Source organism: Pseudomonas sp. FSL R10-1339, assembly GCF_009600545.1.
Lineage (GTDB): Bacteria > Pseudomonadota > Gammaproteobacteria > Pseudomonadales > Pseudomonadaceae > Aquipseudomonas > Aquipseudomonas bubulae.
The window spans coordinates 1-57513 of sequence record NZ_WIVQ01000017.1; the positions used below are offsets into that span (position 1 = coordinate 1).

The 57513-nt window shown below is 54.6% G+C and carries 52 protein-coding genes, 1 tRNA gene and 1 pseudogene (1 of these 54 only partly in view); 22 read left to right on the top strand and 32 right to left on the bottom strand.

The genetic code is table 11. The annotated features are described in order from the left end of the window. Positions 1-40 precede the first annotated feature (40 nt). The 6 genes from GHO03_RS07880 to GHO03_RS07905 all read right to left on the bottom strand — a co-directional run bounded on the left by GHO03_RS07880 (position 41) and on the right by GHO03_RS07905 (position 5105). Positions 41-1552 (bottom strand): hypothetical protein, encoded by a 1512-nt coding sequence (locus GHO03_RS07880; protein WP_153399527.1) that lies wholly within the window; start codon positions 1550-1552, stop codon positions 41-43. Beyond that, the gene (locus GHO03_RS07885; RefSeq protein WP_153399529.1) at positions 1552-1866 is read right to left on the bottom strand and encodes a hypothetical protein; all 315 of its coding nucleotides are present in this window, start codon (positions 1864-1866) and stop codon (positions 1552-1554) included. Before GHO03_RS07885 ends, GHO03_RS07880 begins: the two co-directional genes overlap by 1 nt. Before the next feature lie 53 nt (positions 1867-1919). Next, complete coding sequence (locus tag GHO03_RS07890; RefSeq protein WP_153399531.1) at positions 1920-3083, bottom strand: P22 phage major capsid protein family protein; 1164 nt, start codon at positions 3081-3083, stop codon at positions 1920-1922. A 131-nt stretch (positions 3084-3214) separates the two neighbouring features. Further along, complete coding sequence (locus GHO03_RS07895) at positions 3215-4009, bottom strand: hypothetical protein (protein WP_153399533.1); 795 nt, start codon at positions 4007-4009, stop codon at positions 3215-3217. A gap of 80 nt (positions 4010-4089) precedes the next feature. Further along, positions 4090-4737, bottom strand: coding sequence for a hypothetical protein (locus GHO03_RS07900; protein WP_153399535.1), 648 nt, complete (start codon positions 4735-4737; stop codon positions 4090-4092). Positions 4738-4757: 20 nt separating this feature from the next. Beyond that, positions 4758-5105 (bottom strand): hypothetical protein, encoded by a 348-nt coding sequence (locus tag GHO03_RS07905; RefSeq protein ID WP_153399537.1) that lies wholly within the window; start codon positions 5103-5105, stop codon positions 4758-4760. 458 nt (positions 5106-5563) lie between these two features. On the opposite strand from GHO03_RS07905, the gene GHO03_RS07910 reads away from it, so the two are divergent. Next, a complete protein-coding gene (locus GHO03_RS07910; protein WP_143518822.1) occupies positions 5564-5836 on the top strand; it encodes a hypothetical protein in 273 nt (90 codons plus the stop codon). A 134-nt stretch (positions 5837-5970) separates the two neighbouring features. Further along, on the top strand, positions 5971-6273 hold the full coding sequence (locus GHO03_RS07915; protein WP_153399539.1) for a hypothetical protein: 303 nt from the start codon (positions 5971-5973) through the stop codon (positions 6271-6273). Between the two features lies 1 nt (position 6274). Here the strand turns inward: GHO03_RS07915 and GHO03_RS07920 are convergent, their stop codons facing one another. Next, on the bottom strand, positions 6275-6751 hold the full coding sequence (locus GHO03_RS07920; protein WP_153399541.1) for a hypothetical protein: 477 nt from the start codon (positions 6749-6751) through the stop codon (positions 6275-6277). Positions 6752-7033: 282 nt separating this feature from the next. Here GHO03_RS07920 and GHO03_RS07925 point away from each other — a divergent pair, with 282 nt between their 5' ends. Next, positions 7034-8083: a hypothetical protein gene (locus GHO03_RS07925; protein WP_153399543.1), complete on the top strand. Its 1050-nt coding sequence runs from the start codon at positions 7034-7036 to the stop codon at positions 8081-8083. Between the two features lie 89 nt (positions 8084-8172). On the opposite strand, the gene GHO03_RS07930 is transcribed toward GHO03_RS07925, so the two are convergent. Together GHO03_RS07930 and GHO03_RS07935 are read right to left on the bottom strand one after the other, a co-directional pair. After that, positions 8173-8817 (bottom strand): 3'-5' exonuclease, encoded by a 645-nt coding sequence (locus GHO03_RS07930; RefSeq protein WP_153399545.1) that lies wholly within the window; start codon positions 8815-8817, stop codon positions 8173-8175. Positions 8818-8878: 61 nt separating this feature from the next. Next, a complete protein-coding gene (locus GHO03_RS07935; RefSeq protein WP_153399547.1) occupies positions 8879-9250 on the bottom strand; it encodes a histone-like nucleoid-structuring protein, MvaT/MvaU family in 372 nt (123 codons plus the stop codon). 157 nt (positions 9251-9407) lie between these two features. Between GHO03_RS07935 and GHO03_RS07940 the strand changes: the two genes are divergently transcribed. From GHO03_RS07940 to GHO03_RS07950, 3 genes are read left to right on the top strand one after another with little or no spacing between them, the layout of a single operon-like run. Beyond that, positions 9408-9794 carry an outer membrane protein assembly factor BamE gene (locus tag GHO03_RS07940; protein ID WP_153399549.1) on the top strand — a complete coding sequence of 129 codons (387 nt, stop codon included), beginning with the start codon at positions 9408-9410 and terminating at the stop codon, positions 9792-9794. 4 nt (positions 9795-9798) lie between these two features. After that, positions 9799-10158 carry a hypothetical protein gene (locus GHO03_RS07945; RefSeq protein ID WP_153399551.1) on the top strand — a complete coding sequence of 120 codons (360 nt, stop codon included), beginning with the start codon at positions 9799-9801 and terminating at the stop codon, positions 10156-10158. Then, positions 10155-10805 carry a hypothetical protein gene (locus GHO03_RS07950; protein ID WP_153399553.1) on the top strand — a complete coding sequence of 217 codons (651 nt, stop codon included), beginning with the start codon at positions 10155-10157 and terminating at the stop codon, positions 10803-10805. Before GHO03_RS07945 ends, GHO03_RS07950 begins: the two co-directional genes overlap by 4 nt. 59 nt (positions 10806-10864) lie before the next feature. Here GHO03_RS07950 and GHO03_RS07955 read toward each other — a convergent pair whose 3' ends face one another. Then, positions 10865-12178, bottom strand: coding sequence for a DUF4055 domain-containing protein (locus GHO03_RS07955; RefSeq protein ID WP_256668452.1), 1314 nt, complete (start codon positions 12176-12178; stop codon positions 10865-10867). Positions 12179-12436: 258 nt separating this feature from the next. On the opposite strand from GHO03_RS07955, the gene GHO03_RS07960 reads away from it, so the two are divergent. Next, on the top strand, positions 12437-12910 hold the full coding sequence (locus GHO03_RS07960; protein ID WP_153399555.1) for a hypothetical protein: 474 nt from the start codon (positions 12437-12439) through the stop codon (positions 12908-12910). Here the strand turns inward: GHO03_RS07960 and GHO03_RS07965 are convergent. The 6 genes from GHO03_RS07965 to GHO03_RS07990 all read right to left on the bottom strand — a co-directional run bounded on the left by GHO03_RS07965 (position 12907) and on the right by GHO03_RS07990 (position 19084). Then, positions 12907-14424: a hypothetical protein gene (locus GHO03_RS07965; protein ID WP_153399557.1), complete on the bottom strand. Its 1518-nt coding sequence runs from the start codon at positions 14422-14424 to the stop codon at positions 12907-12909. The two genes, GHO03_RS07960 and GHO03_RS07965, sit on opposite strands and share 4 nt — an antisense overlap. After that, the gene (locus GHO03_RS07970) at positions 14421-14918 is read right to left on the bottom strand and encodes a hypothetical protein (RefSeq protein ID WP_256668453.1); all 498 of its coding nucleotides are present in this window, start codon (positions 14916-14918) and stop codon (positions 14421-14423) included. Before GHO03_RS07970 ends, GHO03_RS07965 begins: the two co-directional genes overlap by 4 nt. Continuing rightward, on the bottom strand, positions 14918-15424 hold the full coding sequence (locus tag GHO03_RS07975; protein WP_153399560.1) for a hypothetical protein: 507 nt from the start codon (positions 15422-15424) through the stop codon (positions 14918-14920). Before GHO03_RS07975 ends, GHO03_RS07970 begins: the two co-directional genes overlap by 1 nt. 4 nt (positions 15425-15428) lie before the next feature. Continuing rightward, positions 15429-15917: a hypothetical protein gene (locus GHO03_RS07980; protein WP_095021441.1), complete on the bottom strand. Its 489-nt coding sequence runs from the start codon at positions 15915-15917 to the stop codon at positions 15429-15431. 45 nt (positions 15918-15962) lie between these two features. Beyond that, a complete protein-coding gene (locus tag GHO03_RS07985; RefSeq protein ID WP_178110295.1) occupies positions 15963-16619 on the bottom strand; it encodes a hypothetical protein in 657 nt (218 codons plus the stop codon). Positions 16620-16816: 197 nt separating this feature from the next. After that, positions 16817-19084 carry a replication protein RepA gene (locus tag GHO03_RS07990; protein WP_256668455.1) on the bottom strand — a complete coding sequence of 756 codons (2268 nt, stop codon included), beginning with the start codon at positions 19082-19084 and terminating at the stop codon, positions 16817-16819. Between the two features lie 522 nt (positions 19085-19606). Between GHO03_RS07990 and GHO03_RS07995 the strand changes: the two genes are divergently transcribed. Continuing rightward, positions 19607-20917, top strand: coding sequence for a hypothetical protein (locus tag GHO03_RS07995; protein WP_256668457.1), 1311 nt, complete (start codon positions 19607-19609; stop codon positions 20915-20917). Positions 20918-21423: 506 nt separating this feature from the next. Further along, positions 21424-21654 (top strand): hypothetical protein, encoded by a 231-nt coding sequence (locus GHO03_RS08005; RefSeq protein ID WP_153399565.1) that lies wholly within the window; start codon positions 21424-21426, stop codon positions 21652-21654. Between the two features lie 59 nt (positions 21655-21713). Here GHO03_RS08005 and GHO03_RS08010 read toward each other — a convergent pair whose 3' ends face one another. Then, entirely contained in the window at positions 21714-22811 is a 1098-nt protein-coding gene (locus GHO03_RS08010) for a site-specific integrase (RefSeq protein ID WP_178110296.1), read from the bottom strand. A 128-nt stretch (positions 22812-22939) separates the two neighbouring features. On the opposite strand from GHO03_RS08010, the gene dusA reads away from it, so the two are divergent. Continuing rightward, positions 22940-23920, top strand: a complete 981-nt coding sequence (gene dusA / locus GHO03_RS08015) for a tRNA dihydrouridine(20/20a) synthase DusA (protein WP_372241718.1) — start codon at positions 22940-22942, stop codon at positions 23918-23920. Positions 23921-24000: 80 nt separating this feature from the next. Here dusA and GHO03_RS08020 read toward each other — a convergent pair whose 3' ends face one another. Both GHO03_RS08020 and GHO03_RS08025 read right to left on the bottom strand, forming a co-directional pair. Then, complete coding sequence (locus GHO03_RS08020) at positions 24001-25590, bottom strand: tannase/feruloyl esterase family alpha/beta hydrolase (protein ID WP_153380010.1); 1590 nt, start codon at positions 25588-25590, stop codon at positions 24001-24003. Between the two features lie 178 nt (positions 25591-25768). Beyond that, complete coding sequence (locus GHO03_RS08025) at positions 25769-26431, bottom strand: TetR/AcrR family transcriptional regulator (protein WP_095018467.1); 663 nt, start codon at positions 26429-26431, stop codon at positions 25769-25771. A gap of 213 nt (positions 26432-26644) precedes the next feature. Here GHO03_RS08025 and GHO03_RS08030 point away from each other — a divergent pair, with 213 nt between their 5' ends. The 3 genes from GHO03_RS08030 to GHO03_RS08040 all read left to right on the top strand — a co-directional run bounded on the left by GHO03_RS08030 (position 26645) and on the right by GHO03_RS08040 (position 29540). Then, positions 26645-27484 carry a TauD/TfdA family dioxygenase gene (locus tag GHO03_RS08030; protein ID WP_095021135.1) on the top strand — a complete coding sequence of 280 codons (840 nt, stop codon included), beginning with the start codon at positions 26645-26647 and terminating at the stop codon, positions 27482-27484. Positions 27485-27535: 51 nt separating this feature from the next. After that, positions 27536-28306, top strand: coding sequence for a class II aldolase/adducin family protein (locus GHO03_RS08035; protein WP_095021136.1), 771 nt, complete (start codon positions 27536-27538; stop codon positions 28304-28306). 130 nt (positions 28307-28436) lie between these two features. Next, positions 28437-29540, top strand: a complete 1104-nt coding sequence (locus tag GHO03_RS08040; protein WP_153399571.1) for an alkene reductase — start codon at positions 28437-28439, stop codon at positions 29538-29540. 48 nt (positions 29541-29588) lie between these two features. Here the strand turns inward: GHO03_RS08040 and GHO03_RS08045 are convergent, their stop codons facing one another. From GHO03_RS08045 to GHO03_RS08055, 3 genes are all read right to left on the bottom strand, one after another. Then, entirely contained in the window at positions 29589-30536 is a 948-nt protein-coding gene (locus GHO03_RS08045) for a LysR family transcriptional regulator (protein WP_153399573.1), read from the bottom strand. A 161-nt stretch (positions 30537-30697) separates the two neighbouring features. Further along, the gene (locus tag GHO03_RS08050) at positions 30698-31141 is read right to left on the bottom strand and encodes a nuclear transport factor 2 family protein (protein WP_153399575.1); all 444 of its coding nucleotides are present in this window, start codon (positions 31139-31141) and stop codon (positions 30698-30700) included. A gap of 168 nt (positions 31142-31309) precedes the next feature. After that, positions 31310-32203 carry a LysR family transcriptional regulator gene (locus GHO03_RS08055; RefSeq protein WP_095018463.1) on the bottom strand — a complete coding sequence of 298 codons (894 nt, stop codon included), beginning with the start codon at positions 32201-32203 and terminating at the stop codon, positions 31310-31312. A 109-nt stretch (positions 32204-32312) separates the two neighbouring features. Here GHO03_RS08055 and GHO03_RS08060 point away from each other — a divergent pair, with 109 nt between their 5' ends. From GHO03_RS08060 to GHO03_RS08070, 3 genes are read left to right on the top strand one after another with little or no spacing between them, the layout of a single operon-like run. Next, positions 32313-32972, top strand: coding sequence for an ankyrin repeat domain-containing protein (locus GHO03_RS08060; protein ID WP_095000032.1), 660 nt, complete (start codon positions 32313-32315; stop codon positions 32970-32972). 19 nt (positions 32973-32991) lie between these two features. Beyond that, on the top strand, positions 32992-33453 hold the full coding sequence (locus GHO03_RS08065) for a nucleoside deaminase (protein ID WP_153399577.1): 462 nt from the start codon (positions 32992-32994) through the stop codon (positions 33451-33453). Then, on the top strand, positions 33440-34636 hold the full coding sequence (locus GHO03_RS08070) for a CynX/NimT family MFS transporter (protein ID WP_153399579.1): 1197 nt from the start codon (positions 33440-33442) through the stop codon (positions 34634-34636). The genes GHO03_RS08065 and GHO03_RS08070 overlap by 14 nt, the downstream gene beginning before the upstream one ends. 215 nt (positions 34637-34851) lie before the next feature. On the opposite strand, the pseudogene GHO03_RS08075 reads toward GHO03_RS08070, so the two are convergent. The 10 genes and pseudogenes from GHO03_RS08075 to GHO03_RS08120 form a co-directional block, all read right to left on the bottom strand. Further along, a pseudogene (locus tag GHO03_RS08075) lies at positions 34852-35064 on the bottom strand (polymorphic toxin type 50 domain-containing protein); the annotation flags it as partial. A gap of 127 nt (positions 35065-35191) precedes the next feature. Next, positions 35192-35539: a hypothetical protein gene (locus GHO03_RS08080; protein ID WP_153399581.1), complete on the bottom strand. Its 348-nt coding sequence runs from the start codon at positions 35537-35539 to the stop codon at positions 35192-35194. Between the two features lie 377 nt (positions 35540-35916). Beyond that, positions 35917-36183, bottom strand: a complete 267-nt coding sequence (locus tag GHO03_RS08085) for a hypothetical protein (RefSeq protein ID WP_153399583.1) — start codon at positions 36181-36183, stop codon at positions 35917-35919. Next, positions 36180-46355 carry a hemagglutinin repeat-containing protein gene (locus GHO03_RS08090; protein WP_153399585.1) on the bottom strand — a complete coding sequence of 3392 codons (10176 nt, stop codon included), beginning with the start codon at positions 46353-46355 and terminating at the stop codon, positions 36180-36182. Before GHO03_RS08090 ends, GHO03_RS08085 begins: the two co-directional genes overlap by 4 nt. A gap of 333 nt (positions 46356-46688) precedes the next feature. Beyond that, the gene (locus tag GHO03_RS08095; RefSeq protein ID WP_095018457.1) at positions 46689-47960 is read right to left on the bottom strand and encodes an OmpP1/FadL family transporter; all 1272 of its coding nucleotides are present in this window, start codon (positions 47958-47960) and stop codon (positions 46689-46691) included. A 538-nt stretch (positions 47961-48498) separates the two neighbouring features. Next, a tRNA-Gly gene (locus tag GHO03_RS08100) sits at positions 48499-48574 on the bottom strand. A 63-nt stretch (positions 48575-48637) separates the two neighbouring features. After that, on the bottom strand, positions 48638-49195 hold the full coding sequence (pgsA, locus tag GHO03_RS08105) for a CDP-diacylglycerol--glycerol-3-phosphate 3-phosphatidyltransferase (protein WP_016781234.1): 558 nt from the start codon (positions 49193-49195) through the stop codon (positions 48638-48640). Positions 49196-49227: 32 nt separating this feature from the next. Then, a complete protein-coding gene (gene uvrC / locus GHO03_RS08110) occupies positions 49228-51051 on the bottom strand; it encodes an excinuclease ABC subunit UvrC (RefSeq protein ID WP_095000028.1) in 1824 nt (607 codons plus the stop codon). A gap of 2 nt (positions 51052-51053) precedes the next feature. After that, complete coding sequence (gene uvrY, locus GHO03_RS08115) at positions 51054-51692, bottom strand: UvrY/SirA/GacA family response regulator transcription factor (protein ID WP_095000027.1); 639 nt, start codon at positions 51690-51692, stop codon at positions 51054-51056. A 116-nt stretch (positions 51693-51808) separates the two neighbouring features. Next, entirely contained in the window at positions 51809-52189 is a 381-nt protein-coding gene (locus GHO03_RS08120) for a helix-turn-helix domain-containing protein (RefSeq protein WP_095000026.1), read from the bottom strand. Positions 52190-52270: 81 nt separating this feature from the next. Between GHO03_RS08120 and GHO03_RS08125 the strand changes: the two genes are divergently transcribed. From GHO03_RS08125 to GHO03_RS08150, 6 genes are all read left to right on the top strand, one after another. Continuing rightward, positions 52271-52513, top strand: a complete 243-nt coding sequence (locus tag GHO03_RS08125) for a DNA-binding protein (RefSeq protein ID WP_095018455.1) — start codon at positions 52271-52273, stop codon at positions 52511-52513. 654 nt (positions 52514-53167) lie between these two features. Beyond that, positions 53168-54256, top strand: a complete 1089-nt coding sequence (locus tag GHO03_RS08130; RefSeq protein ID WP_095018454.1) for a 3-deoxy-7-phosphoheptulonate synthase — start codon at positions 53168-53170, stop codon at positions 54254-54256. Positions 54257-54365: 109 nt separating this feature from the next. Continuing rightward, entirely contained in the window at positions 54366-55247 is an 882-nt protein-coding gene (locus GHO03_RS08135) for a triacylglycerol lipase (protein ID WP_095000024.1), read from the top strand. Between the two features lie 106 nt (positions 55248-55353). Further along, entirely contained in the window at positions 55354-55635 is a 282-nt protein-coding gene (locus tag GHO03_RS08140) for a peptidylprolyl isomerase (protein WP_016781241.1), read from the top strand. Positions 55636-55758: 123 nt separating this feature from the next. Further along, the gene (locus GHO03_RS08145; RefSeq protein ID WP_153326651.1) at positions 55759-56529 is read left to right on the top strand and encodes a 3-hydroxybutyrate dehydrogenase; all 771 of its coding nucleotides are present in this window, start codon (positions 55759-55761) and stop codon (positions 56527-56529) included. Positions 56530-56676: 147 nt separating this feature from the next. Then, on the top strand, positions 56677-57513 hold the 5' portion of the coding sequence (locus tag GHO03_RS08150) for an enoyl-CoA hydratase/isomerase family protein (protein WP_153399587.1). 270 nt of this gene lie beyond the right edge of the window; 837 of the gene's 1107 nt are visible here — the first part of the coding sequence; it begins with the start codon at positions 56677-56679; the stop codon falls past the right edge of the window.

Here is a 57513-nt window from a genome sequence, read left to right on the forward strand (position 1 = left end):
TGGCTCATGACGCACTCGGGGCAGGTGGTGAGGCTGTATTTCAGCATACTTGGAGACTTGTTCGGAGTTTCCCTAGCGTAGTCTCCATTGTCACTGGATCGATTAAAACAGAGATTGAGAAGGTGTTGTTGACCACCCAATCCTTATCTCCCAGGCTGACAATCATCGGCAGATTATTACCGCCAAATGCAGAGGTATTCACAACAATATCTGAATCCACTCCGTCATACCGGGTGAGGCGGTCAAAATCACCATATCTCTTCCAGTAATAAGCTGTGTGATCGGTTTTGTGAGCGTTACAATCCTTGCCAAAAATGTAGTTCTTTTCGACCACACGCTCCGTGCCGACGATTAAATCCTGCGAGGTATAGATGACGTACTTGTAGTCATAGACACTTATGTAAGTCGAACCAATCTTGATGGTCTTCTTTGGGAAACCGTTGTGGTCAGGCAACGAGAACGTGGCGATTGGTGTTGTTAGTATTGAAACGAAATTTTTGACAGCAGCAAAGAAAAATTCCCAACCGATATAGCGACCGTCATCGGCACACTCAACCATCGCCCTTCCGTCGACATCCGCATATACGGCATCTGAAGCTGACACAAATCCTTCCAGGTCTTTAGGGCTGACGATAATGTCCACGTCCCCAAGATCAATATGGCGGACATACTTGATAGTCACAGACCATTCGTTGTCAGTTTCAATAATCGCCTCAAAGGATTCTCCGTCGATAGAGATCGTGATCCTATCGCCTGCTCGCCCGCCACCACCTGTAATCGTGTACGTTCCATTCAGATTGTTAGTAACAGAAATGATGTACGGGGCAACGTAAGGCTCTTCTACCTCGACATCCGGAGGCGTTCCAGGTTCGGTGTCTTTGACTCCAACGACAGCCGTCCAGTCGCCATCTGTGCCAACGGCAACCGGGTACGATACGCCGTTGGCAATCACGTTGAGGGTGTCGCCGATCTTCCCACCACCACCAAGCACCGCGTATGTGCCGTCACCGACGGGAGTGATGCTGATCACGTAAGGTGGCACGTAATCGGAGCCAACCTCGCCGTCCCCTGGGCCAATGTCCGGAGGTGTGACGGATGGAGTGACAGTAAAAAACCAGGTGCCAGCACCGGTCAAATGCAGTTCGAACCCCTCACCCGCAATCGTCACTGTAAAGACGTCACCAGCTCGACCGCCATGGCCGCTGATTAGATACGACCCGTCAGGCGTGATCTCGATGCTATCGATTACACCTACAGATGTCGGGTCACCAGTGACAATCTCCAGATCCCCGGCTAAAGGGCACGAGTCCAGGATGCCTGAGACCACTTGCCAGGCCCCGGAAGCCCTGACAGTCGTTGAAGCTGTTGAGCCATTCGGGAAAGTGACGGTAAGGTACGTGCCAGGCCCGGCGCCGCTGCCACCAACCATGGCTGTACCATCAGCGTGGCAAGTAACCCAAGTGCCTCCAGGCTCGCCAGGTTCAACACCACCAGCTCTCTTCAAAGCACGACGCAACTTCAGCGATAGCAGCACGCGCTGGATGATGTTCATCACTTAACCCCGGCGATCCAAACGGTTGCTGGATCTTCACCTTCCATGAGTTTCACGGAGATCTTCGCTCCGCGATTTGAACGCAAATAGATGCCGGAGCGAGCGTCTGCAGGAGCGTTCTCATCAGTCACCACAGAGCCCTCAGCGACATGAATCACAGACGTGCAGAAGATGTACACGGCCTCCGTTGCGGTCGGCTCGCTGGTGAAGATTGTGTTGGCTGCCAACAGCTCCCCTCGTCCCAGGCTTTTCCCTGGCGCGACGATCTGCAGGATGTCCCCGTTCCGGTCTTTTACAGCAGTAATTTCGCTCATCTTTATCCCCTGAAAAGTAAAAGGGCCAGGCTCTCGCCCAGCCCCAGATTTACTTAGTGCCCGCCGAGACGGCTAGCGCGTTCAGGAGCTACAGCTTTAGTGCCGAACAGCGTTTCGAGCTTCCAATGCGTGCTCTCAGTCGAGGCGTTGTACCAGCTGAGCAGCCTCAGGGTGATGCCTGTTTCTGGGTCGGTCATGCTACCCATGGTCACGCCTGGAGCGTTCGCAGGAGTTTCGAGTTGGCGGAAGGCGATCATGAAGGCGGTCTTGCTGAAAGCCAGGTCAACCGGGTGGTCGCCGACAACCGACACGGAGGTACCGGATGCAATTGCCTGGGTGATAGCAGGAGTAACAGCTACAGCGACGGCACCGTCTTCGTCTGCAGCAATATCTGCGGTGACAGCGAACATTTGATCAGTGCCAGCGACCGTTAGGATGTCTCCCTTTACGAACGTTGCGTTTGCACCTGCGCCGCTCAGAACCAGCAGGCTGGAGCCTACGTTGCCGGCTACCGACGTCTTGATTGCATTGCTGACGGATGCAGTGCCCGAGAAGTGCATTGGAGCCTGTACATCGCTGTAGATGTCGAAGCCAAATCTACGACCGATGATGCCCTCTTTCTCTGCTGGCTGCTCGTAGCCAACGGTGAAGATGCCCAGCAGGTCGGCTTCAGTATCCGATGTGAGAACCAGGTTCCTGTCGCCGCGAACTTTTCTACTATGAAGCGCCCTACGAGCTTCGATAAGATCTTTCTTATCGCGCCCATTGGTAGATGTCAGCATGCCGGAGAAGTATGGAACCTCAGCGTACATGGCGAAGATAGCCTCGTTAACAGTACGCGCAAGAACATCAACTGCAGCCGCCAGCGCATCGGGAATGACACCTGGCTGCATGCCAGTGAATTCACGGTCAGAGAGCTTGAACTCTTTGTACACATGGCGATCAAGGCGTAGCTCGACTTTCTCGACGTTCAGATCAGTAGCAACAGAGCCGCCAGTACCGTGCTCGTCAGCTTTATCGAACTCGACAGGCTTGTTGACGCGAACTAGCTCACCGACTTTCTTAGCTTCGTCTGCCTTGTCGACAGAAATGAGCCTCGGCATAGTCAGTTGACCGCGCAAGCGGGACATAGCAACCGGCAGGATGGTTTCGTTAATCAGCGCTTCGAAATCATTACCAAAAGCGCGCAGGACAACGAGTGCATTAGTTTGAGACATTGATATACCTATTTATTATTGTTTTTATGTTGGTATGCGTGACGTACCTGTCGCTCACAGAGCAAAACAGTCGCTGGCCCAACCAGCTTGAGAACTGGGACTTGGCTAAGTCCCAGTTGTTGAAATATTACTTATCCAACAACGATTTCGCCTTTGGCTCTCTTAGCGAACAGTTCAGTCTGACTTTTAGCATCAGAAAGCATGATCATGCTCTGCCATTCCTCGCGGGTAATGCTCTTACCAGATCCGCTAGAGCCCTGTTTCCCACCGCTACCGGGCATTGTCTTGAAGTAGTGCGGACGAGATTCAGTGAGCCCTTCAATCCACTCTTTCGGCGACAACGCTCGCCCGGACTTACCCATTTGCACATTACCGTGTTGGTCACGGCTTACCAGCTCACCAGCGTCGGTTAACTCCCAGGAGCTACCGGCGAGGTTGATCAGATCGTCGATTGCCGAAGGCTGGAAGAACTCATTCTTCAGAGCTTCGTTACCGATCAATTGCTTGATTTGGAACTGCTTCAACCGGCCTTTCTCAGCTTCAACTACTTTGCGCAGCTCTTGCTTCTCACTCTGCTCAGCCTGGAGTCGTTCTTGCCAAGTGGCGTTTGCAGCGTTGACTCGCTTGTCCAGCAACGCCTGGAAATCCATCTTCCCGGACTTCAACGCAGCTTGGTCTTGCTCATCCTCAGCTTGCGCGAGAATGGCATTGAGCTGATCTTGGACTTTCTTCTTCTCTGCCAAAATTTCAGCATTTTTTGACTTCAATCCACCAGTTTCTGCAGCAAGAGCTTTTGCCAGTTCGGCTTTAAGAGTCTCTTGGAATTCTGGAGTAGAAGTGATGTTAGGCGTTTCGATAGGATCGGCTGCCGAATCATCTTCGCCGAAAGCTTTGAATACAACCAGGTTTTGCACTTGCTGTTGCATGGATCCCCCAAGGATCTTCTTATTGTTATGGCTCCATTATAACAACTAAAAGATCAAAGGGGGCTTGACAGGAAACATTTTTAGATTCTTTGAGGTCTTTTTCTGAAGACTGCGGTTAGTACCTGGAGCTTTTCCAGATCGTTCAGTGCATCGACATTATCTAGTAGTGCCGGAAGTACGCGTATCTTTCCCCGGAGCGTGGCGTTTAGCACTGTAACCAACAACCCTGTTTCGTACATGCGGCGGAAAATCCAAGGATCGGTACTAGACTCGTATATCTGATAAATATCTTCAGCAATATCATTTTTGCCGATGTTTTTGATCATCCAGTCGACGATAGTGTGTGCAACCCCGGTTTGACTACCAACAGCTGCGGAGATTGCGAGGCTTTTGAGGTCGGGGGTGGAGAGCTTTGTAAATCCACCATTACTAAGGAAGTACTCAACAAGTGCTTTGTCGTTTGGTAGCGCGAAGTTGCTCACACCCTTTAAGACTTGCACGGTGCCGAAAACCCTGGCCAACTCGATCATCGTTTTGCGATGTGCGTCAGTGTATGCGTAGTCAAGTGTGTCACGCCTCAGCATCGTCTCCGCAGCACGCAGGTCGCGCGACAGTGACATGTAGATGCTTTCCAGGACACCAGACTCCTGGAGTTTAAGGCTAGCCAGTGCAGTGAAGTCAGACTCGACAACACAACCGACGATAAAATCTTTGATCAACTTGCTCATCTCTCTCACCCTTATAGTTTTTATTTTTCGTTGACCTGAGCCATGACTTCCACCATGAGGTAAGCCAGAGCGTCAGTGTCAAAGGAGTTGATTTTGAAGGTGTACACTTTGCCATCAAACCGGAACCACTTAGCGCGCTGGAGCTCGGTTTTGATTACCTTATGCAGTGCGTTGATGGCTTTTGAGTCACCGGCTTCTGCGCTCGCACACATCTTTACAAGCGGGCCTAGGTATTTAGTGCGGAAGATGTCGAGCGGCTGGGTGTAACGTCTTGTGCCGACTTCCCTACGCCCGCTAAAACCGCCGACCAGGTAAGTTGCACAGATATCAGCGGTTCGAGCTGTAACAGCAGTGATTTCGGGGTTCATCATGATGCCTTATATGACATTCTTTTTATTATGCTTTCATTGTATCCATCGCACTTTATCCAAGTCCACAACTTTCGCACGTATACTTGAAACTATTTATCCGTCAACCCGTACTGAAATTAACCAACCTGGTTAAGTTAGTGTTTCTTAGCCAAACAGGATACGACAACAGCCCTCATCAGCGTAGTTCGGTATAGCTATCCCCCTTTTGGCTAAGAAGAACGCCCTTGACCCCGCGCGTGGCAACACAAACTTCGCGCGCCGACCGAATATATTCTCCGCGCGCCAGCATCCATAAATTCGATTGGGCCAGCACCCGCAAGGGTTTAATTATAGTTTGATGATTACATAGTAAAATGCCATGCAACAAAGCTTAGCGAAAGTTCTTGATTTATCCAAAACCACACTGGTAACATTTAATTAGTCGAGTTAAAGACAACAGTCATATGGGAATACAAATGTCCAAGTTCAATACGTTCTACGAACCTTTTTGCGCATATGGTGGTCACGAGTACTTTGCTACGACCGATGGCGTGACTGTACATATCAACGAGCGCAAGCCCGCATCCATTCACTTTTATATCGTTCAGCGCCTCACTAAGTCAGCTTGGGATCGTTTTGCGGATGATTATGATCTGTACGACGGCAACCGGACTAACCCTGCACTTATCTCTGGCTTAGCAAGTGCAACTGCTGACAACGATAGTCCTTACTACGATTACATCGCTTAACCTCATTCAATACCGCAGCCACATGAACTCCAGGCCCCACGGGGCCTTTTGCGCACAAACCTTTTGACGACAAACAACCGCAAAGCTATAAACACCGTCACCCACCCGATTTGACAACAACCTACGAGCCATACATGTTTAACTCACCCGAATACAAGGCTTGGCTTTACAGTGGGACGGTTAAATTTTCGCTGCGGGAGCACCTGTGCCAAGTATTGTCGAGCCGTGAGCCAGGCGTCAGCTTTGACGAGTGCGTGCACGACTTCACTGATGCCGAGCTGGCCCAAGTGATTAATGTCGACGACTCGGGCTATTCGCTCGACCTCAACGACGATTTGGTTCACACCAAGCATATGTGGTCGCCCATGCGCGTCTACTTTGTCTGCGATGATGATGGCCGGGGTCATGTACAGTCCGCCCCTCGGAACCCTGGCTGATTCACTGATAACGCAGCCAGTACTCTACTTTTTCTAAGCGGCCCAGCTCATGTAGCCGTGGCCAAGCTGTGGCCAGAAGATCGAGAAACCGCTGCCTATCTTCCTCAGCAGGGAACCAGTCATCGATCTCTACGTTGCAGTACTTCGAATCGCTCAAAGCCCACCTGGCGATCATGTCAGCTGCGGCCCTGTAGTGATCCGCCATCCAAACAGCTTGCCCATCCACATGCCACCCGAGACTGATGAGCGCATGGGTTACATCGAAGATCCCGACATCACCAAAAAACGCCTTGGTGTCCGAATAATGTATACCCGCTAAAGAAACTTTGGACGTACCAGTGTCTCGATCCCAATACGCCATAGAGTGCCAGCCACCAGTCGTGCCGCCGAAAGATGGGAAATTGATCGCAGCTTTGCCCGTGATGTAGTGCTCACGAGTAACGCGTTTAAGGTCTAAGTCGAGCAGCGGCTGTCTCATCATCGCACGCTATCACCGAAGCCCACCACTCGCAACGCGGTTTGACGGCAACCTCTGTAGGCAGTTATAAGGAGGCCATTCGCCATCAACACATAGAGAGCTGGCATGAGTAGTGGTATGAAAAAGATGGTGGCGGGCGTCATTATAATGATTATCGGTATTGGCTTAATCGTCTTAGTCGAAACTTCTAGGCGCTCGGTGTTGTAACGCCTTGGTGAAAATCAGGCTAAAAGCTCAACGGACAAAGATCGGAATTTTATTCCACGCCCAAATTGGAGTGATATGTTTTTAGCTGGAACCGGCAGACAAACCATTTACTACAAAAGAGCAGTGGTAGATTTTGCAAATGAAATAGGGGTTGATATTTTCTTTGCACGCTCAGGTCAATTCCTGGCAAAGTCTCCAGCTGAATTAAGAAAATGGGATAAAACGCTAAATGAGCTAGTGCTACCACACTCACGATGGAAGCTTATTGATAGTATTACCTGGTTTAATTTTTACGGAGACCAGTTGAAAGGCGTCTTCACTCTAATCAGAAAAAACAGATTGTCTGAACTTAGTTATCGCCCGTGGTTAAGCAATGACGAAAAACCAATATTTGACAAGCTATTGAGAGGCGAAAAGCTACTCAGGACAGAAGCAAACACCCTCATCTCGGAGAACATTCTCAGCAAAGATCGAGAGCTTACTGAGCATGGAAAGCTTCACCTTTTAAGTAGAAAATCTCTAAACATCCAACTTTCTACTGTGCAAGTTGAAGTACGCAGCATCCCCGTCTCGTGGGTAGGCCCTTTACGAGAGCTAAGGGTCATGAAGCACCTAGAGGAAACTACAGACATGCGCTGGCTGTGGCTGGAGAATGACCTATACGATATGCTATCAGGGTATTTTTACCGCCCACTCTTCAAAGAGCTTGGAATATCAAGCTTTCGCGACAGCTATGCAAAGAATTTAGAACACACGCTAGCAAAACTTTTTACTCGCCAATACTTCAACAATATAATTGACAATCTTGGCGAGGCTTTTCAAGATCCAGTGAATCTGAATTGTTACAGCAAACCCTCTGCTGAAGATGCCGCATTGATTTTTCGGGCATTGGGATATGACTTTTGTAGAGATGTATTTCTCGATGATCATAACCTTCTAGGCATTCGACATATGGGGTGGCCAGATCTGGTCGGGGTCAACGCAGACGCTATTCAGTTCGTAGAAGTAAAAAGGGGCGACAAAATGACTTTTGGGCAACTACGTCACTTCCCATTCATCCTGGAGAGAAGCGTGCCTTTATACATTGCCAAAATTCCGCCCCGGCTAGGTACAGAGGTTTCTTGACCCCATACACCCTACCCCTGACAGCAAAAGGGCCACGCAGGGCCCTTAGTTTGCACTCAAACCGCCATCATACTGCCGTCTCACCAGGCTCAGCCAGCATGCAGGATCTCACCCACCAGTGAGCCAAGGTTGCGAGCGTCATCGATCCCACGGTGGTACTGGCCTCTCCATTCGATCCCGGAATTTTCCACGGCAGGCCTCAAGCTCATCGCCCGGCAATCAAGCACCTTCCAGTGCCACCTCTTCGCGTTCGTGTGAACGACATCAGCGAGCATGGGAGCACAGGAGTTCCTGACAGCGTCAGCCTCGAGCTGCTTTGCATCGTAGTCACCCCATGAGCACCACATCAGCCCGTCAGCTTTGAACGGAGCAAGGTACTCATCAAGCCTTTGACGAACCTGGTCATACGTCCCAGCGCTGTCGACATCAACCTGGTCGATTGTGGTCAAGCGCTTGCAGAAAGAGGTAAGAACCGGATTCAGCACAGGCCGCACAAAACAGCAGAACTCACTGACAACGGTCGCCCCCTGATGCAGATCTAGAACTACCGCGCCTACCTCAATGGTTTCCATCTCGTCACGGTGAACCAGAAGCTTATGATCAAGCTTTTGCTCGTCTGTAAGACCTTCCGGGTACTCATCGCAAGTCGCTTCGAGATCGACGCACAAGAGATACCTGGTACTGCCCAGGAATTCCCGCAGGGCCTGAAGGTGCTGAGGCTTGTTGATCTGCATACTCTCCTCCATGACAGCAAAAAGGGCCCTGCGTGGGCCCTTTGTTTGTACTCAAACAGTCTTACTTAGCCAGCCAGGACTCAACTACATCGGATCCGTACTCAGCTTTCCACTCTTTCAGCGTCTTGTGGTTGCCGCCCTTAGTCTCAACGACTTCGCCGCTGTGCGGGTTTTTGTAGATCTTTACCTGTCGTGGCTTACGGGTTCCAAGTTTAGATTCGGTAGCGGTGGCTGGAGCTCGGCGTGCGGCTTGCGGGTCAAGCAGCGCGATGATCTTGCTGAGGCTGTAGCCGTACTCGTCCAGCAAAGCGCGAAGTTTGGTCTCAAACTCGATTTCCTTCTTCAGGCCTGAATCGTTTTTCAGTGCCTCGAGTTCGGCCATCTGTGCGGCAAGCTGTTGTTCAAGTTGACGGAATTCCGCGAGTTTCGACATTTGTATCTCTCCAGTTTAGTTTCAAGCGCTGTGGTCATAAAGGCTCTATCTCGGACTTTCCGGGTGACATCCGTTTAAAAAGTCTTTACGATCCTCAGACGAAGGTATCATTTCGCCATCATGGAATGACCAGATAGTAACCGAAGGGAACTCAGTTTTGAACAAAGTACGTATTTTCGCAGTAGCAGCCTTGTCGGTAGCACTATTGAGCGGCTGTGCTGCAGCCAAAAAAGTAACTGCAGGATTAGATTACAGTACCGGAACGTATGTTACGCAGCAACAGATCGATGCGTTAAAAAAAGGGAAAACGCGTCAAGCTGATGTCATTGCGGTTATTGGAAATCCACCCCAAAAAGCAGAAATCATGGGTAAAGAAGTGTGGACTTATACATACACTTTGATACCTGCACTGCCATTTCAGCCGAACAAATTTGAGAACACCGTCGTTGAGTTTAACAAAAACGGCGTGCTTGTTAACGCTTACAAAACCGGTGGGACGCCAGGTCAGACAGGAAACCCATTGTTGAACGCGGCTGGAATGTAAAAAAATGGGAATTCTTTACCGCGTAGTTTGGTTCATGCTGATGGTGTTGGTGATGGCTCCAGCCTTCATCCTTGCGGGCTTTGTTGATGGGATTTCCTTCCGCGAAGCAATGAAGGTCTCGTTGCTCAACATGCAAAGCATGATGGGCTTTCCTTCCGAGTTAGCTCAATTTCTAAAGCCAGTCGTTGCATTCGTTGCTCAGACCCTCCCAGCGAGCAGCTCTCTGGCCGTGATGGCTGGTGAGATGCTTTGGGAGCACATCGGCGTAATCCTGACTTTTGTCTTCTTCGCATTTGTCAGCCCACCATTTTTAGCCAAGGTAGACTCCCGCTTCAGCAGCCAAGGAAGGACTCTGACGCAATGATCAAAAAGCGCACATTTAAACAAGCCGCTGTGATTCTGATCACTTTCTGGGTGCTCGCAGATATCGTATTGGGATTCGTACGCAATCCGCTAGACGACCAATTCAAGGGTAGTGTTGGGATCATCAATGGCAACAAAATCGAGCATATTGATGCGACCATGACTTTGGATATGCTCGAAAAAGCGTTCACGATCAATAGACGACCAGGCATTTACGAGACCGGCGCTCATTTAACGTTTGAAGGCAAAGATTCCCAGACGTTGCTTGCCTTGGGCTTGCCAAGCAACTTCGTTGAGAGTGATGAACGTTGGCAGTACAAGCAGGGTTTCTGCCAGCTGACTGGAATTAAATCTAGCTCGTCGTCGAATGGTCTCAACCCGCAGGACAGGCATATTCAACGCGGCGTGCTCACTTTCAATAGCAAGGGCGAAGGGTGTATGGCTTTCAACGTTGCGATCACGGACTTTGATCATGTTGAATTCACCAACTACACACCAGGTTACAGCTTCGACTATAAAAATGTGGTCTACGCAAACTTGGAACGTGACAGTCGACTGGGCTTCATCCAGCGCACGATCATGCGCATGCGGTTCGACTCTTGGGTTAGCGACAACCCTATTTTTGGTAAATTGGCACCTCGTACGTAATATCTAATCCGCCCTAGAGTAGCCCCGACCACCGTGTCGGGGTTTTTCCTTTGGTTAAGTTAAACCATTTCTGTAGCGATACGATCTGCGTTGTCAGCAAGGCTGAATTCGTTACGAAGAATGCCTCGACGCTTCATCTCCTGCAGGTAATCCTCCCTGCTCAAATCGCCCATCGTTCGCGCGCTTGCTAATGCTGTCAGCTCCTCAGGGGCGCTGTTAATTCCGTACTCCGTATTGATGTCAACGTGGAAATCAGGCTCGGACACTTTGTTAAAATAAGCAATCCAGCCTAGGACTTTCTCGACCGCCGAGGCCAGGTTCAGGGCCATCATCGCAATCTTGTTGTTTGTCTCACCAGCACGTAGTGCGCGGCCCGTAGCAGTTTCTACAGCCCCGGAATTTTCGAGCATATCCGAACCGTAGCTCTGCATTTTTGTTTCCAAATCCTTGAGCGAATCACGCCCGGCGCCGATGGCAGCACCACTGTGCTCGACATATTTCAGGTCTGCCCCGGCTTCACCCTTGATCGCATATTCTGAGCCGATGGCGATGGCCGCGTCATCGGCAACACCCGAGGCAAAAAGGACTGGGACTCGGGCGATTCTCAGGATATTTGACTGATCCGAGCTCTCTTGGTAGTGCTGGATGTTCATATATGCCAGGTCTTTCAGCGGCGGGTGCGCGAACAGCTCACCGCTGGAAACAACAGCAGATGAATGAACGGGAGCTACGGGAATTTCTTTGAGCGCAAAAGGTTGATCCTGGACTATCGGACTGTCATTTCCTTCGCAGTCGTAGAGAGACCAGGTCACAACGTCACCATCGCGCTTGAACACCCTGACTCTGGATACTTCTTTTTCACCCCACTGTCCGTCCACGATGACAGCTTTTTCTTGGATGCGGATCTCGATCATCCGGTCGTCTTCGTCCAGCCTGTAACCCAGGATGTTGTCGCCACTGAGGTGATACGCGTAGGGTCGGCCACCATCGATAGCACAGTCCACGGCGATAAAGGACGACCCGTTCCAAAGCGCGTCTTCAAAAACCGTAGAACTCAGGCCGGTCAAACTCGTGCCTTTACCATCAACAGCCTTTACATACTCATTAGCTAGATCTTGCGACTGCTCACTCTTGACGACAATGGGCCTTGTAAAAGGTTTTGAAGCCAAATTCTTCGCAGTTCGGTCGGAGTAGTTTGTAAGGAAAGATCTAGCCAAACGTCGCTTGTAAGAGTCCTGAGACTCCCCAGGCTCTTTGGGGAGGTACTTAATACCGGCGTCGCGAAGGGTCTCCGTGCCCCCACGAACGGCGCGGGTCATTTCGCGGTCATCATAAAATTTTTGGCAGCGCAGGCTGCGAGTTGCTACGGACATTTAGGTCATGCCTCTTATGATTATTCAAATATTATAACACGCCACTGAAGTTCAAAACGCAACATACCAGAGCATAGAATTAACTTTCACTAACTCGTAAGCGTTAAATTTAGCCTGACACCCTTCTCTTGCAAAGCCGGCAAAAACCAATAAAACCAACCGCCCACGAACATCCACTAACTCGTAAGTGTTAACAATATTTAGACATGTTTTTTTAGAGTATGCTACCTGCACACCACATCCATACAGGTCAAATTCATGACTGTTTATAGACTAAAACCAGGAACATTCCCACGCCTTGGCATTCGCCAGCCAAATAGAAAACTATTCACTGAGCAATTCAATGCAAGGCGGATCTTTGAGCGCTATATGGAAATAATGATAAACAAAAGCCTGACCCTCAAGAACTCCAGCAGTTCAGGAATTGTGGCCATCATTGATTTTTCAACCCCTAACAAACTAATTCTGGACGCATTCTCTCTCGGCAACGGGCGCGAAAAAATAACTAGCAACGACAATAACGCCCTCACAGCCCAGCGCAGAATCTGGTCGAAGTATGTTATCGAATATGAAGACGGAATTCCCCAAAGAAGGCTACAGATAGAGCAAAACAAGCGACAAAACTACACCGTTTTCAAAGAAAACCATCAGCATCATCAGGAAATAATAATCGATACGCCTAGCCCTGATTACATCGATTGGATGTACCAATACAACCCATTAATCCGTTAACGTATACCGCGCTGCACCGTAGTCACCGGGCGCTTCCATGTCAACCTGTAGGCCAAGGCATCCCAAGCATGGTCATCAGGCCCCTTGCCCACGGCATCCGGCTGATCATCGTCACGCTGTAAGAACGGCAATGTTTTGAGAGCAAACCGGCAGGACGGAAAGAAGTAGATGTGGGGCTTGCTCGGATCTTGCGTCTTCGTCGCGTGCAGACGGTCGAACATAAGCTGTGCCGAGGTGACACGGGAGCCAGGACTCTTGTCTGAATTGACGAACTCCATTCCCGCTGCCTTGAGTTCCTTTGCAACCGTTGGGGCGTTGCCCTGGTCGACCTTCGAGCCATTGTGTATCTGATTATCCGCAGGGCCGGCCTGCACTTTCTGGTGATTCTTGAGCACCGTTTCGAGGAGTTTGTTTTCGCGGATCTTGAGACGATCACCAATCTGTTTCGCGGACAGGTAAAGGCCCGCGTCAGCCTTAGTCTGCTTGCCAGTCTTTGCGTCGATCTCAGTGCCGTAGTCTTCACCGACCACAATGAGCGTGCCTTTAGGTGGGCAGAACGTTCGTCCATTGACAGTGATGGCCTCACCATTTGTTTCCGCGTACCAGAGACAGCAAAAAGGTGTTGATTGGCCAAAGTCGAACGACCGATCTGTTTTCCAATGCCTTGGGATATCAAACGGCTCAAGGATCAGGCGCTCAGCTGACCAGACAGGGCCGAACATCGCGCCCGTATCGACAGCTTCCCAGTCACCCAGCAGCCAGGCAGCTTTTTTCGCTGGATCGATGAGCTGAGCTAGGTAATTACGGATGTAACCTTCGTCGATATGGGTGTTTTGAAATACCGTGCCGAAGAGCGCGCATCGCTGCCGGGTGCCATCGGCGTTGTATGTGATTTCTCCTGGTTTTTTACCTTCCAAGAAATACTCATACACCCATGTCCTGCCGCATCCCCACGGGTTTGTAGTGGCCCGGACTTGCAGTGGTGGTAAGTTCGGCTGGGCTTTTGTCGGTTGGTATGCAGTGCGAAGCGTGGACATCATTGCCTCGTAGATTTCTACCGAATTCCAGGTGGCCAGTTCGTCCCATCCAATGTACGCATACTGATGACCGTGGAATTTGCCGTCGTACTCCCGCACGTGTTTGATGTGATTAAAAATCAGCACTTCGCCTGTCGCAAACGTCCATTTGTGCTTGCTCTCGTTCCACACCGCGTCTGGAAAGATTCGTGGGATCAGCATTCCTGCCGTCTTTACCAAGTCCTCCAGATGTTTGAATTCCTTGCGGAGAATCGTGCCCCGCCAGTAAGGGCCCCAGCCTTTACCAACGTGCTGAAGGAAACCCATGATCAACGCATCAGATTTGCCGTTGCCACGCGATCCATGGAACAGCACCTCCCTGACCAAGGACTGAGGCTGGCCCAAGATCATGAACATGGATTGCGAGCCCGGCAGCGGCTGCCATACGATATTGCGAGTGGCCTTGGCGATAGCCGTCAGATTCCCAGCGGAGCTCATACGCCACCGTCCATGAAACGTATATGACTCACTGGAGCCTTATATGGCTCGTAAATGCTCCAAGAGCCTTTTTTGCGCACAAGCGCCTGGCCTTGTTTGATCACAAACAAAGCGTCTACAAGGCAGTAGTCACTAACTGTTCGAGGGGCATCGACAGAGTGGCTTGGGTCGTGGATGTTTTTGCCGTCAAAAAGTACCTGGTGGACGAGTCCAGATGCAGTCAGTACCTGGAGGATTGCGGGGTGGCCGAAGATTTCGAGGATTTCTGGGCTTGCTGTGCCCATGGTGATTCCGCTGGCCTTGCTGAATCCTGGGAATGGGATATACACAGGGGCATAGCCAAGGCTGAACAGGATCGATGCGGTGTGCTGAATGCTCACGCCATTGCGTTGTTTGTCAGCTCCGTAGAGATCCAGAGCTTGCTCGTAGCTGATCGCCAATGCGTTGGCCAAAGTAGCGACACCACAGTCGAATGAAGTGCGTTGTTTGATCATCAGCTGAGCTCGCTTGTTTTTGTTTTTGCGAGCAACAAAGCGTCGGATTGCTGTTGTTGAAGCATTAAATCGAGGTCGGAATCGCCACCCATTGATGGGATTAGGGCAATACCAGTGGTTGTTTCTTCAGTTGTTTCAGTGCGAATCGTGACTTCTTTGCGGTTCCAATCACCGAATTCTTCAGGCATGCGACGAGATAGAAGACGCGCGGCTTGGTTGGCATCGCCTTGTTTGATTGCCTTCATAACCGCGTCGATAGCTGGCTTGCAAGATTTCGCCTTGGCCAGGTCAATGCGCTCCAGAAACTCCAACAGCAATAGCTCGTCTTTGGTTAAGTCAGACTCGCCTTTGCCCTCTTCTTCGATTTCCTTGGCGGCCTTTTGCCATGCGTAAAACGTGGACGAAGGCACGCCGGCACACCCACATGCGATCTTCAAGCTGGTCGTCTGGGTAATGTACTTTTCGAGATCAGTGATGATCTTTTTTGTGAGTGCCTTAGCTGCCATCACCTCACTCCAAGAACCGCGCGCCACTTTTGGCAATCATCAATGAATCGGAGATACCGTCTTTGATTGCCCGCGCGCCGGTCTTGTTCTTGCGACCGTAGATGGCTTCAGCCTCGAAAACCTCGTAAGCAACTTCGGCGATTTGCTCTTTACTCAAGCCTGTGAGTCCCTGACAGCCCCTCCACTCTTGTGGCCTGGCAAACCTAACTTCTTTGGCAACCAGCGCAGCAACAGCTCGAATAACTCCGAAAGCATCACCAAAGCTAAACATTGAAGTAACGCCCTGCCCTGGCCGCGCGCCAACTTTCTCGACCACGGCCAAATCAATGTCGTAAGTTGATAGCAGATTGAAAGCAGCAATAGGATCAACTTTGCGCTTGCCGTCCTCGCCTACAGTAGTCGGCATTGGATAACAGGCTACAAGGTTAAATCGCTCATCAATTACAGATAGTCCTCCTGAGAGGCCAGGATCGATACCAAGTATTTTTCGCATTGCAGTTTTCTTATTATTATTTTTATGCGTATATTGTAACAGTTATTACTTGTTGTTTGTGCGCAAAGCTTCTTCTAAGCTGTTCTGGCCTTTGCCCACGTTTTCTACCAGGTATTTGTATCTGTCCGACTTGAGGAACTCTCCCTCTTCGCCTTGATAACAGTAATCAAAGCCCTCCTTTTTCATCCATTCTTCATGGGTCATGCGGCTTCCATCTTTTCTTGGTCTTGCAAACGGGCAGATTATGTTTCGTTCTTGGAGAATAAAGACGAAGTGAACGTCATTATCTTTTGCTACCGCGCGATATTTTGCTGCGTCAGCGAGTGTTGGTATTACGCCTTTCGCTTCGTAAAAAATCCGGTCGTTAAGCGCATCTATCCAATCGGGCTGGTAAGTGTGCTCGATGACGTATTTGACCTTGTGCGACTTAGGCTCGTACTCAAGGCCTTTGAGACCGCCAAACTTAGAGATGTGAACTTCTGGCCAGGATCGATACGGTTTTGGCACTGGAGGGAGTGACGGAAGGAAAATTACATCATCGATTGGAATCGGCTTACGACCGTAGCGCTGGTCGTTGTAAGCGTTCCAATCCACTTTTTTAAGTGCTGCAAGGCATGTATCAGTGATCAGTTCGAGGAGGCCTGGGTCGACGTTCTGGAAGCCTTGGAGGAGCTCTCTACGGATATCATCGACTTCAGTCATGTCGATGAGCTGGGGCAACCGTACTAACATGTTCATATAAGGCCTTTCTTATTATTATTGTTGCTCTTATATTTCTATAATAAAGAGGAGCCTTTGGCGGCACAATAGAGAAAATTAAAATAAATCGAACTTCGACAAACAAAATTTGTTAGGTATATAAACTTAGGAAGGATGACCATCCATGGCCATTTGATTACTTAGAGTGGCGCGCCGGTTTTGAAGTAGCTGGCCATTTGATTGAGCGATTCTTGGTCGATGATGTAGTAATCGCCTGACTTACCGCCATCGACTTTGCGAGTCTTGAGTCCGAAGCATTTCAAGATGTTGGTTACAGCGGCCTGCTTAGCCTTTGTAGTCGCGGCTCGCGGCATGTTGATACCCAGGCCAATGACCTTGGAGCGGATGGCGTTGAGGATGTCGAAAAGGGTTGCGGAGTCATCTGCCCTCCAACCTTTAGTAAGCGACATTTCAGCGATGGCTGGAAGAATCTTGGAGAACACCGCCAGTTCGTCCTCAGGGCTCACAGAGGTCATGCTGTAGAGCTTTTTGAAGAGCTTTATCTTTGACTCGCCTTCACCTTCCCCCCACAGCTTCGCGTCTGCCTGGGACAGCTGTGAGCGTCCCATGACTTCTTGAGCACGCGCCCTGATCACGGCCAGATGCTCAGCCTCATCCCTCGAGCCGCCATCTTTCACTGCATGTACGACCTCGGTATTGGCCGGCAATGCCCTGAGCAGCTTCGCAGCGGTTTCGCTTTTTACTGATTTACGACCCTGGGAATCAGCTACAAAACCGGCCTTCGACATCTCGCCGTCACACTCAAGGACTTCGACTTTAAAGCCTTGCATCAGAAGCAGAGCTGGCAGGTTGTACTGGATGTTGTCTTTGAGCCACGCTTCGCTCGAGCAGTGGTTGTACTGCAGCGCCTCAAAGGCTGTTGGAGCGTTGTCAGCTGCTATTGCTGTGCGGATCTTAGCTTTGGCATCGGCACTGATCGTTAGGCCCTTGAACAACTCCTCGACCGCAACCATTTCTTTCCTGAAAGCGATTTCTACGATCTCGGCTTTTCTGTAGTCCGGGTTTTTCAGGCCCACAGTAAAGGCCTTGGCCGTCCGATCACGGCGAAGCATTTGGATGCAGTCAGGCGGTACGACTTGGCCGCTAAAGAGTCCAAAATGGGCGTTGAAGTGGCTGGAAGTGATCGACAGTGCGGATGTGATCACCGGGCTATAAATGACGATCTCATGTAGGGTCGAGTTTGGGTTAGCGATAAAAGCTGCCTGCTCTGACCATTTTGAGTTTTCGGCAGTGATGACCAGCGCGGGCCTCTTCGTTTTCTTTTCGATGTACTTGCCGAGCGCTGCTGCTTCCCGCGCGCCATCGCAGGCGACCAAGATTTTCTTACCGTCCTTAGCAGCTTTAACTACCAAACCGCGCACAGTGCTCGAATCCGACGTCCTGACCGTGATGTCGCTGTGATCCTGAGCGACCTTGAAAAGCTTCGATGGGCGATCAGCAAGAAGCTCCACGCACCTGGCGTTGATGTCAGCGTCAGCCAGGATTACTTTTTTCGCGTTTTTGACGACAAACCGCAGTGCGTTCCAGACGGCTTCTCTGTTTTTCACTTCGCCACCGAGGACGTGAGCGATTACTTGAGATGCTTCGTCGATCACTACTACATCAGCTGCTTCGATGAAGCTTTTGAATTTGTGAGCTGAGAGTGAGTTGACGACGATCTTGAGGCCTTGGGCGCTTTGCAGGACGTCAGGAGTGTCGCACTCGTCGTAACTGACAATGCCTTCGAGTTGGGCGATGTTGCGGTTGATGGAGCGCCTGTGGCTGATCACCAAGACTTTGCTTCCACGCGCCATTTCTTCGCTGAGTACAGGCTCGATGATTTTGCTGGTTTTGCCGTAGGCCGTTGGAAGGGCCAGGAGCGCAGCGCCTTCTGTTGACAAGATGTAGTCGCGAACCTCGGCGGCGTCGAGCGGGGCCTGTCCAATGTCTTTGAGGCTCTTCAGATGCGATACCAGCTCCGTTTTTTTACGGGACAACTTGGCTCTGATCAGCTGTAAGCAAGCTTCCTGAGTGCGGCCTGAAGCGCCTGCAAGGGTTTGGGCTTTACCGTCCAGGTCACCAGCGGTAAAGGCATCTCGGGCGATTTCGAAGGCTGCGCGGTCGAAAGCTTCGTCGCTGCTGTCGTTTGATGCGATCAGAACTGCTAACTCGACTTTCGACAAGTCATAGATGTTTTTTGCTATAACGCCCTTTTCAGCAGAAGCAATACCAGAAGCGGTTTTGAGTGCTGCTTTGATCGCGGAGATCACATTGCCATCAATATTGATAACGCGAGCAACTTTCGGATAGTCAGTGCGGAGGTACTCGGCGACTTGCATGACGTTAGTAGTAGTGAGGGTTTCGTAGCCGTCGATAGTGAAGTTGATTGCGTAAGCCTTGGTGTGCATTGACAAACTCGCTTTGCTTTTTAGGTGTCTCTCTTGCACCTGAATCCATTATCAAACTTGAGCCTCACCTGACACAAGCCCTAAATTCAAGTTTGACGAAACATTTATCCTGGGCATATTCATCCTCACCACCGATAAACTGTTAGTTGATACTAAAGCGATATCAAAGAGCGTCTTTCTTAGCCAAAAAGGTACCCACCCGCAAAGTCACCCCCGATGCATCCTCCACGCTTCTTCTTTATATATAAAGAGAGAGATAGCATTGGGGGTGGCTAATGGCTATTTGGCTAAGAAAAACTGTTTCTCCATACAGTTCCCAGCTGAGAAAAGTCGGATTAAGCTGATCTCCGCCACCGAAAGCTCATCAGCACACTCGTAAGCCCTACAACGCCGTAATAAGCCCATATAACCGGGATGCAGCTTTGAGACTTAATTTATTTTCAGATATGTTCTTAAAAAGCATTGCATCAGCCTGTGCTCATTTTTGATAATAGCTGTAACAGGGCAAGAGAACCCTGGATTATGAGAGAGATAAAAAAGATGGCTTTTCAGTATGCAACCCAAACTACCGCTTCGACTAACACGGTTACTCAGCAAGTAGCTCAGTCTTTCAAAGCACTTTTCGAGACATCTTTTGAGTATCCGTTGGTGCTGGCTGACAAGTCCAAAGCATCCACTTTCATACCTGCATATTTTCGCGTCCCGACTCGCAATGACGTCAGCATCAATACCTCCACGCTGGTCATCTTCGACGTCGACCAGAAGCTCGGCCAGGACTATGACGACGACATGATCGCTCTAGAAGAAGCCGAAGACGCCCTCCTTGATCTTGGTCTTGAGCACTTCATTTACACAAGCCACAGCCACACCTTGGCCGCACCGCGCTTCAGGATCGTCATCGCAGCATCCCGCCCGTACTACCCTGCGGAACACAACGTCATCTGCGCCGCCATCCTTGAGCACCTGGACGAGTTCCTAGGTGGCAGACTACTCAAAGTCGTAGACCCATGCTGGAAGGTGCCGAGCCAATGCTATTACATCTACACAGCACACCCCGACCGCCAGCAATTCGCTATCAGCTTCTACAATCCCGGCGCACCAGCAGACATCGACGACTACAAACTCCATCAATCTACGTATGGAATTGAGACTGAATACAAACCCGGCGCGCCGAGAAAAGCCACTGGTCAAACAGGCGCGCGCGGACGCTCGTATGAACTGAATCGCATCCTCAGCGGCATGATAACTTCCTCAGCCGAGGAAGAAATCGCCAAGCGCTTATTCGGAATCGACAACACCATGCACGCCGGAAACGAATACTTCCGCGACCAACAATACCCTCGTAACCGCCCGCGCGCGGGCGAAAGTAACGAGGCCGCAGCCTGGAGATCCTGCCAACTCTTTACTAAGTCACACATCAACAGTCTAAAGCGCAAAACAAAAAAGCCTGTCGACACTACGATTGTCGTCAAACAATCAGAGTCAAGAGAAACAATGCCAACACACGATGCGATGATCAAAATCAAGTCCGCCAAAATTGGACAAACCAAAACAGGCGCAGAAACGGTTTTGATGGAGTTGCAGGTAATGTCCGGCGAGCACGCGGGTCGTCATCTTTGGCACAGACTTTACGGTACAGGAAGTCACGCAACAGCGATCACGATCTCTGACTCGATCAAAACTAAGATTGCTAAAGCCACGAGACTCGAAATCCCTGCAATCAGCGACATCACGAAAGCATACGACATGCCGATGCTTGCCCGAATCAAGTACAAACCGGGGACTAATGGATATCCTGCTCAAAACGAAATCGGAGACATTCATCTCAACTAAAACAAACGCATACTCGACGCCGCAAAGAATACCGCCCCGCAAAGGCGGTTTTTCCGATGCTTTTTGGGGTATGGGTATACTTTCTCTATACTCGAAAAACCTGAAAATTGACAAGCTGTCAATAGTTTATTTTGTTTTTTTGTTGACAGCGACTTCTCGAACGATCAGCATAAATTGACATCGCGACGCGACAAGGTGCGATGCAACCAACTGATTTTAAGAGGAATCTTGATGCGAACGTCTGCAGATGGCGACTACATCACAGCAAAAGAGACTGCTGCAATCCTGGGCATCTCTGTCGAGACTCTTCGTTTTTGGCGGTATACGAGCAAGCACACCAAGGCTCTTACGCCATACGCCCACATCAGCCGCCGTGTTTTTTACAAGCGCGATGACGTCCGGCGATTTTCTGATCTGAGCATGACCGCAATCGCCTAATCACCCCCACTTTCAATACGGCGCTACGACTAGGAAGGTACGCGCGCTCACGGATCACGAGCAATACAATGTCCGACCGCAACGCACTTGCAATGTCCCTTGGCTTTTTGACCGAGGAGCAAATGATCGAAATCACCAGAGTTAAAAAAGAGACACTGGAACACTGGCGCAAGCATTATAAAGGCCCGGCACCAATGCTGTTTGGTAACGCTTTTTTTTACGCCATTGATGACGTCAAAGACTACATGCACTCGCTGAGGAAAACACGTAGTCGAGAGTCTATTTTGCGATCAATTTAGACTAATAAATGCCGCTTGGAACTCGCGGGCTGCGCGGTTCCAAGGGATTGTTTTGAATACTAAGTGATAATTTCGAGCGTTTCTTCGCGTTTTTTACGTCGCTGCATATTTTCCTCGTACGACGCATGCACATTTTTGGCTTTAATGTGCGTGTATCGCTTTAGCATTTTCCAGTCTTTGTGACCCGTGAGCACAGCAACTTGCTCTATGTGCAGCCCGATTTCGAACAAAAGACCGGCTGCTGTATGACGCAGATCGTGGAAACGGAGATCATGAATCTCGCACTCTTGGCAAACTCTCGTAAAAGATGCGCTAACAGACCCGCTATTGTAAGGAAATATCCTTCCGGACTTGCGATCACCGATGTATTTTTCTGCAAGCTCCCATGCTCTACCGAGTAGCGGCACAAGCATGTCGTTACCGCTCTTTTGCTTCGGATCTTTGCGGTTTTTTATAACTATAGATTTTTCGTAAAAATCAACATCACTGATTTCCAGGGAACAAATCTCCTCTTGGCGCATCGCAGACGCTAATGCAAACGTAATAATATCTTCCATTGGAATTTTTTGACGCAGCTTTTTTTGATATGCAGCGAAGATAGTTATTAACTCATCCTTTGATGCTTCTCTTTTTCGCTCGTTGCTTTTTGTACTTAGACCCATGGGCTCGAGCATTTCTCTCGCTCTCTGCACAATGCCTACATCAACATCGTAGTGTTTGACGACTCTCGCCCATTTTAATACGACTGATATGTATGACAGATCGATTGCGATTGTCACTCCAGAGACGCTAACTCCAGCTTGCGTCTTTTCTTTCACACGTCTTTCAACAAAATCCCTGAGATGCAGGATCGAAAAATCGGACATCAGTACGCCTTTGAACTCATTTTTTAGGCGCTTTAGAGTCGATTTTTTATTTTTCCCGTGCTTTTTGACGGGCTCTGTCTCTTCAACATACTTATCAACGAAATCAGCGAAAGTAGAGCCCTTTGGTGTTGATGCTGTCCCCACGGCTCTGATGCTCTCAAGCTTGCTCTCTTGATCTGCAGCCCATTTTTTAGCATCAGCATGCTTTTTAAAAGTCATGCCGTGCCTAACTCCACCGCGCATAACCTGTGCGCGCCAACTGCCGCTTGGAAGCTTTACAATACTCGCCATCGTGTGCATTCCATGTGCAGTTTTATGTACCCGGATAATACACTGCACACACACGTCATGTGCACTCCGTGTGCACAAAAGCTACACACGAAGGTATTTTTGTGAATCTAGAAAACGATAAAACCCTTATAAATCAAGGAGTTACCAGCAGACGATTCAGTGTGGCACCTATGATGGACTGGACAGATCGCCACTGTCGGTTTTTTCTGCGTCTGCTATCCAAAAACGCCTTGCTGTACACCGAAATGGTCACTACGGGTGCGCTGATTAATGGTGATGCCGAGCGCTTCTTGCGTCATGACGAGTCTGAGCATCCGCTGGCCTTGCAGCTGGGAGGGAGTGTTCCGGCTGACTTGGCCGTTTGCGCACGCATGGCTCAGGATGCAGGGTATGACGAGGTGAACCTGAATGTCGGCTGCCCCAGCGATCGGGTGCAGAACAATATGATCGGTGCCTGCCTGATGGCGCATCCGGCGCTGGTGGCCGATTGTGTCAAGGCCATGCGCGATGCGGTCGCTATCCCTGTCACGGTCAAGCATCGTATCGGCATCAACGGCCGCGATAGCTATGCACAACTGTGCGATTTCGTCGGTACGGTTCGTGATGCAGGCTGCACCAGTTTCACCGTGCATGCGCGTATTGCCATTCTCGAAGGGCTGTCGCCTAAAGAAAACCGCGATATCCCGCCTCTGCGCTATGACGTTGCCGCGCAGTTGAAAACCGATTTCCCTGAACTGGAGATCATTCTCAACGGCGGGATCAAGACCCTCGAGCAATGCCAGGAACATTTACAGGTGTTTGATGGTGTGATGCTCGGCCGCGAGGCCTATCACAACCCGTATATTCTGGCCGAGGTCGATCAACGTCTGTTTGGCAGTTCTGCCCCTGTCATTTCGCGGGTAGAGGCGCTCACGCTGTTGCGGCCTTATATCGCAGCGCATATAGCCTCTGGTGGTTCAATGCACCATATCACGCGTCATATTTTGGGGCTGGGCCAGGGGTTCCCTGGCGCCAGGCGCTTTCGTCAACTGCTGTCGGTGGATATCCATAAGGCCAAGGACCCGTTGGCATTACTGGATCAGGCCGCAGAACTGCTGGTAGGCCGCTGAAACCAGCGCAATAGCGCCGGCGCAAGGTACACAAAGGCCTGCATGAGACTTCTCATGCAGGCCTTTGTTTTTTTGCACCACTATTGCGTTACTTCGACACAGGCATAACTGTCGGCATTGTCGATATCGCCCTTGCCCGCGTAACGGGCGACCTGCGGCCAGGCACATAGCGGGCGGGTGCGCACAACCTTGCCGTCTTCAATTTTCGAAGCGACGATGCGCTGCGGTGCTACGCCGTGCTCCACCCAATTGTCGATAATGGCCAACTTGTCAAAGGTGTCGCAGCCCGCACCGCCGTAACAATGGCCCATGCCCGGGATCAGAAACAGCCGGGCCGAGGCCCGGGCCGCCTTGCCCGAATCGCGCAGCAGTGACTGGTAGTAGTCGATCAGCTCCTGGCCGTTATGAAAATCGTTCCAGCCCACATAAAGCAGTAGCTTTGCCCCCCGGTCGAAAAATGCCGTGAGGTTGGAGTCAACGTGCAACAAGGGCCCGAGCCTGTTCACAGCCTCATTCACGGTCTTGTCCCAGTCCATGGTCGTCCAGTCCCAGTCCGGATCCTGGAAAGCTGCGTACTTGAACAGGTCCAGGGCCACCGGGAACGCTTGGCCATCGACAAAATCACCGAGCAGGTTTTCATTGCCCTTGGCCACGCCAGGAAAGATCACTTCCCCGGTACGCGGGTTGATCGGCCCTCGATAGAGCTGCTGCATCAGCTCTACCTGCCCCGCCGTCAGGCAGTCGGCTGTCTCGGTGCCTTTGCACTGCAATTGTTCAGGCTCAAAATCGCAATGCTGCGGGTCGTCGATAAACCCCTGCTTGAGGCCAATGGGCGTGGCGCAGGCCTTGAGCGCCGCCTTGCTGACCATCTCGAGCTTGGCCTTGGTCATGTTCACATCGCGGTGGCGACCGAGCAACCAGCCGGGCCAGAGCTGGGCGGCATTGAACTTGACCAGCGGGTTGGGCGGCGCACCGGCGACGATACCATCGTAGTCATCGGGAAAGCGCCTGGCTTCGATCAGACCTTCAAGGCCGCCCAGCGAACAGCCTATCCAGTACGCCCGGCTGGCCGGTTTTCCGTAGTAGGCCTTGATCAGTTCCTTGGCATGTACCGTCATCAGGTGGTCGGCGCGCCAGGCATAATCGATCAGTTTTTCCGGGTGGCCCAGGGCGAACTGCCCGCCCTTGCCTTCTTCAGTACCGCTGTCGTGTCCGGTATCGGTCGCTGCCGTGGCGTAGCCCTGCTCAAGCCCGGCGAGCATGGCCGGGTACATCATCGCTCCGCCCCAGCCAAAACTGCCGACACCCAGTAACTTGCCGTTCCAGCCATTGAGCGGCAACCAGACTTCGATCTTGATATCTGAATCGCTGCTGGGCCTGAGTGTGGCAGCAACCCTGCAAAAGGCCGGGTTTGGCCCGACTGCGGGGCGCCCTGCCGGGTTCATGCCGGAGAAACTCCCCAATCGGGTCAGCGGGTTTTGCGGCATTGGGTACTGCCCGGGGGCAATGGCCTCGGCCACGGTGATGGTCGCATCGGGCAAGGCCCTGGCGGCCAAGGCGCTGCAGGTGTCTTCGGCATGGGCTTGCGCTGCCATAGCCAGGGTCAGCAAGCTGACGGCTGCGTACCAGAGAAACGGGCGTAGTGCTGAACATGGGTGATTAATTTGCATATCCCTGCCTTCGGATCACGCTCAAGAACAGACGCTGCGCGGTGGGTGCACTACCACGACCTTAGTTGCAGGATAAAGAAGGTCAAGGTGCAACTGGCTGTTTCAAGCTGACTGGTGATCCGTGTAGCGCCCGCAACTGCTCGGCGTGCGAAGCCGCAACAGCGGGCCGACCGCCAGATCACTCCCACGTGCAAGGCCGCAGGCACCCCATGGCCATGGCCACCAGGCTATCGAGCAGCGCCCTGGATTCAAGCTGGTCTGGCATGTCTTCCAGTACCGAGCGGATAACACTGCGCAGCCCCTGCCCGAGCAGGTAAGCGGCCATGGCCGGGTGTTGCGTGGATATTTCATCTTCATACAACTGCAGCAGCGGCAACCAGGTCGCTTCGATAAATTCCCCGGTGGTGGTATATGGCCCGCGCCACATGCCCAGGTGCAAGGCCGAGTGATAGCGCAAATGAAACACCTTGTTCAGCCTGAACAAGCGTGTTTCGACGCGAATGATGTTGGCCAGAATTTGTTCCAGCGCCGACTTCAGGGGCACGCCAATCAACTTTTCCCGCACCTTCAGCAACTGCTCGGACTCTTCGTCGAGCACACGCTCGTACAGCAAAGCCACGATGGCGTCCTTGCTGGGAAAATACTGGTAGATCGAGCCGACCGCGACACCAGATACCTCGGCGATGCGGGCGACCGTCAGCGCCGCCTCTCCTGCTTCATCCAGAATCTGCAGGCAGGCTTGCTCAACAGCATCGACCAGTGCCCGTGAGCGGGATTGCACCGGCCGCTTGCGCAGCGCAGGCATCAGACCCTTTGTATTGTCATCGGCTGGCTTGCTCATGGGAACCCGAGCGGAGTATTTTTTGCTGTTCTTAATTTCAGATATTTTCCTTTTTTATCATTAGGTTAAATACGCAATCAGATGCCCGCAGAATGCGAATATCTCAACCCTGATGACGTCAGTATGATCTTTGGAGACGCTCGGACATCGTCCAAACGTGTAGTGATACGCCCTCTATAAGATCGGATATTTCAGCCTGCCGGGAGATTGCCCATGCCTTCACCACTCACCCTCCAGCCCCTTGGCCCACACCTGGGCGCCGAAGTGCTTGACCTGGATCCTGCCACTGTTTTTCAGCCGCAAACCCTGGCGGCACTGGAAGCCGCGCTGGTCAAACATGAAGCCCTGGTACTGCACGCCCCATGGCTACAGCCAGAACAACACCTGGCCATTGCACGATATTTCGGCGAGCCCGAAGTTCACACGTTCTATCCCAACCTGGGCGCAGGCTTTGAACAGATCACCGTGATCGACTCCAGGCTGGGTGACCGGGCGGATATGTGGCACCACGACGAGAGCTTCCTGCCCGACCCGCCGATTGTCACCATGACCCACGCCCAGATCCTTCCCCCCTGTGGCGGCGATACGTGCTGGATCAGCATGACCACGGCCTATGACAGCCTGTCCGGGCGTATGCAGCACTACCTCGACGGGCTCAGCGCCTGGCACGACATGAACGGGCCCATGACGGCAGCGCTGCGCCAGAGCGTCGTCAGCCATGAGCGCTATGCCGAGGTCGTGCAGATGAACCGCCGCCACCTGCACCCGCTGGTGATCCAGCACCCGGTGTCCGGTCGCAAAGCCCTGTATCTGAGCCCGACCTACACCACCCATATCGAAGGTATGGCCCCCTCTGAAAGCGACGCGATCCTGGACTATCTGCACGCGCACTGCCAGCACGTGCAATTCGGGTTTCGCCATCGCTGGCGTGTCGGTGACATGGTGCTCTGGGACAACCGAAGCGTGTTGCACAACGCCATTCTGGACTACCAACCCCATCAACGGCGCATGCAGCGCACCTCGGTATTCGCCCGCGAACCCTTGCAGGCGTGAGTTCTGAAGGAACATTCACGGATCACAACCGCTGCAGAGGAGCACACCAGAATGATGAACGATGAACTTAATCACGACCTCCTGGCCCGCTACATTCCCAGGCCAGGCCGGTATGCACTGTTGCCCGAACTGACTGCGCACCAACGCGTGGCGCTGCTGTGCCGGGTGCTGTATCGAGAGGGTTATAACGACCATATTGCCGGTCATGTCACCGTCAAGCAGGACGATGGCACCTATTTGGCCAACCCCTGGGAGCTCACCTGGGGCGAAGTAACCGCCTCGGACATCCTGCGCCTCGACCAGACCGGCAAGGTCATCGAAGGCGAATGGAACATCACCCCGGCGATCAACCTGCATATGGATTTACATGCCGCGCGCCATGATGTTGAGGTGGTCATCCATAACCACCCGCGCTGGGCAGGCGTCTGGTCAGCCGCGGGGCGCATCCCGCCGGTTTACGACCAGACCTCCGCCCTGGTTGATAGCGACCCGGTGCTCTACGACGAATATCGCGGTACCGTCGAGGACACCGTCCTCGGCCGCGCCGTAGTGACGGCACTGGGAGCCCAGAAATGGGCCATGCTCGCCAACCACGGTGTGCTAGTGGTCGCCAATGGCATTCGCCAGGCCCATTTGCGCGCGATCACACTGGAGTGGCGCAGCCGCCTGGCCTGGCATGTCGAGGCACTCGGTGGCGGCGCGCCGCTTCCTGCCCATGTCGCCCTCGCCACTGGAGAGCGCACCGATGCCAACGGTTTCCCGTTTCTGTGGGAAGCCATGGCACGGGAAGAAATCCGCCGCGACCCGACTGTTCTGGAGTAATTAACCCCGCAAATTATGGAATTCAACTCCGCAATGTTTGGAATCCAGGACCGATTATCCGGGATCAATATCACCGTATATTGACCCGGACTGGCGCCACGCAGCGCCCCACACCGGAGGTCCCTGCCCTATGAGTATTCTGTTTTCTCCATACACCTTGTCGGGAATGGAACTGAACAATCGTGTCGTGATGGCGCCCATGACCCGTGCCCGCGCCTTGAACGATATTCCTGACGAGTTGACGGTTCTTTACTACCGCCAGCGTGCAAGCGCCGGCCTGATCATCAGCGAAGGTGTGCCGGTTTCCATCCAGGGCCGCGGCTATCTGTTCAACCCCGGCCTTTATAATCAGGAACAAGTGGAAGGCTGGAAGCACGTCACCCGGGCCGTGCATGAGGACGGCGGCAAGATCTTCGCCCAGCTCTGGCATGTCGGCCGGGTATCCCACACCACGCTGCAACCGGACGGCGGTGCGCCGGTGTCATCCAGCAACAAGGTGGCGGCCAACTCCATGACCTATGCCTATGACGAGCACGGTCAACCGGGCCCGATCCAGGCCAGCCAGCCGCGCGCGCTGTCGACCGAAGAAGTCGGAGCGATCAAAAATGACTTTGTTCAGGCTGCCCGCCGGGCTATCGAGGCGGGGTTTGACGGGGTCGAAATTCATGGCGCCAACGGCTACCTGTTCGAGCAGTTTATCAATCCGTGTGTAAACGATCGTACCGACCGTTATGGCGGCTCAATCGAAAACCGCATTCGCCTGCTGCTGGAAACCATTGATGCGGTTGCCGACGCCATTGGGCGTGGCAAGGTTGGCGTGCGTATCTCGCCGTTTGGCCGCCTGTTCGACATGGCGCCGTTTGATGACGAAGCCCAGACCTGGGTCGCGGTGGCTCACGCCATTCATCAACGCGACATTGCCTACGTGCACTTGAGCGATCAATTAACCATTGGCGCCGAGCGCATGCCCGAAGGCTTTGCGCAGACTTTTCGCGAGTCGTATCAAGGCACACTGATTGCCGCTGGCGGCTTTGATCGCGAGTCGGCGCAAGCCGCACTGGAATCAGGCGCCCTGGACCTGGTCGCGTTTGGGCGGCCTTTTATTGCCAACCCGGATCTGGTGGAGCGGATGAAAAATAACTGGCCGATTGCAACCCCGGACCGCACCACGTTCTACGGCAACAGCGGCGAAAAAGGCTATGTCGATTACCCCTTCCACTCGCCGAACCTGTAACGGTACTCAGCTGCAGCGCTTCACGTCATGGAGCTTGAGGCGCTGCATTCATGAACCCTGGGGGTTGGGCGGGCCCTGATCCGGGCGAAAAATCCCGGCATCGCGTCGGGCCAGTGCCAGCAGTTCATCGACGACCATTCTGATCTTGGGCTGTATGTAGCGCGTGCGTGGCCAGATCACGTGAATAGGCATCTCGGCACCGGCATATTGCTCAAGTACGGGCACCAGCAACCCCTGCTGGATATGCGTCTGCACCAGCCAGGTGGGCAGTTGGGCCAGGCCGCCCCCGGCCAGCGTCATGTCCAGCAACATTTCACCGTCTCCCACCTCATGCTTGACCCGCACGTCGTGCTCGTTGGTCTGCCCCTTTTCATCCACCAGTATCCAGCTTTTGCGAGTGCCGTTGCGCCAGCCGACAATGCAGTCATGCTGCAGGAGATCAGCCGGTGCCTGGGGCGTGCCATGCCTGTGCAGGTATTCGCGGGTCGCGCAAATCAACAGGCTCTGGCTGCCCAGCCTGCGGGCCACTATTTCAGCGTCATCCTTCAATGAACCGATTCGGACCACAAGATCGATGCCCTCATTGACGATATCCACCAACCGCTCACTGAAGCTGATGGAGAGATCGAGCTGCTGGTATCGCACCGCCATATCGATCAAGGTCGGCAAAATATGTCGGCGACCAAAGGCCGCCGGCAGATCGATCCGCAACCGACCGACAGGTTCCTGTTGGCCGGTGGTCAAAAAGCCCTGGGTCTCAGCCAGTTCATCCATTACCCGCAGGCAGCTGGCCAGATAGGCCTCACCCTCGCTGGTGAGGTTCAGGCGCCGGGTGGTGCGATGCAAAAGCTTGACGCCAAGGCGCGCCTCCAGGCGAGTCACGCTCTTGCCAACGGCGGAACTGGTCACGCCAAGCTCCAGGGCTGCCGCTGTAAAGCTCAGTGACTGGGCCGCAGACACAAACTCACGAATACCGTCAAATGGGTTGCCCGTCATTATGGCGTCCAAGGCTAAAGTTTAAGGATCTGCAGCTGAACAATAGCAAAGCCATGCAGTAATAGAGGGGTAAAACCCCGGGGCTTACCTTCTGCGCAAACAAAAATGCGCCCTGGATAAAGGCGCATCGTTCATGCTCAATCCTCGGAGCCGGCCCTGGATCAGGCTGCACGCTCAGGCCAGACCACTTCAAGGCGGGTATGGGTGATGCGCCACTCGCCATCGATACGCTGGTACGTGTCGGCGTACAGCCCGAGCAACAGTAGCGGGTTCGGATCGGGCTTGGATGCGGTCTCGAAATCAATCAGGTAGCAACGCCCTTGCGCGGTATCGGGCCCGGTCAACTTGATCCAGTGGTTGGCGATCGCATGCAGAAACGGATAACTGCCCTGGTGGTCGCGATCGAAGAGTTTGAAGGCATCATTGAGGCCACTGCGGATGGCATCTATACCCGTCATTTTGCCAACCGTAACCTCCACCACCGCATCTGCCGAGAACACTTCGTCAAGGGCGTCGATAGTGTTGCTGTCCAGGTGATGTGCATAGAGGGTTCTGAGATTGCGAATCTCTTCGCGATCAAGCAACGCTTTGAGTTTGGTATCCATAACCTGTGACCTCTGTAGTGACTGGCTTGCCTGTGAAGGCGCTGGCCTGCTCAGGACAATCAGCTCCTGACCTGTAAAACCTCTACTTTAGTCATGTTCCAGCACAAGATAATCACCCATAAATTCCAAACATCCTGGAATCACAGGATCAAATTCTTTATCTCTCACTCAACTGGCCGCGTTTTGAAGGGCTCGTTCACCAGCTTGCTCATCGTTAGCAAGCGTCTGGCACAGATCCAGCAGTTGGCATTGCAGCAATTTGCCCGCATGGCTCAGAGCGTTTTGCCCATACAACGCCAGAAATACCCCCTGGATATCCGGCAGGCCGCTGCCGGCATCAATCACCCTGTGTTCCGGACTGATCACCCGCAACGGCAACAAGCTGATACCCAGGCCCGCCGCCACGGCGGCGCAGACACTGGCCAGACTTGCGCTGGAGTAGTTGATGCGCCAGCGCCATCCCCCCACTTCAAGGTGATGGAGCATTTCATTGCGGTACAAACCGCCCACCGGAAACGCCACCAGCGGCAAGGGCTCGCGCCCCAGTGCGGGCGCTGAACGGCTGTCGACCCAACACATGGGTTCGGGCCAGCAAGCCAGGCAATCATCGCCCTGCCCCATCTGCTTGACCAATAACAGGTCGAATTCATTCTGGCGATAAAGCCGCATCAGTTCAGGCCCCAACCCGCTGGTGACTTCCAGGCGCACTCCCGGGTGCTCCAGGCCGAACCGCGAAAGGATCGGCATCAAGCGCTCGGCAGCAAAGTCTTCAGGCACACCGAGGCGCAACACCCCTTCACTCGCCTGGTTGAACAGTACGTCGCGGGCTTCCTGATCAAGCGCCAGAATGCGCCGCGCATAGGCCAGCAGGCGCTCACCTTCAGGGGTGGCAATCACCCGGCGCTGTTCGCGGTCGAGCAGCTTGCAGCCAAGGCTGTCCTCCAGACGGCGGATCTGCTGGCTGACCGTCGACTGGGTGAGATGCAGACGCTGCGCCGCCCGGGTGAAATTGGCGCAGTCCACCACCGCGACAAAACTGCGTAACAGTATGGGATCAAGCATCCGTCTCACCATTCACATTGCCACTTAAAGGCATGGCTATATTTAATTTCAGAATACCTGCTGCGCTGACCATACTGGCTTTTCACGGGATGTAAAAGAGGGCTCAACCATGGGCAGCCTGACACGCAAATGCGGCCTGCTGACGGTCGCGCTGTTGATAATGGGAGCGGTGATGGCAAGCGACAAGACACTCCTCAATGCCGTCAGCGACGGCGAACTGGACAGGGTCCAGCAACTGATCAGTGAAGGCACGGACCTCAACGTACAGGCGCTGGATGGCAGCAGCGCGCTGCTGCTGGCAACCCGATCGAACCAGATCGAAATCGCCCGGGCCTTGATCCAGGCTGGGGCCGACGTCAACCAGAAGAACCTGATGCGTGACAGCCCCTATCTGTTGGCAGGCGCCAGTGGGCGTAACGAAATCCTGCAAATGACCCTGGCTCACGGTGCCGATCTGCAGAGTACCAACCGCTATGGCGGCACCGCCCTGATCCCGGCATGCGAGCGCGGACATGTTGAAACGGTACGCCTGCTGATCGCAGCAGGGGTTGATCTGAACCATGTCAATCGCCTGGGCTGGACCTGCCTGATGGAAGCCATCGTGCTCTCCGACGGCGGCCCGGCGCATCAGCAGATCATCACCCAGCTGATCAATGCCGGTGCCGACCTGAACCTGCCGGACAGCGACGGCCACACCCCCCTGCAACAAGCGCAGCAGCGCGGCCAGGGCGTGACCGCACAATTGCTGCGTGATGCCGGCGCGCACTGAATCACACCCTGGAGTTGTTATGCATAGCGATGAGTTTTACCTGCAACGCGCCGTGGTCCTGGCCGCCAGCAACGTTGCCGACGGTGGCCGGCCTTTTGCTGCGCTACTGGTCAAAGACGACCAGGTGATCGTTGAGGCCGTCAACACCCTCCATATCAGCCAGGACCCGACTGCGCACGCAGAACTCTTGGCCATACGGGCTGCCAGCCAGCAACTGGGCCCGCGCCTGGAGGGTTGCGTGATCTATGCCAGTGGCCAGCCTTGCCCCATGTGCCTGAGTGCCATGCACCTGTGTGGCGTAACCCGAGTGGTGTATGCCGCCAGCAACCCGCAGGGGGAACCCTTCGGGTTGTCTACGGCAGCGATTTATCAGCAACTGGCGCTGCCGTTGAGCGAACAGAAACTGGCGATACAACACATACCCCAACCGGCCATGGTCGAGATATATAGTGACTGGAAAGCCTGCCATGAGCCTGGATAAACACCCTGCGCGGGTGTTCGCCAATTGGGCATTGCTGGTGGTGCTGGGGCTTAACCTGCGTCCGCTGCTCAGCTCCATCAGCCCGCTGTTGCTTGAGATACGTCATGACACGGGCATGAGTTTCCAGAGCAGTGCCTGGCTGACCAGCCTGCCAGTGATCTGCATGGGTCTGGTGGCCTTGCTCGGCGTACGCCTGCAGGCAGGCCTGGGTGAGCGCCGTGGCGTGGCCCTGGGCTTGTCGATGATCCTGGGCGCCTGCCTGTGGCGCTTGTCTGCCGATCAGGCAGAAACCCTGATGGCCACGGCCTTGCTGGGCGGTGCCGGGGTTGCGCTGATCCAGGTGCTGGTTCCGGCGCTGATCAAGCGCCAGTTTGCGCAGCAGGTTGCGCTGGCTTTAGGGGTGTACTCCGCCTCCCTTATGGCCGGCGGCGGCCTGGCTGCACTCGTCAGCCCGCTGGTGGCCGGCCATTTTGGCCATTGGCAGGCCGGACTGGGGATTTGGCTGGCGCCTGCTCTGGTCGCACTGGTGCTGTGGGGCTTATTGCCCTTTGCCAGCGGTGCCCGAACGGCGGGCGAGCCAGCCATGCGCCCGTGGCGCAACCGGCGCGCGTGGTTACTGGCGCTGTACTTCGGCCTCGTCAACTGTGGCTATATGAGCATGGTGGCGTGGTTGCCCGCCTACTATTTGCAGATGGGCTGGAGTGCAGCACAAAGCGGCTCGCTTCTGGCGTTCATGACCATTTTTCAGGTACTGGCTGCGCTGGTGATGCCTGCGCTGGCCCACCGCAGCACGGACAGGCGCCCGCTCTTGGCGGTCAGCCTGGGAGCGCAGGCACTGGGCTATAGCGGACTGGTCATGTGGCCGCTGGAGTCGCCGTATGTGTGGGTGGCCTTGATTGGTTTTGGCCTGGGTGCCTGTTTCGCCCTGAGCCTGATCCTGACCCTGGACCATTGCCGCAAACCCAGCGAAGCCGCTCAGCTTGCAGGGTTCGTGCAAGGCGCGGGATTTCTTGTCAATGCGGTATCGCCATGGCTGACGGGCTGGCTTCGCGAACTCACGGGGAGTTTTGTTACTGCCTGGTGGGTTCTGGTTGTGGCGGTTGTTGCAATGCTGCTACTGACGCGGATTTTCAGCCCGCAGAGTAATATACGCTGTGGCGGAATCATTCAAGCAGCTGCCTGAAATGCAATCAAAACACAACACTCGAAGAGCTGTTTGGTCAGCAGCAGCAAACCACTGTGCGTAAGCGTGGCCCTGCTCCGAAATGGCAACAGCAACTGAACGAATAAGCAACTCTCTATCATCTGATAATGAATTAGCAATCGCTCTTATTGCAGGATATACCTCACCCATCAGAGCACGCCAAACACACAAAACCAACCAATCAGGAAAAGCATTCACGGTTTCGCTCCGACAGTAGTAGGATTTGCTGGAACAATATGCGCTCCACTTTTACCTGAATGTATTGCTCCATATCTTGTCGCCAAGCCTGATGTGCCATCAATATCAATATTTTTGCCAAAGTCAACTATCGGCTGCCCTCTTGAACCATAACCTACAACAGGAAACTCTCTCACATGAACACCATTAAACAATTTTTGAGGATCGACCCCCTCATGCGTCCGGGAAGAAAATTGTTATGCCGCAGAACATGCTTGCCTTGCTGACCACCATGGATACTACTGGCTACGTTGTCCAGAGACGTGCCTATCGTTTTTGCACCACGAGAGAAAACCTCTAACTAGAGTAATTTTCCTTCATCAAATCAATCGCAACCTCAAGCTTTCGGCGGTTCTCAATGGAAAGTCGACGCTCTTTATATTCATTGAAATCTAACACTTCGACCGATACATCTTCCAAACTATTACTTAATCGCGAGATTTCTACAATTGCAATACGATCTAAGTCGATCAGCACCCAGTAAATATCCTCAGCCTGTTCAGGAATCCAGTTTACGATCAGAGAAAAAGACAACCAGGGAAACGCCGCTTTAATTGCAGCCAACAGTAGAGGATTAGTGCCCCCTGAAAACATCGACGCCATAGAGCTCAGCAAATCCGCTCGCACATTGTCACGAGAACTCATTTGAGCCCCCCTGGGAATGCTGTTACTAGATTCCCATATTTATCAGTCATAACAGTCATTATCGAGGTTGACTGTCCACCACTGAATTTATCCGTACCGATAGAACGCCCAACATCAACTTCGCGCACATAGCGCATACCATCAGCACTGTCTACCATTCGTGTGACAGGTGTACTCACAACCGCGTTGCTTTGCAGAAGACCACGCAACTCATGCTCCCCGATAGAAAACTGGCTTGCATTTACTTTGCCCGACAAGTGACATGAAGCCAAGTGCTCCATACCATCATTAGCTAAGTTTACTCGGGACTGGACTAGACCTGGAACACCTTCCAAGGTGTTCAAAGGTCCTTTTGCCCCAACCTCAATGCGAAAAAATTACAAACCGTCTACATCTGCGCTACTCCCTCGATTAACCGCATCCAGAAGCAGTTCGAGCTCAAGCCCATAACTATTCGGCTCAAAGCTCTCTTCTATACCACTCATCAGGAACTCATTAGAAATCAACTCACATAGCTCGTCTATCTCACTCGGCGCTAACGAGCCATGAAGTAATTTCTCAGCTAGAGCTAGTTGTGCTTCTCCCCTCAGAAAACACAGCGTCACTAAAAGCTGCCATTGAGCGCTTGTTAAAATGCAACTCATTTCCCTGTCCCCGAAGACGACTTGCCCCACCCAGTGACCACTGTACCTTCAGAATTGATCACTATGACGGCGTCCGTCCCAGTATATCTAAATGTTGGACCGTACTTTGAAGGGACATATTCAATTTTTAGAGGGCTAGACCAAGCGCTATTGAGGGCAGACTGGCTCACGCCAATACCGCCATCTCTTCCCGCAAATTGCTCTAATGCATGAGATGAATAGCCGTTGATCTGTGTCGGAGCACTTGTTCCAGCTACCTGTTCAGCAGCCAATTGCATTTTAAGCTTAGCAGCATTTGCTGCACTGCTCGCGCCTGAGTTAGGGATAGACGGAATGCCTTTTGCACCAACACCCGCAGCAGCCTTACCAGCCGCCAATTTGGCAAGAACCGCCTCAACAACAACCTTGGCGCCCTTACCTGCCGGCATCAACAGCATAGCAGCATCAAGCTCGGGCGCTATGGTTGTAATCCCTCTGCCTGCCAAATCTGACAAACGCTGGGTAGCCGATTTTATACCTGACTCAGTACTGGACAACGCACCCATTTCTTTCGAATGCGCGCTGGTTTGCTCCTGGCCGTATTGCCGCCATTGCTCATACACCACGCCTTGACCATGCAAGACTGACGCATTGAACAGCGTTGAGTCATTGAACTGTTTTTCGGTTGCTCTGAACGCGAAGGCTTTCTCGCCATTGGCAACAATTTGGCTTCCATCGCCCCACTTCAGAGGGATTTTCTGTGCCGCCAGTTGCCCAATAATCCCTTTGGCAATATTCAGGTCATCGATAAAATTTCGGGACTGCGGATCATTGCCTGTGGATTGCGCAACCAAACCGCTCAAACGGGCTTCATCAGCAGCATCCAGGGCGCCACCCGCAGCAATCATCAACAAATCCAGCCAAAGGGCACTGGATCTTGGCGCTCCCAGGGTTTTGTAAAGCTCTTCGGCCTGTTTCTCCAGAACCGGAATTTCTTGTTGCTTATGCAGCTGCCTATTGAAGGCTTCCACACCAAACCCTGCCCCACCTGCCACCACAGCCTCGCCGGGCCCACTTCCAGCCCCCGCAGAGGCTCCAACGCCTGTCGCAATCAATGCAGCTATAGCATCTTGTTCCTGACGAGACAGCCCACTGTCTTTCAGCGCCTGACCCACCGATGGCATCAACGCCGCAGAGGCTCCAGCTCCCAGAGCACCCGCCTGCGCATTGCCGCTGGACAAACCTATTGCCGCACCCGCCAACGCATGCAGCAAGACACGAGCTGCACCGCCTTCATCCCAGGCTGCCTTTACTGCACTGTCCGTAGATTTATCTCTTTGCGCGGTAGCGAAATCACCGATTTTTTTAAAAATCTCACTGGATGATACGTTCGCAACAACACCCACAGCCGTACTGCCCGTTGCCCCTCCCAGGCCCGCCGCGATCAGGCCCGATGCAATATTGGCCATCAGCCGTTTATCGCCCCCGACCTGCCAGCTCCTGGCGTCATCCAGCGCAAGCGCAGCCGCTTGTTGTTGCTCTGGGGTAGTTGCCTCATTGGCCTGTTTGGTTGCCGCATCAGCCTTGGCTTTGGCCACGCTATTAATTACGCTGTTGGACAGCTGCGCCGAGCTTTGAATCAGGTCGATGCGCGCTTGCATGGCCTTTTCATCAGGCCGATCCAGATGCTGATTGGCGTTGACAGTGTCGCGATTCAGCCCCACCAGGTCATTGCCGCCATCGGCGTTGCGCACGGTGATGGTGCCTTCACTGATGGCGCTTTGGGTTTTACTCTTCTCAGAGTCCTTGAGATACACCGGCAGCGTGCCGCCAGCGACCGAGCGGGCATCCACCCCGTCCCCTGCCAAGGCCCCGGAATAGCTCAAACTCCCGGCCTGACTTGTTATGGCGCTTTTATTTTTGATGTCACTGACCAACAGGCGATCAGTGCTGAGATGGTTTTTGTCAGCCGGCGCATCGCTGGCAATCACGGCGCCTAGAAGCGCGGTGGTTTTTCCGACGTTGATGTCGTAACCACCTGTGCCCGCAGACAGGCCCGTCTGATCGGTCACAGCCTGATAATCGCTGTACATTTTGCTGCCAGCGATATTGGCCGAAGCGGATACCGGAGCGCCCACACAAAACGGGGGCACACAAATACTGCCGCCCACGCCACCGCTGGTTTGCCTGTTCTTCTGGCGGGCTTCACCCTGACGTGAAGCCATGCTCAGATTGCCACTGATATCAGCCTTGATGGCATCCGCCCGCACTTGAGCACCGGCCAACGCAGTGTCCTGGCCGCTTTTGAGCACCAGCAGTCCAGTGTCTAACGTGCTGTTGACCTGGCTGACTTCCCGCCCTTTACCCATGCCCTTGGCCAGTTGTGCGCCAAGGTCGAGGGTGAAACCCGTTTGTTCACCCACATTGAAGCTGACACCCATACTGGTTTTGTCGTTTTTACTTTGGTTGTCCCAGCTTTTCCGGTCTTGGGCGCTTTCCAGGGTGATGTCATGCTCTGCCCGCAACAGGGTGTCTCTAGCCTTGAGGCTGCTGCCAATGACATGAATATCGCCCTGGGTGTCGGGGGCATTGCCTGTTGCCACAATGGCCAGACTGCCGCCACTGTTGAGGGTGGATTGCCTGGCTGTTTCAGCGTTGTACTCACTGCTGCTTTTCTTGTTAGTGGAGCCCAGTTCGGTACCGATTTTTATCAGCGCGCCACCGCTATTGGCTGGCTTACCTTCTGACACATTCGCGGCACTGGCATCCATATTGCCTGCGGCGTTGTAAGCAGACAGCAACGCCTGCGCGCCCTTGACTGCCTTGAGACGGCTGTCGTCAGCCTGCTGCGAAGCCCGCACGTCGTTACGAATGCTGGTGACCGTATCGACCACCATGCCACCCACTACCCGCCCCACGCCCATACTCCTGGAGCTGTCTCGAGTGGTCTGGTACGCGGTTTCAGTACCCGCGGCGATGGTGACATTGGAACCGCTCAGGCCCATGTCCTGGGTACTGACCAAGTCACTGGCTATCACCTTCAACTCACGACCCGCAGTCAGGATCACGTCACCGACGCTGGAGCCCAGGGTGCTGCCCTGCAAGGTGCTCTCCTGTGCAGTGCCGTTGTGCTTTTGGCCACTGTTGGAAAGATGCAGGTTGCCGCTAATATCGTCCAACCCAAGGTTGTTCCCGGTCAGCACACCTGTGAGGTCGCGCTTTTTCTCCTTGCGCATCTCGGTTCGCGTAAACGTGTTGATTGCCGCATCAACAGTCAGGTCACGCCCGGCTTGAACAGTAAGGTCATCGGTGCTGACCAGCGCCGAACCCGTGACTTTTACGTCTCGCCTGGCAGCCACATTGACCGTGTCACCCGAGACAATGCTTCCTACAGCTGTCGTGCTGGCTTCACTGACCTGACGCTTGGCCTTGCTCGAGTTCAGGCCACCCCAACTGCTTTTACTTTGACTGTTCTCGTGGCGCACACTGCTGGAATCACTGGCGGCGAGGATCTGAATATTGTTGCCCGCAAGCAGCTTGGCAGCACCTTGCTTTGCATTGACCGCACTGACTTGCAAGAGCAGGTCATCACCCGCCACCAAGGTGCTGTTACCCCCCGAGGTGACCAGACTGCCAACGTTAGTGAGGGTGTCGGTTTCGTTCAGGCGGAAGGATTTTCCGGACGAGCTTTTTTTGCTCTTGCTATAGAAGCTGTAATCCAGTTCCTCTGCGGACTTGAGCTCAAGGCTTGCGCCAGCCACCAGGTATGCTTCACCGCCCGCCTCCACCCGACTGCCAATTACCGCCATATCCTGCCCGGCACTCAGCGTCACATCGCCACCGGCCTTGACCACGCTCGAGACCTGGCTGACGCGATCGTCCCGGGTTTTGACTTTTTTGGTGTTGAGCGCGCTGTGCTGCTCGTTTGCAGCCGAGGCCAGGGTCAGGTCGCCCGATGCGGCCATGGCCAGGTCGCGGGTGGCTGCAATCTGGCTGGCGATAGCGCTGATATCCCGCGCGGCAACAATCTGGAAGTCGCGACCCGCTTCAATGACAGAGCCATATTGGGTGACGCTCTCGCCACGCGACAGTGTGCCGGCAACCTGGCTGTTGCGTTGTTCTGTGGCAATAAGGTTGACGTCACGACCTGCCTTGATGGTGGTGTCTGCGCCGCTTTTGATTACGCTACCAACACTGTGGACGTCGCGGCCCGCGTGCAGAGACAGGTTGTTCGCCGCTTCAATGCGAGCGGCGCTGTCCATGAAGTCGGTGCGTTCGCTGCGATAGCCGTTGCTGCTGTTATGACGGATAACGGTGCGCTCATTGAGTAGATCACCCTTGCTGGCCGTTAGGCTGATATCGCGCCCGGCAAGGATGCCGCCCGCCTTGTTGCTCAGGTTATTGCCCGTCAGCAGGTCGAGGCGGTTGCCGGCGTCGATCAGGCCGCTGTTGATCAGGTGGTTACCTGCGTTGGCTGACAGGTTTTCTGTGGCCCGCAAGGTGCCGACGTTTTTGAGGTCTTGACCTGTGATCAGGTTGACGTTGTTTCCGGCAATCAATGCGCCATTAGGGGCCAGGCGTTTGTTCGCCTGGGCCATGTACAACACCGGAACCAGCACTTGCTGGTTGTTGATCGTGGTGTTTTCCAACCAGACGATATCGTGGGTCAGGGCCACGATCTGTTCGCTTGTCAGGGTGATACCCACCGAGAGGTTGAGCGCCTGCTTGCTGGCGACAGCATTGTCCATCAGGTATTTAAACGTCGCCGCATCGCTGGTTTGGCCGTCGATAAAACGCTGGCCAGTACGGGCGGTGAGGGCTTGCTGAATCAGGCGCTGTTCATAAAAGCCGTCACCCAGGCGCTTCTGGCTTTGGTCCGGCTCGTAACCCAACTTCGCCAGCAGGTAGTCCGAGCCCATAAATTGTTTGAGGTGGGTCAGAGCCGGGTTGGTTTCGATCAGGTATTTGTGCGGGCTGGTTACAACGTTTGTGTCAGGCAAGCCCTGAACACGGTTGATGGTCAGGCCGTCAATCGCTGTTGCAGAACCTGCTGCACCTGAGAGGTCGACCGGTAGGGAGGGAGAGTGAACGGCCGACACAGTGCTGCTGCCCTGCCCGCTCAGGCGAAACAGGCCGTTCTGGCCCTCAGGCAAGCTGAAGCCGGGCAGCTCTACCGGGTTCACTTGTTGCTGGGCCACATCCGCTGGCAATTGGGCGTTGATGTGGATCGGTGTGGAGTAGCCACTTCCCGCGCCCGTGTCGGTTGGCGTACGGCCGGCAGCGACATAACCGTAGTACGGCCGGATCACGCTGTTGTTAAGGCTTTGCCCGGCACTGAGGTTGACGTCGCCCCCGGCTTGGATCACAGCGTCATGGGCCTGCCCGTCGATGTTTTGGGTGCGGGTGGTGTGCGATAGCTTGCCACCGCCCAGCAGGCCAATAAAGTAACTCAGGTCAGACTCAACGGTGGCCGAGGGTGTGGGGCTGTTTTTGGCATTGAAATTGGCAGCCGCCGGGATGGCCGCAAAAATCTGTGTGACATAGTTCCAGTACGTGCGGGTGGTGGTGATCTCCTGCGCTTGCACGCCCAGGTTGTTAAGGGTCTCTGCGGTGGCCGTCACGTTGCCTGTGGCGGCAATGGTGCTGCTGTGGTTATTGAGCGTCCCGGCGTGGATCTGGAGGTCCGCGCCACTGCCCAAGAGCGAAGCCGCTGTGCTTCGGGTAACGTTCAGGCGATCGATTTCATCGATTTGCCACAGGCCGTTTCGCCGCCCTTTACGACGAAAGTCACAACCGGCACCAGGTATCAAGTTGCAATCGAGCTCAGTGATGGTCACCGAGCTTTTTTCCTGGGCCGTGTATTCCAGCACATCCCGCACGTTATTCACGGTCATGGCGCGGATGCTCAGGTTCTGCGCGCTTTCAACCGTGCCGGAGCGGTTGTCCAGCAAATCGGCCTGGTTGTGATCTGTATCTTTGGCGATCAGCACATCGCCCAGGCCATAGACCGTCGCATAGGCATTGGTGAAGGTGGTGGACAGCAGCTGCATGTCACCGCCGCTGAAAATCAGACCATCGCGATTGAGTGCTGTGTCGGCAGTGAGCACAAGGTTCGCGCCAGCCCCCAGTGTGCCGGTGTTGGACACCTCATTGGCAATGAGGTTGAGGTCGGTCGCAGACGTCATCCGCCCGGCGTTGTTCAACTGTCCTGCCACTGTGACCCGGGTACCGTCACCACCGGCCAGGGTGGCGGTTTCGCTGAAGTGCAGTTGCGCGGCGCGCAGATCCAGGGATCCGAGGCTGCTCAGCCGACCACTGGCCGAGTAAGTACCCTCCAGGTTGATACTCAGAGTGCCGTCACTGGCGAGCAAACCGTTGTTGGACCAGTTCCCGCCTGCGCCAACAAAACTGTTGGATGCCAGTAACTGGCCGCCCGCAACTTGATTGAGGCTGTTGACGTTGACTGTCAGGCGCGCGGCCTGAATCACGCTGCTGTTGGTCCAGCTGTCCTGGTTGAGGGTCAGGCCACCTCGACTCTCCAGACTGCCGCCAACGTTGTCGAGGATCGACGGATCAATGGCGAAAGTGCCGCTGCCGGAATGCAGTACCTTGCCACCCGCGTTCTGGAAGCTGCCCGCGAGTAACGTCAACTCAGTATTGGCGCTTTCCAGGGTGCCGTTGCGGTTGTCCAGCAGCCCGCCAATCTGGAACAAGGTATCGCCGCTGGTACCCAGCGTACGCAACTGCCCCGTCCGGTTATCCACGCTGGCGGCGCTGACACTCAGGGTTCCTGTGCTTTCGATAAGGCCTTTATGGTTATTCAGGGCGTTGCTCAGATCGAGGCTGACGTGCTCTGCTGCCACACGCCCACCTGTTTCGCCGCTGTTGTCGAAGGCGTTGCCGGTTATTGTCAGCAGACGCTTGACGTAGAGATTGCCGTCGCGATTGTCAAAAGCGTCGGTGGTCACGAGGGCATCGCCCACTTGCGCTGAGATTTTCCCGCCGACGTTATCGATACTGCCCGCGATCAGATTCAGACGCAGGCCCTGGATGATCCCTGCCACACCGTTGCGCAGTACACCGACTACGCGAGCATTGAGGGCTTGCTTGAGGCTGCCAAGCTCACCACCACGGTTATCCAGGTTGGCGGCCTTGATCGCCAAATCACCGTTTTGGGCAATCAGTTTGCCACCCTGATTGTCGATATTTTCAGTAATGTCCAGTTCTAAGCCGGTCTTGCCTTGCACCTTGCCCTTGGCGTTGTCCAGGCGGCTAGCGGTAAGTTTGAGCTCGCCGTCCTGGCTGTAGATCAGGCCGTCATTGCTGTTTTGCACCAGGCCACTGACGCTAATGTCCAACTTGCCATCTGCCGCGACTGTGCCGCGATTGCGGTTGTCCAGGCCAGCGGTCATCAGGCTCAGCACGCTTCTGCTGACCAGCTCACCGCCCTGGTTGTCGATCTGCGCCGCCCGCTGGATCAATAGCGGGCCACCGCTGGACAGCTTGCCGCGGGTGTTGGTCAAGGTGCCAGGCAGGTCGAGGGTTGTGGCGGCGGCACCTTTGATACTGCCAGCACTGTTGTCGAGATCACGTGCACTCAGATACAGAGCCGCACCACTGTCAATCACCCCGCCCTCGGCGTTGTTCAGCCAACCACTGATATCAAGGGTTTGGGCGCCAGCACTGGTTATATTGCCCTGACCGCTGTTGTCCAGGTTGGCCGCTGTGACGGTCAGGTTTTTTTGGCTGACCAGAATACCTGTACCGCTATTGAGAAGGCTGGAGCTGAGATGGGCATCAAGGTTGCCGTAAAGGCTGGACAGTTTGCCGCTGTTGCGATTGTCGAGCGTTGTACCGGTGGCATTCAAGCCCTGCCAGCCGGAGATCAGCCCGCCCTGATTGAGCAGGTTGTCACCATTGATGACCAACAGGTTGTTGCTGATCAGCTTGCCGCCCGTATTATCAAGGTTGCGGACACTCAGGCTAAGGGTTTGCGTAGTGGAAATCTCGCCGCCACGGTTGTTCAGGTCACGCAGGTGCTTGAGGGTCAAAGGGCCTGCTGTGGTGATCAGGCCGCCCATATTGTTGAGATCGCCTGTGGCAGTACCCAAGTCGAGCGTGATGGCCTTGCCCTGCAGCGAACCCTTTTCGTTGTTCAACCCACCACTGCTGATAGCAAGTTGGCCTGCGCTGGAAATGCTGCCCTGGTGGTTGGACAACTCAGTCGCAGAGAGGCTTAACCCGCCGTCACTGCTGATCAGGCCCAAGGTGTTTGCCACGCCGGCACTAAGCTCAAGACGGCTGTGTTTTTCGCTGGTAAGCCTACCGCCCGTGTTGTCCAGGCGAAAACCCGTCAACGACAAACCAGCCTGGCTCGACACTTCGCCTTTACGGTTATCGATATCGGCCACATCAAGCGTCAGCCCTTGAGCGCCGCCGACCAGGCCTTTATGACGGTTGTCCAGGATATTACTGCTCAGTTGGACGGCACCTTGGCCGATCAGTTGACCTTGCTGGTTGTTTAGATCCTGCACTTGAACCTTGAGGTTCTGCTTGCCGGAAATCCGGCCGCTGCTGTTATCGAGGCGGGTTGCAGTTACGCTTGCGTTGCCGTCGGATATCACTACGCCACTGCGGTTCTGCAATGTGCCATCAACGGCCAGGCGCATCTCACCCTGACTGCTGAGCATGCCGGTGCGGTTGTCCAGGCTGCCGATCCGGGCGTCGATGCTGCTGGCTGAAACCAGACCTTGGCTGTTAAGTAACCGATCAGTTTTGAGGTCGAGACTGGCGCTACTCAGAATCCGCCCTTTGTTCTGGTTATCCAGAGTGTCTGCACGGATGCTGGCGGCCTGTTTGGCGCTCAGCGTGCCCCCCTGATTGCTCAGGATTTGGGCGCTAGCTGTCAGGTGACGACTGGCAATGATGCTGGCGTGTGTGTTCGCAAGCGTTTTTGCGGCGATGTACACATCGCCATGACTGTTGCGGGAATGGTCGGCATTGACCCCGGCCTCGATAATGCCGTGATTGGTCAACTGCGCGCCGCTGGAGAGCTTGATGCTGTCACGTGCGATAAGGTTTTTACGGCTGCTCAGGTCGCCTTGAGCCTGCATATCCAGTGTGCTGCCAGCATAGATCGCCTCTTGGGCATCGAGACTTCCAGCCTTGCCTGTGATCGCACTGCTGGCCGTGACTTGAGCCATACGCAAATGCCCATTGGCATCGAGCTGTATATCCCCGCCACTGGCCGCCAGCGTGCCGTCCAGCTTGACCCCGACACCGGCCTCGGTACCCACCAGCCTGATGGCGCCCGCATACATTCCGCCCAAGGCGCTGGAGTCAATTGCCAACTGCGGCTTGGCGCTGCCGTCATCCGCGCGCGCAGTGGCGTGCAGGGTCCGGGCATTGACGTCGTTGCGACCGGCAATCACCGTCAAGTGACGCGCATTGATCTGGGCGTTGATCTTCGCCGAGCGGGTGATGATGTCGAAGCGATCGATATTACTGGCGTTCAAACCCTGACCGTCAATGGTCACCGTACCGCCATCAACCTGATAACGATCCAGACGACCATTATCAAACAGGGGTTTGCCCGTGCTAAGCGTGACACTGGGAGTATTGATAAAACCGCAGCCATTACAGGTAATACCGTAGGGGTTGGCCACGATCACCTTGGCCGACTGCCCCGCCACTTCGGTATAACCGCGCAACTGGCTGGGACTGCCGCCGTTGACTTCGTTGAGGATGATATGGGCGGCGTTGCCCTGCAGGTTCGGGTTGCCGAGGATGATGCCGCCCAGTTGGGTCGACTGGGTACGGTCAATGCCGTTGTTGAGGATCAGGCCATTGGCACCGACGTTGTAGTCATTAAACTGGTTATGCGACAGACCGCTGCCATTGGGTGCAGCAATATTGACGATCGGAACACCATTACCCGCCGCTCCCAGGCTGGTGCCTGGCCCGCTGACAACGATGCCTTCGGCCTGCACCAGCAGTGGTTGCCAGAACAGCGCATTGGCCAAAATAAAGGCCAGGCCACGTTTAGGCATGCCCAAGAAAGATTCCCGGGCATGCAGTGCTGCTGAAGACTGGCGGGCCAAGAAGGCTGAATGCCGATCATCCCTGTCGGTTTCTGGGGATAACAAACCCAGCTTGGCCAGGCTGCCCGGTACAACCGGAAATAAAGACCTCATCCCGAGATAACATCCAAACATGCTTACTCCATCCGTGATTCGCCAAACTTGATGAGTGAGGCAAAGTCTTTTCAACGAGACAATTCGCAGGCAAAAGCCTTGGCGCGTCTCCGGGTGGGGTAAGTCTTGGATATGTTTGAATGAAAAGAGTTAGGACGCTTCCGATATCAATAGCGAAACGTCTCTTCAGAGCAGCTGACTGTCACTGCCATAAATTTGATCTGTCGTAGCACGCCCTAGGGTTTGAGCCAGATATGCGCCGCAATAAATGCGAAACATATCTGGCCCTACTCTGCTTCAGATCACTGCAGTGATATTGCGTAAACCCGCAGATCAGAAACGATAGGTGATCGAAGTACCAAAACCGCTCGCGCTGTTTTTGTAGGTAGAGCTGTACGCGCCCTTGGAAGCCGAGCTGTCGTTGACCTTGGTACTGTCTTCCCACAGGTAGGAGTACGCCAGGTCGATCGTCATGTTACTCACCGGCGTCCAGCCAGCGCCGAAGCTGATGGCGGTACGGTCACCGGTGGGGATACGCGGCGAACGGTTGCTGTTGTTGGTCGGCGACTCATCGACTGACAAGCCCGTGCGCAACACCCATTGCGGATTCAACTGATACGCGACGCCAATGGCGTGGGCCCAGGTGTCGTGCCAGTTCTGCTCCTCGGTAATGGTGCTCAACGAGCCGCCAAGACGCGGGCTGACATCACTGTTCTGAGCGGTAATGTCCTTGAGGCGGCTCCAGCGGGTCCAGGTGCTCCCCGCATACAGGGTCCAGTCATCATTGAGCTGGTGAGTGACCGAGAAGTCCACGGACTCCGGCGTGTCCAGGTCCAGCTTGGCATCGTAGCTCTGGCCGCTCAGGCCCAGCAGGCTGAAGGTACCGCCAGTGACCTTGGTAGTGCCCTTGAGGTTGTAACTGACCTTGGAGTGATACGTCAGGCCCACACGGGTGCTGTCAGTGGCCTGTACCAGGATGCCGGCGTTGAAACCGATGGCCGTGTCATCGCCGCTGATCTTCACCTTGCCGTCGTTACTGCCCGGGGTAAGGGCATTTGGCACTTGTGAAGTCAGTTCACCGTCAATGCGGTTGATGGTCGGACCAAACCCGATCGACACCTTGTCATTGAAGGCATAGCTGACCGTAGGCTGGAACGTCATGACTTGAATCTTGCTTTTATTGGCGAAGTAGCGGCCGGCGAAACCACTGCCATAGTCCGTAATCAAACCAAACGGCACATAGAAACCGACACCGAAAGCCCAGTGTTCATCAATCGGCTTGACGTAATAACCCATTGGCACCGCAGTCAACGGCACCATATCGCCGTCTTCCTTGCCGCCAAAGGTACTGCGGGTATGGCTGATATCGGTTTTCGCCACAAGCAAGGCAGCACCTGCACTCACCTGCTCCTGTTTCAGGCGCGCCATGCCCGCAGGGTTGCCGTATACGGTACTGGCATCATCGGCAGAGGACGAGCGGCCGGCGAAGCCAGTGCCCATGCCGCTGATACTTTGTTCATTGATTGCAAGACCGCTGGCAAGTAGCTGAGACGACGCAAGTGCAACGGCAAGACCGAGGGTGGTCTTGAAGAATAGTTTTTTCATTATTAGAGGTCCAGTGATCAACGGGGCGCAAACTACCAATATTCCTGATCCGTTGCCAGAGCCTGTTATATAGAAATCAATTGCCTTGTAGGACAATACAACAAGAGCGCGCCGTTATTCAGCGGGCGAATACCCGCTGATGGGCAGAGCTGATCAACTGATTGATTTCGCTAACATATTAAAGCGCTAAAGATCATTAAACATGATGCACTAAACATGAAATCGCAATCTGCTGTCCGGGAGCTGATGGCGCCGGACTTGAGTGAAGTGGGTCGCTGGCGGGGCAAGTGCGCTTTTCTTGAAAGAGCTGCGAACTTTAAATAAACCCATATTCAACGTCTCAATCAAACAGGCCAGGGAATAGCAAACGGTTGGGCATTTAATAGATCAATACGCTGTGTCGGGCGCACATCATTTTCAGCCCGCGGCTTCAGAAGAGCGATTCAGCATCCCCGAATAAAACGCCAGAAACGAAAAAAGGACCCGAAGGTCCTTTGTTCTGCCCTTGCGAATCCGATTGAATTCACTGGGCCATGTTTGGAGCGGGAAACGAGACTCGAACTCGCGACCCCGACCTTGGCAAGGTCGTGCTCTACCAACTGAGCTATTCCCGCTTGGTGATGCGCATTCTATAGAAATCTAATAACGCGTCAAGCCTTTGTTTTAAAAAGTTTTATTTATTTTACCGAGGTGGTCTTCAGATGCGGCCAGGCAGCCCGCAAATACTGGAGCATCGACCACAGGGTCAGACCGGCAGCTACCAACAGCAACCCGTACCCTACCAATACCCAGAAGCTGAAGTCCGACGGATTGGCCAGCAGTATGACCAGAGCGAGCATTTGCGCTGCGGTTTTCCATTTGCCCATGTTCGAGACCGCAACCTGGGCCCGTGCCCCCAGCTCCGCCATCCACTCGCGCAACGCGGAGATGACGATCTCACGGCCAATAATCACCGCCGCCGGCAAGGTCAGCCACACGTTGTGATGCTCTTGCACCAGCAACACCAAAGCCACAGCCACCATCAACTTGTCGGCCACCGGATCCAGAAAGGCACCAAAAGGCGTGCTCTGCTCCAGCCGGCGGGCCAGGTAGCCGTCAAGCCAGTCGGTCGCCGCCGCAAAGGCAAAGACTGAGCTGGCGGCTGCATAACTCCAGCTGTAAGGCAGGTAAAACAACAAAATGAAGAAAGGAATAAGTAGAACGCGTAGTACGGTGATCAAATTAGGGATATTCATCGGCACAACTGGCTACGAGGTGAGGTGGCATTCTACTCGCTGTGCAGGTTTGCATAAATCAACTCAGCGAGCTTTTTACTGATCCCGGGTGCTTTGGCGATCTCCTCGATGCTTGCACGAGATAGCTCCTGTAAGCCACCAAAATGTTTCAATAAATCTCGGCGGCGGGTCGGCCCTACCCCTGCAATGCCTTCCAGCGTTGAGGTTCGACGGGTTTTTCCGCGTCGCGCCCGGTGCCCGGTAATTGCAAAGCGGTGGGCCTCGTCACGGATTTGCTGGATCAGATGCAAGGCCGGCGAGTCACCCTTGAGGGTGAATTCATGGGCCGCATCATTCAGGTAAAGCGTTTCAAAACCGGCCTTGCGCGTCGTACCTTTGGCCACGCCAAGCAAAATCAGGTCGGGTACTGCCAATTCATTCAGCACATCACGGGCCATCGACATCTGCCCCTTGCCACCGTCGACCAGAAGAATGTCCGGCAGTTTGCCCTCTCCCTCCTTGAGTCGACTGAAGCGCCGCATCAGTGCCTGGTGCATGGCCGCATAGTCGTCGCCAGGCGTGACACCTTCAATGTTAAAGCGCCGGTAGTCGGACTTGATCGGCCCCTCGGGGCCAAACACCACGCAGGACGCCACAGTGGCCTCGCCGCTGGAGTGGCTGATGTCATAGCACTCCAGGCGCTGCGGAATCTCATCGAGTTTCAATACCTGGGCCAAGGCTTCAAAACGCGCCGCCACATGCAGGCGATTGGTCAGGCGGGCCATCAGCGCTTGCTCGGCGTTGGTGACCGCCAACTGCTGCCAGCGCGCCCGGGTGCCACGCACACGATAGCTGATCGCCAGCTCTCGGCCACGCAGCTCGGCGATTGCATCGATAATCGCCCCGAAGCTCTCATGCTCCACGTTGACGATCAACTCGCTGGGCAGGTCGCGCTCGGGGCTGCTGATGTAGTACTGGCCAAGAAAGGCCGCCATGACTTCGGCGACATCTTCCTCAATACCTACCTGAGGGAAAAAATTCTTGCTGCCCAGCACACGCCCGCCGCGCACGTTGATCAGGTGCACACAGGCGCCGCCCGGGTTGACGAAAGCGGCAATCACGTCCACGTCGCCGTTACCGCCCTCCATGCTTTGCTGGTCCTGAACCCGGCGCAGCAAGGAAATCTGGTCACGCACCTCAGCGGCACGCTCGAAGTCCAGCGTGCTGGCAGCCTGTTCCATGGCTGCGTTCAACTCATCGGTCAGGGCACTGCTACGCCCTTCAAGGAACATGATCGAATGGCGTACGTCCTCGGCATATTCCTGCGGGTCAACCAGGCCGACACAAGGCGCCTTGCAACGCTTGATCTGGTACTGCAAGCAAGGTCGCGTTCTGTTTTTGAAGTAGCTGTCGTCGCACTGACGCACCAGAAAAGTCTTCTGCAGGATACTCAGACTTTCACGGATGGCGCCGGCGCTGGGGTAAGGCCCGAAATACTTGCCTTTCAGTTTTTTGGCACCGCGGTGAATACTCAGCCGCGGGTATTGACCATCCGACAAAAACACATAGGGATAGGACTTGTCGTCGCGCAACAGGATGTTGTACGGCGGACGCCACTCTTTGATAAGCGTCTGCTCAAGCAACAGCGCTTCGGTTTCGTTGGCGGTAATAGTGGTTTCAATTTGCGCAATACGCGCAACCAGTGCAGCCGTCTTGGGCGCCAGGCCGGTTTTGCGAAAATAGCTGGCCAGGCGTTTTTTCAGGTGCTTGGCCTTGCCCACATAGAGAAGCCGCGCATCGCTGTCGAACATGCGATACACGCCGGGTCGACCACTGCAGGTCGAAAGAAATGCACTTGCATCAAACACGTCTGTCATCTCTAACCAGCATCAACCATGCCGTGACGAACGGCCAGCAAGGCCAGCTCAACATCGCTCTTGACCGAGAGCTTCTCGTAAATACGGTAGCGATAGGTGTTTACCGTCTTGGGCGACAAACAAAGCTTGTCAGAAATAACCTGAACCTTCTGACAGCCAACAATCATCAGGGTGATCTGGATTTCGCGCTCGGACAAGGCATCGAAGGGAGAGTCGCTGGCAGGCTGAAAAGATTTGAGCGCCAGTTGCTGTGCCACTTGCGGACTGATATAGCGCTGGCCTGCGAACACCTGGCGAATTGCCTGAACCATTTCAGCCAGACCGGCACCTTTGGTCATGTAACCCGCCGCGCCTGCTTGCAGCAAGCGCGTAGGAAAAGGGTCTTCTTCACACACGGTCACAGCGACAACCTTGATATCCGGGTGGCTGCGCATCATCTTGCGAGTAGCCTCAAGACCACCAATGCCAGGCATTTTGACATCCATCAGGACCACATCCGGCTTCAATTCACGAGCCTTGAGCAACGACTCTTCGCCGGACTCGGCCTGACCGACCACCTGCAGACCTTCGATATCGGCCAGCATTCGTGTGATCCCTGTACGCACAAGATCGTGGTCATCGACCACTAGAACCCGAATCAAGTCGACACCTCGCAAATTGGTCTTGGTTGATTGCCGACACCTTAGCAAAAACTAAAGCACCAACCTATCGACTTGCGTCAACTATCCCTGCCAAAGCATTAAATCCTTTTAAACATTCATTCCTTGACGGGATCTACCTCCTTAGGATCACGGCGTTCCTTTGCCGCTTGAGGTGCCGATAATTCTGCCAGGGTAGTGGTGAGGCGGCGAATGGCGTCCTGATCCTCCTTGTGCAGCACCCTGTAACTGATCAGCACCTTCTCTTCAAGGTGACTCAAATTATCGAGCAGGGTCGGGGTTGGACTGCCGGTCAACACGTAAAGCACGTCAACACCCCGGGCAGCAACGCGCGACAAGTAATCTGCCTTGGGTGCGCGGTCACCATTTTCATATTTGCCCTGGGCATTAGCCTCGACACCACCGATTTCGCCAAAAGTTTTTTGCGACAAACCTAGCCGCTCTCGCTCCTGCCGCAAGCGCAAACCAATTCCACTCATTTGGATGTAGGATCCCACTTTAAACACCCACAAGGATGGTATAATCGATAAATATTAAACAACTTTGAACGGTTTTGAACTATGACCGGAATTCGTACCGCTGCACAAGCCAAGGCATGGCTGGAACACCAGGGAAAGTCCGTTCAAGAGTTCGCTCGGGAACATGGCATAGACCCGGCTACCACTTATCAAGTGCTCGCCGGGCGCAAAAAGGGGAAACGTGGTGAAGCCCACAAGGTAGCGGTTCTTCTGGGCATGAAGGACGGGATCATTCCGTCCCAGGGCACGCATCTGACAGAAGCTAAGGATGATGAGTTAGCTTGAGTATGCGCCTAATCGGGCGACAGGCCCGATTTAGTGTTTATACTGGCTCAGGGGCCCGATTACAGGGCTCTGCGCCCTGCCCCGGCATTGCACACGTACAGGTCAATAGTGATCGTGGGAGTTCCAGATAGTATTTTCTTATTGAATCTGCCCGTTCGCCTCGCGTAAGCTGCAAACCATCAATCGGAGACCACCCATGTTGCATCACGCCACCACCGCCATCTGCATGACCACACGCCAATCGCGTCTGGCTGCTGCTGTGTGCGCGAACAACATGCACTCCACAGCACGATTTTATTTTGGGTATTGGTTTAGCCACTGGCGCGCCTGATACCCACACGGCGCCCACTACTTAGGGGTCGCCTGACAGAGAATTCTCACCCCCGGTCGGCTTCCCGACCGGGGGTTTTGTTTTTTTGGCCCCTGACATTTTCTTGAATTGAGGATTTACCCCATGAACTACGCCACTTATTACCGTTTCGACCTTTGCACTGCATGGCGATTTATCAGCCACCGTTCGGGACAGCCTGCCGCCTCCGAACGGACCCACATTGGTGGCACGCACGTACTTACAGCCAGTCTGGCCAATTGTCGAACACCCCACTAGGGCTGAGCGCGCGGGACAACCCGCCGCCTGCCCAGGAAGCCCGAACCATGAACGCATCCGTATCCGCCCTGCCAACCGTACACGCTGTATCTGCCCCGGTGACGACCCGTCGCCTGCCCACGGCAGCACAACTCAAACAGCAACTGCCCCTCAGCGATGCCCTGCGCGTCCAGATCAGCAGCCAGCGCCAGGCCATTCGCGCCATCCTTGACGGTGAAGATTCCCGTTTACTGGTGGTGGTCGGCCCTTGCTCCATCCACGATCCCGTCGCCGCCCTGGAATACGCCAGCAACCTGGCTGCCCTCGCCCATGATGTGCGCGACGACATGCTGCTGGTAATGCGTGCTTACATTGAAAAACCGCGCACCACCGTGGGCTGGAAAGGCCTGGCCTACGACCCGCACCTGGACGGCAGCGATGACATGGCCCACGGCCTGACCCTTTCGCGCGAATTGATGCTGGAGATGCTGCGCATGGGCCTGCCGGTCGCCACCGAGCTGTTGCAACCCATCGCCGCCGGCTACTTCGACGACTTGCTGGGCTGGGTAGCTATTGGCGCCCGCACCACGGAATCGCAAATCCACCGCGAAATGGCCAGCGGGCTTGATTTGCCGGTGGGCTTCAAGAACGGCACCGACGGCGGCGTGGCCATTGCCTGCGACGCCATGCGTTCCGCCGCCCACAGCCATCGTCACTTCGGCGTCGACAGCCAGGGCCACCCGGCAATCGTCGAGACCCGTGGCAATCCCGACACCCATCTGGTGTTGCGCGGCGGCCACAGCGGTCCCAACTACGACCGCGCCAGCGTCGCCAAGGCGCGTGCAGGGCTTGAGAAGTCCGCCATCCCGGCCCGCATGATGGTCGATTGCAGCCACGCCAACAGTGGCAAAGACCCGCTGCGCCAGCCGCAAGTCTTCAATGATGTGCTTGAACAACGTCTTGCCGGCGATCACTCGCTGATCGGCATGATGCTCGAAAGCCATCTGTTCGAAGGCTGCCAGTCCCTGGGTGCAAACATGCGCTACGGGGTCTCGGTGACCGATGGCTGCCTGGGCTGGGACGCGACCGAGCAACTGCTGCGTAACGCCGCACATCAGTTGCAAACACAGCGCCACACCGCCAAGGCCATCGCCTGACAGACGCGTTCGGCAAACCACAGCGCAACCAGGGACAATGCCTACGGTTGCGCGAAGCCGGTATCGACTAAGGTGTTTTTATGGTTCAAAAACACCTGGAAAATAGCCCATGGACGACTCAGCCAATACCAAGTATCCGATATTACTGGTACACGGCCTCTTCGGTTTCGGCCGCATAGGCCCATTCAACTACTTCAAAGGCATCAAGCAAGCGCTCGGCGGATCGGGCGCCCGGGTTTTCGTACCGATCATCTCGGCCGCCAACAACAACGAGACCCGGGGCGAGCAGCTGCTTGAATACATACGCGGGGTTTGCTCGCGCACCGGGGCAACACGGGTCAACCTGATCGGCCACAGCCAGGGTGCCCTGACAGCCCGCTATGCGGCAGCCGTGGCCCCCCTTCTGATCGCCTCCGTCACCTCCGTCAGCGGACCGAATCATGGCTCCGAAGCAGCAGACCGCTTGCGCCAGGCCTTCGTGCCCGGATCGCTCCCCGAAACCGTCGCCGCCGCCCTGACCACCTCGTTTTCCAGTTTCCTGTCCGCGATCACCGGCCACCGGCAATTACCGCAACACGCCCTTGAAGCCCTCAACGCGCTGACCACCGAAGGCGTTGCCGCCTTCAACCTGAAATACCCCCAGGGCCTGCCCGCCACATGGGGCGGCATGGGCCCCGAGCAGGTCAATGACGTTCTTTATTACTCATGGAGCGGCATCATCAAGGGCTCACGGTTGTCGGAGTCGCTAAATCTGCTCGACCCTCTACACAATGCCTGCCGCATCTTTGGCAGTTTCTTCACCCGCGAGAGCAAACAGAACGACGGGCTGGTCGGACGTTTCAGCTCGCATCTGGGCCATGTGATCGGTTCGGACTATGCAATGGATCACCTGGACACCATCAATCACCTGGCCAGAATGAACCGCACACGCATTGACCCTGTCGCCCATTACCTCGATCACGCCAGACGACTAAAGGCAGCGGGAGCATAAGCCCACCGGCAAACCCGCAACGAAATATAGCAAAGCGCACTTTTTGCCGAGAAAAACCCTACTGAATCCGGTAGGCTCGGCACTTTCTTGAAAGGAGTACACCCTCATGGCCAAAGCCACTGCCCGTCATATCCTGGTTGCCACCGAAGACAAGTGCAACGAACTGAAAGCCCAAATCGAAGGCGGCGCTGATTTCGCCGAAGTTGCCAAGGCCAATTCTTCTTGCCCATCCAGCCGTCAGGGCGGCGATCTGGGCTCTTTCGGCCCGGGCCAAATGGTTAAAGAATTCGACACTGTCGTGTTCAGCGCGCCAATCAACGTGGTGCAAGGCCCGGTTAAAACCCAGTTTGGCTACCACCTGCTGGAAGTCACCAGCCGCCAGGACTGATCCTCTGCGCGCTGCGTGAAGACGGCCCGCCTTTTGGCGGGTCGTTTCGTTTGGGCAACGGCAAATCCCCGTGCTACGTTTCCTCATTCACGAATCCGTCGTGACTCATCCGAGGAATTGATCATGAGCCTTACAGGTAAAACTGCATTGGTTACCGGCTCCACCAGCGGCATCGGCCTGGGTATCGCATTGAGCCTGGCCAAGGCCGGAGCCAACCTGATCCTCAACGGTTTTGGCGATCCGGCCAAAGTGATTGCCGAAGTCGAACAGTTCGGCGTCAGGGTAGGTCACCACCCCGCAGATGTCAGCGACCCGGCGCAGATCGCCGACATGATCGATTATGCCGAGCGCGAATTCGGCGGGGTCGACATCCTGGTCAACAATGCAGGCATTCAGCATGTAGCCAGCGTCGAAGAGTTCCCGGTAGAGCGCTGGGATTCGATCATCGCCATCAACCTGTCCAGCGTGTTCCACAGCACCCGCCTCACCCTGCCCGGCATGCGCAAGCGCGGCTGGGGGCGCATCGTCAATATTGCCTCGGTTCATGGCCTGGTGGGCTCGGTCGGCAAGGCCGCCTATGTCGCCGCCAAGCACGGGGTAATCGGCCTGAGCAAAGTGGTGGGCCTGGAAACCGCCACCAGCAATATCACCTGCAACGCCATTTGCCCGGGCTGGGTGCTGACGCCGCTGGTGCAAAAACAGATTGATCAGCGCATCAGCCAGGGCATTGACCCCTATCAGGCGCAGCACGACCTGTTGGCCGAAAAACAACCTTCGCTGGAATTCGTCACCCCGCCGCAACTGGGCGAGCTGGTGCTGTTTTTATGCAGTGAGGCTGGCAGTCAGGTACGGGGCGCGGCATGGAATGTCGATGGTGGCTGGCTGGCGCAATAAGATCGCGCATTGCTGCACGCCCAATATGCAAAAATGCACAGCAACCCTGCACTTATCAGGGTTGTAATGGGCAAATTTGCACTGTTAGCATCGGTTATCGTTCACCCGTGAACCCCCTTAAAAATAATATAAAGCAGGGAGTTAGTGATGACTGCTCAGGTTTCCTCCTCACCGACACCGGATATCGCGCAGCTGCAAGGCACCGTTCTGGCCGAGGTCCGCAACCATATTGGCCACCTGACCCTGAACCGCCCAGGCGGACTCAATGCCATCAATCTTGAAATGGTCCGCAGCCTCCAGCAGCAACTCGATGCCTGGGTCGAAGACCCGCAAGTCAAGGCCGTGGTACTGCGTGGCGCGGGCGAAAAAGCCTTCTGCGCGGGCGGAGATATACGCTCGCTGTACGACAGCTATCAAAACAACGACACCCTGCATACCCTGTTCTTTGATGAGGAATATGCCCTCGACCTGACCCTGCACCGCTACCCCAAACCCGTTGTGGCCTTGATGGACGGCTTCGTTCTCGGCGGCGGCATGGGCCTGGTGCAAGGCGCGGATCTGCGCCTGGTTACCGAGCGCAGCAAATTGGCGATGCCGGAAGTGGGCATCGGTTATTTTCCTGACGTTGGCGGTAGCTACTTCCTGACTCGAACGCCAGGTCAGCTAGGCACTTACCTGGGCGTCAGCGGGGTCCAAATCCGCGCTGCCGATGCCTTGTACTGCGGGCTTGCTGACGGCTATCTGGAAAGCACCGCACTGCCTGAACTGGACAAGGGTCTCGACAGCCTCAACTGGCAAAAATCCCCTATCGATGACCTGACCGCGCTGGTAGCCCGATTCGCCGTAACCGTATTGCCCGACCCACCGCTGGCCAGGTTGCGCCCGCTGATTGACAGCGTTTTCGCCCAGGTCGACATGCCACGGATTATCGCCCATCTGCGCGCTGTCATAGCCCCGGAAACCCGCGACTGGGCCAATGAAACC

Excerpts from the sequence above, each read along its gene's own strand:
- GHO03_RS07960 (WP_153399555.1), top strand. The coding sequence starts at position 12,437 with ATGACTGTTTATAGACTAAAACCAGGAACATTCCCACGCCTTGGCATT.
- GHO03_RS07920 (WP_153399541.1), bottom strand. The coding sequence starts at position 6,751 with ATGAGACAGCCGCTGCTCGACTTAGACCTTAAACGCGTTACTCGTGAG.
- GHO03_RS08080 (WP_153399581.1), bottom strand. The coding sequence starts at position 35,539 with ATGAGTTCTCGTGACAATGTGCGAGCGGATTTGCTGAGCTCTATGGCG.
- GHO03_RS08030 (WP_095021135.1), top strand. The coding sequence starts at position 26,645 with ATGCCTTCACCACTCACCCTCCAGCCCCTTGGCCCACACCTGGGCGCC.
- GHO03_RS08090 (WP_153399585.1), bottom strand. The coding sequence starts at position 46,355 with ATGAGGTCTTTATTTCCGGTTGTACCGGGCAGCCTGGCCAAGCTGGGT.
- GHO03_RS08025 (WP_095018467.1), bottom strand. The coding sequence starts at position 26,431 with ATGAGCAAGCCAGCCGATGACAATACAAAGGGTCTGATGCCTGCGCTG.
- GHO03_RS07890 (WP_153399531.1), bottom strand. The coding sequence starts at position 3,083 with ATGTCTCAAACTAATGCACTCGTTGTCCTGCGCGCTTTTGGTAATGAT.
- GHO03_RS08135 (WP_095000024.1), top strand. The coding sequence starts at position 54,366 with ATGGACGACTCAGCCAATACCAAGTATCCGATATTACTGGTACACGGC.
- GHO03_RS08065 (WP_153399577.1), top strand. The coding sequence starts at position 32,992 with ATGCATAGCGATGAGTTTTACCTGCAACGCGCCGTGGTCCTGGCCGCC.
- GHO03_RS08055 (WP_095018463.1), bottom strand. The coding sequence starts at position 32,203 with ATGCTTGATCCCATACTGTTACGCAGTTTTGTCGCGGTGGTGGACTGC.
- GHO03_RS07985 (WP_178110295.1), bottom strand. The coding sequence starts at position 16,619 with ATGACTGAAGTCGATGATATCCGTAGAGAGCTCCTCCAAGGCTTCCAG.
- GHO03_RS07895 (WP_153399533.1), bottom strand. The coding sequence starts at position 4,009 with ATGCAACAGCAAGTGCAAAACCTGGTTGTATTCAAAGCTTTCGGCGAA.
- GHO03_RS07885 (WP_153399529.1), bottom strand. The coding sequence starts at position 1,866 with ATGAGCGAAATTACTGCTGTAAAAGACCGGAACGGGGACATCCTGCAG.
- GHO03_RS07995 (WP_256668457.1), top strand. The coding sequence starts at position 19,607 with ATGAGAGAGATAAAAAAGATGGCTTTTCAGTATGCAACCCAAACTACC.
- GHO03_RS08120 (WP_095000026.1), bottom strand. The coding sequence starts at position 52,189 with ATGAGTGGAATTGGTTTGCGCTTGCGGCAGGAGCGAGAGCGGCTAGGT.
- GHO03_RS08095 (WP_095018457.1), bottom strand. The coding sequence starts at position 47,960 with ATGAAAAAACTATTCTTCAAGACCACCCTCGGTCTTGCCGTTGCACTT.
- GHO03_RS07990 (WP_256668455.1), bottom strand. The coding sequence starts at position 19,084 with ATGCACACCAAGGCTTACGCAATCAACTTCACTATCGACGGCTACGAA.
- GHO03_RS07955 (WP_256668452.1), bottom strand. The coding sequence starts at position 12,178 with ATGTCCGTAGCAACTCGCAGCCTGCGCTGCCAAAAATTTTATGATGAC.
- GHO03_RS08130 (WP_095018454.1), top strand. The coding sequence starts at position 53,168 with ATGAACGCATCCGTATCCGCCCTGCCAACCGTACACGCTGTATCTGCC.
- GHO03_RS07925 (WP_153399543.1), top strand. The coding sequence starts at position 7,034 with ATGTTTTTAGCTGGAACCGGCAGACAAACCATTTACTACAAAAGAGCA.
- GHO03_RS07900 (WP_153399535.1), bottom strand. The coding sequence starts at position 4,737 with ATGAGCAAGTTGATCAAAGATTTTATCGTCGGTTGTGTTGTCGAGTCT.
- GHO03_RS08040 (WP_153399571.1), top strand. The coding sequence starts at position 28,437 with ATGAGTATTCTGTTTTCTCCATACACCTTGTCGGGAATGGAACTGAAC.
- pgsA (WP_016781234.1), bottom strand. The coding sequence starts at position 49,195 with ATGAATATCCCTAATTTGATCACCGTACTACGCGTTCTACTTATTCCT.
- GHO03_RS07930 (WP_153399545.1), bottom strand. The coding sequence starts at position 8,817 with ATGCAGATCAACAAGCCTCAGCACCTTCAGGCCCTGCGGGAATTCCTG.
- uvrC (WP_095000028.1), bottom strand. The coding sequence starts at position 51,051 with ATGACAGACGTGTTTGATGCAAGTGCATTTCTTTCGACCTGCAGTGGT.
- GHO03_RS08045 (WP_153399573.1), bottom strand. The coding sequence starts at position 30,536 with ATGACGGGCAACCCATTTGACGGTATTCGTGAGTTTGTGTCTGCGGCC.
- GHO03_RS08125 (WP_095018455.1), top strand. The coding sequence starts at position 52,271 with ATGACCGGAATTCGTACCGCTGCACAAGCCAAGGCATGGCTGGAACAC.
- GHO03_RS07975 (WP_153399560.1), bottom strand. The coding sequence starts at position 15,424 with ATGGCAGCTAAGGCACTCACAAAAAAGATCATCACTGATCTCGAAAAG.
- GHO03_RS08060 (WP_095000032.1), top strand. The coding sequence starts at position 32,313 with ATGGGCAGCCTGACACGCAAATGCGGCCTGCTGACGGTCGCGCTGTTG.
- GHO03_RS08020 (WP_153380010.1), bottom strand. The coding sequence starts at position 25,590 with ATGCAAATTAATCACCCATGTTCAGCACTACGCCCGTTTCTCTGGTAC.
- GHO03_RS08140 (WP_016781241.1), top strand. The coding sequence starts at position 55,354 with ATGGCCAAAGCCACTGCCCGTCATATCCTGGTTGCCACCGAAGACAAG.
- GHO03_RS07950 (WP_153399553.1), top strand. The coding sequence starts at position 10,155 with ATGATCAAAAAGCGCACATTTAAACAAGCCGCTGTGATTCTGATCACT.
- GHO03_RS08145 (WP_153326651.1), top strand. The coding sequence starts at position 55,759 with ATGAGCCTTACAGGTAAAACTGCATTGGTTACCGGCTCCACCAGCGGC.
- GHO03_RS08050 (WP_153399575.1), bottom strand. The coding sequence starts at position 31,141 with ATGGATACCAAACTCAAAGCGTTGCTTGATCGCGAAGAGATTCGCAAT.
- GHO03_RS07905 (WP_153399537.1), bottom strand. The coding sequence starts at position 5,105 with ATGAACCCCGAAATCACTGCTGTTACAGCTCGAACCGCTGATATCTGT.
- GHO03_RS08070 (WP_153399579.1), top strand. The coding sequence starts at position 33,440 with ATGAGCCTGGATAAACACCCTGCGCGGGTGTTCGCCAATTGGGCATTG.
- GHO03_RS08035 (WP_095021136.1), top strand. The coding sequence starts at position 27,536 with ATGATGAACGATGAACTTAATCACGACCTCCTGGCCCGCTACATTCCC.
- GHO03_RS07965 (WP_153399557.1), bottom strand. The coding sequence starts at position 14,424 with ATGAGCTCCGCTGGGAATCTGACGGCTATCGCCAAGGCCACTCGCAAT.
- GHO03_RS07980 (WP_095021441.1), bottom strand. The coding sequence starts at position 15,917 with ATGCGAAAAATACTTGGTATCGATCCTGGCCTCTCAGGAGGACTATCT.
- GHO03_RS07970 (WP_256668453.1), bottom strand. The coding sequence starts at position 14,918 with ATGATCAAACAACGCACTTCATTCGACTGTGGTGTCGCTACTTTGGCC.
- GHO03_RS07880 (WP_153399527.1), bottom strand. The coding sequence starts at position 1,552 with ATGAACATCATCCAGCGCGTGCTGCTATCGCTGAAGTTGCGTCGTGCT.
- GHO03_RS07935 (WP_153399547.1), bottom strand. The coding sequence starts at position 9,250 with ATGTCGAAACTCGCGGAATTCCGTCAACTTGAACAACAGCTTGCCGCA.
- GHO03_RS07945 (WP_153399551.1), top strand. The coding sequence starts at position 9,799 with ATGGGAATTCTTTACCGCGTAGTTTGGTTCATGCTGATGGTGTTGGTG.
- GHO03_RS07910 (WP_143518822.1), top strand. The coding sequence starts at position 5,564 with ATGTCCAAGTTCAATACGTTCTACGAACCTTTTTGCGCATATGGTGGT.
- GHO03_RS07915 (WP_153399539.1), top strand. The coding sequence starts at position 5,971 with ATGTTTAACTCACCCGAATACAAGGCTTGGCTTTACAGTGGGACGGTT.
- GHO03_RS08085 (WP_153399583.1), bottom strand. The coding sequence starts at position 36,183 with ATGAGTTGCATTTTAACAAGCGCTCAATGGCAGCTTTTAGTGACGCTG.
- GHO03_RS08010 (WP_178110296.1), bottom strand. The coding sequence starts at position 22,811 with ATGGCGAGTATTGTAAAGCTTCCAAGCGGCAGTTGGCGCGCACAGGTT.
- GHO03_RS08005 (WP_153399565.1), top strand. The coding sequence starts at position 21,424 with ATGTCCGACCGCAACGCACTTGCAATGTCCCTTGGCTTTTTGACCGAG.